Origin of the sequence: Mesoflavibacter profundi (genome assembly GCF_014764305.1) — a bacterium.
Classification (GTDB): Bacteria; Bacteroidota; Bacteroidia; order Flavobacteriales; family Flavobacteriaceae; genus Mesoflavibacter; species Mesoflavibacter profundi.
This window is the reverse complement of sequence record NZ_CP061703.1, coordinates 2,971,885-3,029,555: the sequence shown is the minus strand read 5'-3', so window position 1 is coordinate 3,029,555 and position 57,671 is coordinate 2,971,885. Positions and strand designations below refer to the sequence as shown.

Sequence of the window (57,671 nt, the reverse complement as noted above, 5' to 3'; positions counted from 1 at the left end):
CGATTATTTCTTGCGGAATTCTGTTTGGTTTTAAAGTGTCACTATTCATAAAACACCATTTAGTTTTAGAATAGGCGCAAAGTTTATCGTCAACTAAAATTTCTACGATTCTTACAGAAAATAAGCCTTCACAAGATTGAACATACGTTTTTAGTGTAACGGTTTCACCTAAAAGAATTTGGTGTTTATACTCGATATTATGAGATAACATCACCCAAAAATGTTGATTTTTTATGGGTTTTGGAGCTTCTTTTTCCCAGTGAGAAAGCGCAATATCATTAACCCATTTAACATATCTTACGTTATTTACATGGTTATTTTGATCTAAATCGTCTGTACTAACCACTATTTGTTTTTGATGAATTTTCATCTTAATTATCTACTTAACAATCTTTACCTCAAATAACTTGTCCCAACGCTTTCCTGTTAAAAAGAAGGTTTCAGTATCTGGATTGTAAGCAATACCGTTAAGTGTGTTTTCGTCTAAAGAAAAATTAGCGATTTGGTCTGTTAATAATTTACAGTCTATAACAGCATCTACAGCGCCATTTTTAGGATTAATCACAGCAATACCTTTACGTTGCCATATATTTGCGTAAATTTTGTCGTTAACCCATTCAATTTCGTTAAGACGACCAATTTTTCCTTTAGATGTACAAACTTGAATTTTATTTTCTTCCACCAAAGTTTCAGGGTTAATTAGCCATATTATACTAGTTCCGTCGCTTTTGTAAAGTTGTTTACCATCATTACAAAATCCCCAACCTTCTTTACTTTCTCCATAATTAAAACTTCCTGTTTTTTCTAAAGTATCTGCATTGTAAGTAAATCCTTTTTTTGCCATCCAAGTTAATTGGTAAACTGTATTATCTAGTATAGTAATACCTTCGCCAAAAAACGCATCAGGAATACTTATGTCTTGCAATACGTCTCCTGTTTTATAATCTATTTTTTTAATTTTAGATTCTCCGCGTTGTCCAGTACTTTCGTATAATACACCATTATAAAATTCTAATCCTTGGGTAAAAGCAGTCTTATCATGAGGATACGTATTTATAATTTCTACTTTTAAGAATTCAGGATTTTTATCGTTTAAAATCGAAATGGTTTCTTCTATATTTACCGTATTACCATCTATTGTAACTTTTGCAATAATTTGATGTTCGCCTAATTTAAAGTCCTTTAGTGGTTGTTTTTCTGAAATTGTTTTACCATCTAAAGAAAATTCTACTGAAGAAATTTCGAAATTTTTTGGATTAATTACAGCAACTTCTAGCGTTTTATCTAAGCCAATTGTTCCGTTTTCTGTGTTAGTTTTAATAGATAAACTGTTTTTTATAGTTTCTATGTTATCACCACAAGAAAAAGTGACAATTGCTAAAAGTATGATAGTAAGATGTTTAAGTGTTTTCATTGTAAAACTAAATTTGATAGCAAGGTATTTATTAAAATTCATTATAAAAAATCATTGTGAAAAATTTAAAAGTGTGTATCTTTGCAGCCGGCAAGTCCTACACAACCAGCTCCTGCTTAATCCTCCAGGTCGGGAACGAAGCAAAGGTACGCGGTCGTAGCGGTGTGATGTAGGTAGCTTGCCTTTTTTTGTACTCTTTATTCAAATCTTTTCTCGTAATTATAGTTTCAAACTTTTCAAACTTCTTTACTTTTAACTTTTAAACTAAAACTATGTCTAAAGTTATATTAATTACTGGCGGATCTTCTGGAATAGGAAAATCTATTGGAGAATTTTTAACGCAAAAAGGATATACGGTTTACGGGACAAGTCGTAATCCAAACCGTTACACAGATAGCACATTTAATCTCGTAGCATTAGATGTAAACAATGTACAAAGTATACAAGATGCAGTAAGTACAGTGATATCTAAAGAAGGACAACTTGATGTATTAATTAATAATGCTGGAGTAGGTATAACTGGTGCTGTAGAAGAAATTCCTCAAGAACAAATACAGCATAATTTTAATACCAACTTTTTTGGACCTATTAACGTTATAAAAGCAGTTTTACCACAAATGCGTAAACAGCAATCTGGTTTAGTAATTAATATTACATCTATTGCTGGTTATATGGGATTACCATACAGAGGAATTTATAGCGCTAGCAAAGGTGCTTTAGAAATTTTAACAGAAGCACTTCGAATGGAAACCAAAGATTTTGGAGTTAAATTTACAAACCTTGCACCTGGTGATTTTGCGACAAATATTGCTGCAGGACGTTATCATGCACCAGTTTTAAAATCGTCTGCATACAAAAAATATCCAGACGTATTAAATAATATAGATGAAGAAGTTGACGAAAGCGGATCGCCAATAGCAGTTGCTAAAAAAGTTTATCAAATTATTAATACAAAACATCCTAAAATACATTATAAAGTAGGTGCATTTATGCAGAAATTTTCGATAGTATTAAAGTTTGTTTTACCCGATAAACTCTATGAAAAACTACTAATTAATCATTATAAATTATAATTTAACTTAATAAGTGTAAAAAATACACTTTTTAATTATTTATTTTTGTAATCGCTTATATAATTACTACTTTTACCAAGTAAAAACTAATTAATTAACACAACTAAATATATATAAAATGAAATTTTTTATTGATACTGCTAACTTAGATCAGATTAAAGAAGCCCAAGATATGGGAATTCTTGATGGAGTAACTACAAATCCATCTTTAATGGCTAAAGAAGGCATTACAGGACATGATAACATAATGAAGCATTACGTAGACATTTGCAATATTGTAGATGGAGATGTTAGTGCAGAAGTAATTGCAACAGATTTTGAAGGTATGGTTAAAGAAGGTGAAGCTTTAGCAGAATTACATGAACAAATTGTTGTTAAATTACCAATGATAAAAGATGGTGTAAAAGCTTGTAAATATTTTAGTGATAAAGGAATTAGAACTAATGTAACTTTAGTATTTTCTCCAGGTCAAGCCTTATTAGCTGCAAAAGCAGGAGCAACTTATGTGAGTCCGTTTATTGGTCGTTTAGATGATATTTCTACAGATGGATTAAACCTAATAGCAGAAATTAGACACATCTTTGATAACTATAATTTTGGAACAGAAATTTTAGCAGCATCTGTACGTCACACCATGCACGTTATTGATTGTGCTAAGATTGGTGCAGATGTAATGACAGGTCCATTAAGTTCTATTGAAGGTTTACTAAAACATCCATTAACAGATAGTGGTTTAGCTAAGTTTTTAGAAGATTATAAAAAAGGAAACTAGTTGTATTACTAGAATAGAATAAAAAAGTCCTAAGCGTTTTGCTTAGGACTTTTTTATTGATTATTTTCTACTTTTTTCCACATGTGTTCAGAATTAAGATAAAAACTACCTACAAAATCAAAATTACATTCCGAAGGAGCAATTATTGATAAAAACGGTAAGTTGTTTTTATCTCTGTACAAGTGATAAACTTCACCTAAAATAGGCTCGAAATTAAATTTAGCATTATACACAAGATTATTATATTCAAGCTCTTCCATCATTCTATCATATTCTGCTTTAAGCTCTAAATATTTTGCCTTAATTTGTTTGTTGGCTTTATGTATGTTTTTATTCTTCCAAGTAATATTTTCCTTTACAACAATTGCTGGCGCACCAACATTGGTTGCATAAGGTTTTAATGCAGCATCATAAGAATTTGTGTTAGTATTAAACACTACATTATCAGGTTTTTTCTCTGTAGACATTGCTAATTTCTTTTATGCAAAGATACTAATTTTAAGAGCTACAAGATAGCATAGAACAACCTACTTTGTGTCTTGCCCATTCTGGTCGTTTTGCAAACCATTTTTCGTGTTCTGGTTGCTCTGCATAAGGTTGTTTTAAAAGGTTAAATAACTCGTCGATTAAACCATAATCACCTTTATTGGCATCGTCTATTGCTAGTTGCGCCATGTAATTTCTTAAAACGTATTTAGGGTTAATGCTGTTCATTTGTTTTTTTCTCGCTTGCGCGGAAATTGTCTCACGCTTTAATCGTTCTGCATAAGATAAAAACCATAAATTCCATCGTGTTTTGATGGCTTCGGTTATTGTTTTTGGAGTATAAAATGCTTCAGAAATTAATTGAAATCCTTCCGAATGTTTTTCACTTTCAAAATCTGCTAATAACCTAAAAAATATAGTAAAATCGGTTTCAATATGCTGTAAACAATCTTCTAACTCTTGAATTAAAACAGCATCTTTTTCATCTTTCAATTGTAATCCTAATTTAGAACGCATCATAGCTTTGTAACGTTCTATTTTTTGTTCTCCGAAGTTGCCTAAAATAGCTTCAAAACCTTCAGCTTCATTAACTAGAGGATATAAAGCATTAGCGAGTTGAAATAAATTCCAATGCACAACATCTACTTGAGCGCCATAACGGTAACGTTTGTGTTGTGCATCTGTGGTATTTGGTGTCCAACCAGGCTCGTAACCTTCTAACCAACCATAAGGTCCGTAATCTATGGTTTGCCCTAAAATGGACATGTTATCTGTATTCATCACACCATGAACAAAGCCAACGCGTTGCCAATGCATGACCATATCAAGACTTCGGTTGGCTACCTCATTAAAAAACTTTAAATAAACGTCTTTACTCGGTTTTCCTAAGAAAGCATAATGTGTATTAATGGTATAATCTACAAGTGTTTTTAAGGTTTTAAAATCTTGTCTTGCTGAGAAAATTTCAAAATTTCCAAAGCGCAAAAAACTTTGCGACACACGACAAACAATTGCGCCTTTTTCATATTCTGGATTGCCGTCATATAATTTATCACGTAATACTTGGTCACCAGTAAGCGCTAAACTTAAAGCACGTGTTGTTGGTATGCCTAAATGATGTATTGCTTCGCTACATAAATACTCACGGATAGAGCTTCTTAAAACAGCCAATCCATCAGCACTTCTGGAGTAAGGCGTTTCTCCAGCACCTTTTAATTGTAATTTCCAGTTAGTGTTATTGTGTTTAACTTCAAATAAATTAATAGCTCTACCATCGCCTAATTGTCCTGCCCAATGTCCAAATTGGTGTCCGCCATAACACATGGCGTAAGGTTTAGTGTTTTCAAGAATTTTATTTCCAGTGAAAATGTTTAGAAACGCTTCAGTATTTGCGTCTTCGGTAGTTAAACCTAAGATATCTAATACTTCAGGAGATACATGAATTAGCTTTGGATGAGCTGTTTTTTTAGGTGAAACAAAGCTGTAACACGCTTCCTTCACTTGTCTACGACTATTTTCTGTTTTAGAATCTGCAGGAAGCTGATTAATAAAGCTATTTTTTATGTTGAATTTCATTAAATTTTTTCTTTCTCAACACAAAGATAAGGATTGTTTATTTGCTTCTTTCATTAACTAGCCACATTGGATTGTCTTGAAATTTTTCCCAATAATTCAATAACAAGTTGAAAATTTCGATTAAATAGTTGTCTTTCTCATTAATTTTGTCTTCGTGATATCTTACTAAATAAGCGATTAAGTTGTAACAAGTCGTAAACTCACCACAAGCAATTAACTGGTTTAAAGTATTGTTTGCTTTAGCTTCTTTGTCAAACCAAAGGTTAGTGCCAAAAGCGGTGCAATGAGCAGAAACTTTTTTTATTTTTTCTGAAATATCTTTAGTATAAGGTTTGATTTTATCCCATTCTAAAGCATTTTCTGGCTTATTTTGCTCTTTACATCTAAGTTCATAAATAGCTGAAGTTATAGCAATTTCATTATAAGATTTATAAAGTTTACTGGCGTTTTGACGTCTGTCGTTTTTTAGCATAACTACGCCAGACATTACCATTAAGCTTCTAAGTCGGTTTAAAATATATTTACCTAAGCGTTGTGGGTTAATTTTGAAGGTGTTACTTAAATTGGTCATTTTACTCACGCTAGCGCTTACGTAAAACAGCATGATATTGATTGCGACTTGTAAACTAAAAATGATAAGTGAAATAGAGTAGAGCCACCACCAATTTTTTAAGTTACTATAAATGACTAAGATCAACATTAGCACAAGCACAATTGGGCTAGCTAAAAATGATATTATTTTTGAGAATTTTGTGGTTTCTGCGAATTCAAAAGTCTCATTATCTTTTATATAAGGCGAAGAGACATCGTTAACTACGAACAAGCTATAAGGATTTGTGTCTTCTGAAGTGGTTAAAAATACCGAAGCACCTTGATTATCTACAATACCACCATCCATCAAACCAATATCTTTAAGGTTAGAATTAGGCATAAAATCTGAAGGAAAAGCAATAGGTTCAAATCCACCAGGAAACGCAGAAGACGCTGCAATAATATCTCCTAATTTTATGTTGTCTTTAAGGTTTCTGTAGTCTTCAGAAATTAATTTATTTCCAAATAAACGTTGCGGTTTATCCTTATTTTGAAACCTAAACTGAATAGCATTTGTAAAATCTGTAGCATTAAAACTAACACGATCTAAATGAGTTTTAGCATTTTCAAAATCGGCTAAGGTTTTATGGTTTGTTAGTTTATTATATTCAATAGCAAAAGCGTTGATAGGATTTTTGTGTTTGTGTTTATTTTCAGCTTGATTCCAAACACTGTAACCTTTAATATGGTTAATCGCATTATCAACTAATTGATCCTCATTTAACCATTGGTAATATTCTTCAAAAAACTTTGAAAAAGTTTGATTTTCAATTAAAGATTGCGTGTACTTTACGCCAGTAATTGTACCACCAGATACTGTAGAAATTGCTTTTATATTGTTTAATAATCCTATTTTTTCAAAAAAAGAAAGGCTTCCTAAAGCAAAGCCAGCAGCGCGGTAACCGCCACCAGAAAAACATAAAGCAATTGAAGAAAATGGAGTAGACATTTTACTATTTCTAAATTCAATTTAAAAATACTTAAAATAGGTATTAAAATAAAAAACCTGTAAACTTTTGTTTACAGGTTTAAGCGGAGAAAGAGGGATTCGAACCCCCGGAGGTGTGACCCTCAACAGTTTTCAAGACTGCCGCATTCGACCACTCTGCCATTTCTCCTTGAGTGTTTTGGGATTTCCCAAATGCGGTTGCAAATATAGATACCTTTTTGTTTCTTTTCAAATAAAAATAACACTTTTTTTTAATTTTTTTTCGATTAAAAGAATTTTCTAATCCTGTCATTAGATAAATTTATATTTAATAGTATTCAATATCAGCAAACTAAACTACCTTTGCCAAAATTTTTATAATGGATATTTTAAAACAATTAAACTGGAGATATGCTACTAAATCTTTTGATAGCGAAAAAATTATTCCAGAAAACGATATATCAACAATAGTTAATGCATTTAATTTAACTGCAACTTCCTATGGTTTGCAACCTATAAAATTAATGGTAATAAGTGATAAATTAGTACAGGAAGATTTGGTAGAGCATTCAATGTATCAAAAACAAATAGGACAAGCTTCACACGTATTAGTATTTTGTGTTGATACTAAAATTAATGATCAAACTATAATAGAGTATTTTGAATTAGTAAAAAAAGTTAGAGATACGCCAGATGATATCTTAAATCCTTTCAAAAAATTTTTGATAGAAGATTTTAAGGCAAAATCCGAAAAAGAAATTTTTGAATGGGCAAGTAAACAAGCATATCTAGCGATGGGTAACTTATTAACTGTTTGCGCTATGCTTAATATAGACGCTTGTCCTATGGAAGGCTTTGTACCAGAACAATATGACGAACTTTTAAATTTAAAAAAATTAAACTTAAAAAGTGTTTTAGTCATGCCAATAGGTTATAGAGCAAAAGATGATTTAATGTCTTCATTACAAAAAGTTAGAAAACCTTTAGAAGATGTCATCATTTATAAATAATACAATTTATTGGCAAGATTCTTGTTTATAGTATAAAAAGGATATTTTTGTAATAAATAATTTTATAATGAAAAAAGTATTAATACTATTTACATTTTTAATTACCTCGATTGGTATTTCTCAAGACGACGATTATACATCTGGTTTAAATTGGATTACAGATTTAGAAGAAGCTCAAGCTTCGTCTAAGGATTTAAAAAAACCAATTTTAGTCTTATTTACAGGAAGCGATTGGTGTGCACCATGTAAGATGTTAAAACAAGATTTTTTTGATAACGATAAGTTTAAAGAAAAAGCAAATCAATTTGTTTTGGTCATGATAGATATGCCAAGACGAACAGATATAATTACAGCAGAACAACGAAAAAAAAATATTGAAGTTGTTAGAAAATATAATAAATCTGGTGGTTACCCAAATCTTGTTGCTTTAAACGATAACTTAAAAGTTATTGGAGAATTATCAGGATATACTTTTTTAAGAGAAACTGATAGACATTTTGCTTTTATAGACGCTATCATAGAAAACTACTAATACGACTAACAACTATTTATATTTATGCCTGGATTTGAATTTTTTGGCGATGCGGAACGAAACGAACTAAAAGATGTACTTGATAACGGAATTTTAATGCGTTACGGTTTTGATGCTTTAAGAAAAGGACATTACAAAGCAAAATCTTTAGAAGAAGAATTACAAAATACGCTTAAAGTTAATCATGTTCAGTTAGTAAGTAGTGGTACAGCAGCAGTTTCTGTAGCACTTGCGATTGCAGGAGTTGGAGCAGGAGATGAAGTAATCGTGCCAACTTTTACTTTTGTAGCTACTTTTGAAGCAGTGATGATGTTAGGAGCAATACCTGTACTTGTAGATATAGATGAAACTCTTACACTAGATCCTGTTAAAGTAGAACAAGCCATAACAAGTAAGACCAAAGCTATTATGCCTGTTCACATGTGTGGAAGTATGGCAAATTTAGATGCATTACAAGCTTTATGTGATGCTCATAATCTAAAATTAATCGAAGACGCTTGTCAAGCTGTTGGAGGAACTTACAAAAACAAATATCTAGGAACTTATGGCAATGTAGGTTGTTTGTCTTTTGATTTTGTAAAAACAATCACTTGTGGTGAAGGCGGAGCAATTCTAACAAATAACAAAGAATATGCTGTAAATGCCGACCAATTTAGTGATCATGGTCACGACCATATTGGTACAGATAGAGGCGCGGAATCTCATCCTGTTTTAGGTTACAATTTCAGGATTTCAGAATTACACGCTGCTGTAGGATTAGCACAAGTGCGACGATTAAAAGAATTTATTGCTATTCAAAAACAGCATTATTCGATATTAAGAGAAGAATTATCTAAAATTTCTGAAATTACATTTAGAAAAGTTCCTGATGGCGGAGAAGAAAGTTATGCTTTTTTAAATTTTTATTTACCAAATTTAGATATAGCTAGAAAGGTTTCAAAGAAGTTTAAGGACCAAGGTATAGATGCTTGTTTTCATTATTATGATAACAATTGGCATTATGTAAGAAAATGGGATCATTTAAAAGAAATTAAATCGTTATATCCAATTTCAGCAGAAGTAAAAGAAGGTCTAAAGTATTTAAAAGATAAAACCTTTGATCAATCTGATCATTTTATTGGACGAAATATTTCTTGTTTAATAAAGCTTTCTTGGTCTAAAGACGAAGTAAAAAAGCGTGCTGAAAAAATGGTAGAAATTATTAAAGATTCACTTTAATAATTAACATAATCTACAATTTCTAATCCATATCCAATCATACCAACTCTTTTGGTTTGTTGCGAGTTTGATATCAATTTTATTTTATGAATGTTTAAATCATGAAGTATTTGCGCACCAATACCAAAATCTTTGCTATCCATTGCTATAGCTGGCGCTTTTGCAATAGTGTTTGGCTCTTGCATTAGTTTAAGTGAAGAAAGTCTTTGAAGTAAATTCATGCTTTCTGACTGCTGATTGATAAATAATATAGCGCCACGACCTTCATTATTAATAACACTAAACATATTGTCTAGTTTTTGATCTGCATTATTAGTCAATGTACCTAAAATATCGTTATTAACTAAAGTAGAATTTACTCTTGTTAAAACTTCGTCGTTACTAGTCCAATCGCCTTTAGTAAGTGCTATATGTATTTGGTTATTAGTTGTTTGTTGGTAAGCTCTTAATCTAAAACTTCCAAATCTTGTTTCTATATTAAAATCTTCTTTTTTAAGAATTAATGAATCATGATCCATTCTATAGGCAACTAGATCTTCAATAGAAACTATTTTTAAATCAAACTTTTTAGCAACTTCCATTAACTGTGGTAACCTAGCCATAGTACCATCTTCATTCATAATTTCTACTATAACTCCAGCAGGTTGTAATCCTGCAAGTCTAGCAAAATCTATTGCAGCTTCTGTATGTCCAGTACGTCTTAAAACGCCACCTTCTTTTGCTACTAAAGGAAAAATATGACCTGGTCTAGCTAAATCAAAAGGTCTTGTTTCTGGATTGATTAATGCTTGTATAGTTTTTGATCTATCGGATGCAGAAATTCCTGTAGTTACTCCATTTCCTCTTAAATCTACTGAAACTGTAAATGCAGTCTCCATATGGTCTGTGTTATTAGAAACCATCATTTGTAAATCCAATTCTTCACATCTATGTTCAGTTAATGGCGCACAAATTAAACCTCTTCCATGCGTTGCCATAAAATTGATCATTTCAGGCGTAACTAGCTCTGCAGCAGCAAGAAAATCACCTTCATTTTCTCTATCTTCATCATCTACAACAATTATCACTTTTCCAGCTTTTATATCCTGGATAGCTTCTTCTATTGTATTTAATTGTAATTCTTTTTGGATAGATGTATTTGTTGTCATTGCTGCCTAAAATTTTTGCAAAGATAAGGTATTTTTAAGGTTTACCTGTATGTTTTAACTTTTAGATTTCTGCTTATGTGAGTGATAGGATAAATAATAAATCCTATAAATTTTGATAGTAAACTATCTTTAATATTTAGTTGATTAAATATGTTTTTAACCGGTGAAAATAATTTAATGTAATTAAATAAAAATACTAAATAGCTTATTGCACTTAGCTGTATACCTGCGTTAGCAAGTTGTGGTAACTTATTATTTTTAAATACGAAGTATAGAATAAATAATATTAAAGCTAACATATAAGTAATAATACTTATTGTAGAAAGTGTTTTGTAATTATTTAGAGAAGATGAATCGATTTCTATTTTTGAAATACTTTCTTGTTCAACGGTATCGATTTGTGAGTTCTTTTCTTCAGAAGCTGTACCTACTAAGTTTTTATTTCCAAATTTATTATTGTACCAATTTTTAATTGGCACAGTAATATGATCAAATTCAAATAAGCCTCTATCTTCTGTAGCTCTTTTGGTTAAAAATATACTAAGCGGTAACATAATTAATGTCGAAAACCAAGCCGAAAGCGCAGGATTTAATTTACCGTTTTTCGCACTATTTTCAGCAAACAAGCCAATAAAATGATAGGTTAAAAATAAAATTATTGCAATTACCATTGGTAATCCTAATCCTCCTTTACGTATTAATGCTCCTAATGGTGCACCAACAAAAAATAAAATGATACATGCTACAGCTAAAGCAAATTTTTTGTGAAGTTCTATACCATGTTTATTTATCCAAGAACTAGAATTTTTTAAAGTTTTTTGTTTAGACTTTAAGATTTGCATTGTACTTGATACGTTATTAACAGCGTAATCTAGTAGTTGTACTTTAAATCTAGTGTCGAATAAATCTAAAATTTTTCCATCGTAAATAGAGTCTTTTTTAGGCGAAATGGAAATATCTAAAGTTGCTAGGTTGGTACGATTATAAATGGATTGAGAAAACAACTCTACATCTTCTTGTCGTCCTTGTTTTAATGAGTCTAATGTTTGATTAAGCTCAGAAATATTAAGCATTGTATATTTATTATCGACATTTTTTTCTTCTAAATCTACATTATTTAGCTCTGTCAAGTCTATATTCATTATATGCTTTTTAAACTCACTTTTTACAAAAGGTTTTTTTTGACGTTCTTTTAATTCTCTTGGTGGCGTATCATCATAATAATATCCATCAAATAGAATTAATTTTAAAATATTAGAGTCTTCTGCACTAGCTAATTCACCTGTTTTTGCAACAATTACTGTATGATTTCCGGATAGTCTTTTAGCACTTTTTTTATGTATAGTTACACCTTTTAAAAACTTACCGTTTTCGCCGCTTTTTTCTTCAACCTTAATATTAAAATTCTCTCCAATATCATTAAATTGTCCTTCTGCAATTGCCATAGCCGGTTTTAATTTTGCTATGTTTTTTCTTAAGTTGTGACTCTCGTAATGTGCCCAAGGAATAACATTATTACTAAAGAAAAAAGTTGTGATAGATAGAATTACAATAAAAACACCTAAACCAGACATTGCTCTTTGTAAGGAGATTCCTGTACTTTTCATTGCAGCAAACTCGTAGTTTTCGGCAAAATTACCAAATACCATTATAGAAGATAACAATATGGTTAATGGTAGTATTAAAGGAATTAATGTAGGTGTTATGTACATTAAAAATTTTAATATGGTAACTAAGTCTAAATCTTTACCTGCTAACTCTTTAATGTACAGCCATATGGCTTGTAAAACAAAAATCAGCATGAGTATAACAAACACGCTGATAAAGGTTTTAAGATAAGATGTTAATATGTATCTATCTAAAATTTTCACTTAGGTCTAATCCAATTTATTAATGTAGTAATCTTTGTATTTAGCTTGATCAAAAGTAAATAAGGTTTTTGACAAAGTTTCGTTTGTTTTAAAAGAATTAACAGTTAAGGTAGTTTTTGTACTGTTTTTACCAATTTCTATTAATCTATAAATGTGCTTTGTTTTCACGTCTATACCTAATAATACATATTTAATTTCGGAATTTGAATCTATAGGTGTAAGTTTTACAAACTGAATTTTTCTACCTTGAACATTCTGTTCGATATCCATTTGATAAGTAAATCCATCTTTATAAAAACTAAGCATTTTACTTGGTGTTATAGTACTTTCGTCTTCATTAGAGCCTTTAGAAATTGTAACTTCTTCGTCTTCTGGGCTAATGCTATAAATGTTTTTACCGTCGTAAATTCTAGTAATACCTAAAATATTTAATTTGTATTTATCACCTTGCATGATAACATCACCTCTTGTTTCTTGTTTAATATTTTCTTCGGTATTTTCTAAAACATATTTAAAATCTATACTAATATTATCGTAGTTTTTTGCTTTAGCAGATACTTCGTCAAGCAATGCTTTTGCTTTTGTATCGTTTTGCGCAATTGCAGTAAATCCTGTTGTAATACTTAGTAAAAGGATAATTAATTTTTTCATTTTTTTATTTAGTTTCGTTTTCTAATAATTGTTCTAAAGCTAGTAAATCCGGTACAAGCACTTGTCTTGCTTTACTACCTTCAAAACCACCAACTATACCTGCAGCTTCTAATTGATCTATAATACGACCTGCACGGTTGTAACCAAGTTTAAGTTTACGTTGTAGTAAAGACGCAGATCCTTGTTGTGCTGTAACAATAATTTCTGCAGCTTCACGGAAGAGTTTATCTCTATCCGAAATATCTATATCAAGACTTGTGCCACTTTCTTCACCAACATATTCTGGTAAAAGATAAGCATCTGGATATGCTTTTTGAGAACCAATAAAATCTACAATTTTTTCTACTTCTGGAGTATCTACAAAAGCACATTGTATACGAATCATATCGTTACCTTGTGTATAAAGCATATCTCCACGACCAATTAATTGGTCTGCTCCAGCACCATCCAAAATGGTACGAGAATCTATTTTGGAAGTTACTCTAAAGGCAATTCTTGCTGGGAAATTGGCTTTAATTATACCTGTAATTACATTAACAGATGGACGTTGTGTTGCAATAATTAAGTGTATACCAATTGCACGAGCAAGTTGCGCTAAACGTGCAATAGGTGTTTCTACTTCTTTACCAGCTGTCATTATTAAATCTGCAAACTCATCAACTACTAAAACAATGTATGGTAAAAATTGATGTCCGTCGTTAGGATTTAATTTTCTGGCTTTAAACTTGGCATTGTATTCAGAAATGTTTCTACAAAGTGCATTTTTAAGCAATTCGTAACGATTATCCATTTCGATACAAAGTGAATTTAAGGTGTTTATAACCTTAGTGTTATCTGTTATAATGGCATCTTCACTATCTGGTAATTTTGCTAGATAGTGTCTTTCAATTTTATTAAAAAGTGTAAGTTCAACTTTTTTAGGATCGACTAAAACAAACTTAACTTCAGCTGGATGTTTTTTATATAAAAGGGAAGTTAGTACCGCATTTAATCCAACCGATTTACCTTGTCCTGTTGCACCAGCCATAAGTAAGTGAGGCATTTTTGCTAGATCAACCACAAGTGTTTCGTTACTAATGGTTTTACCGATTGCAATTGGTAATTGCATTTCAGATTTTTGAAATTTTTGAGACGCAATTACAGATCGCATAGATACGATTGTAGAATTTTTATTTGGTACTTCTATACCAATGGTTCCTTTACCAGGAATTGGTGCAATTATACGTATACCAAGCGCTGCCAAAGATAAAGCAATATCATCTTCTAAGTTTTTAATTTTTGAAATACGTACACCAGCTTCTGGTACAATTTCATATAAAGTTACCGTTGGTCCAATAGTAGCCTTTATGCTATCTATACCAATTTTGTAGTTGTTTAAAGTTTCTACAATTCGGTTTTTGTTTTCTTCTAATTCTTCTTGGTTTATGGTAACACCTTCGTTATCATATTTTTTTAATAGGTCTAAAGGCGGAAATTGGTATTTACCTAACTCTAAGGTTGGATCAAATTGCCCAAAATCTTCAACTAATTTATTTGCAAGATTATCGGTTTCAGATTCTTCTTCTTTTACCGTTTCTACTTCAATTTTAACGTCTTCGTCATCGTCTTCTTTAGATGAAGTTTTTAAAGTAGGTTCTATAGTTTCTTCTTCTAGTTTTGGTGTAGATACTTCGAAAGAAGTAGTTTTTTCTGTAGAAATAGTTGTGGAAGTTTCAGCCTCAACTTTACTTGCTTCATTAGTTTCATTTACATTAAATGCAGTTTTAATTTGTTCTGCTTCTTCAGAATGCGAATTGTCTACAGGCGTAAAATCTTCGTTAAAATCGTCTTTAATATTGTTTTTTGCTTTGTTAAATAAAGCAGCTATACGTTGTGGTGTAAATTTAAATCTGATTGCTAAATAGGTGATAAAACAAAATATTAATAATAGTATAGTTCCTAATTTACCAATGTAATCTTGAAAAAATGTATTAATCTCAAAACCAATTGTACCACTTAAAATGTCATTTTTTGAAGTGAAAAATCCAAAAAATATAGAAATCCAGATCACAATTAATGTGCCCCAAAACCAATGTCTTCTTAACTTACTTTTGTTAAGATCCATAAGTACAAATATGCCTGATAAAAACGATAAACCAGAAAACATAAAAGCAGCAATACCAAAACCACGTTGAATAAAAACATCACTTAACCAAGCACCAACTTTGCTTAGCCAGTTTTTGGTTTCTACTTGTCTAGAAGTAAATTCGGTTAAAGTACTTTGATCTGCTTTACCTGTGAAAATAAAGGATAAAAATGCTGTAAATAGTAGTATCCCTAAAATTATAAGAAAGCTTCCAAATACTAATTTTTGCTGATTATTAAGAGTAAAATCAGGTGTTTTAAAACGCAGTTTAGTTTTGGATTTTGATGTTTTCTTTGCTTTCGCCATTAATAGGTATTTAATTTGGGTAAAAATACAAATTGTTAACGTTTATCCTAATGGATAATTGTTTAAAAAATCTTAGGAATGTAAATTATTAAACCTATAATACTTGCAGAAATTGAAGCAATAAAAACAGCTCCAGCTGCAACATCTTTAATAATTCCAATTTTTGGATGATGGTTTGGATGAATAAAATTTGCAATTTCTTCTATAGCAGTATTAACACCTTCTATACTCATAACAAGTCCTATAGCAAAGCATTGCATAATCCACTCTGTAGTAGATATAGAAAAATAGAAGCCAGCAATAGTCATTAGAATAGCAATAACAAATTGAATTTTAATGCTGGCTTCTGTTTGTATTAAGCGCAACATACCCAAAAAGGCATATTTTACACTTTTAATACGATTTATTAAAAAAGGTTCTTTTTTTTGATGCATTTATTTCTTTAAAGCATTTAATGCAGCTTCATAGTTAGGTTCGTCTGCAACTTCTTGCACTTGTTCGGTATGTAAGACATTACCTTGTTCATCAAGAACAACGATACATCTAGAATGTAAAGTTTCAAAAGGTCCGTTTTTAAAATTTAACCCATAAGATTTACCAAAATCACCAGATTTAAAATCCGATAACATTTCTACGTTTTCTATGCCTTCTGCACCACAAAAACGCGCTTGAGCAAATGGTAAGTCTCTTGATATACAAAGTATTTTAGTGTTTTCAACTTCAGATGCTTTTTTATTAAAAGTCCTTACAGAAGTAGCACAAGTACCAGTATCTACACTTGGAAAAATATTAAGAACAACTTTATTGCCAGTGTAGTCTTCTAATTTTTTTTCAGATAAATCTTTAGTAATAAGTGTAAAGTTTGGTGCTTTTATCCCAACGTTAGGTAAATCACCAATAGTTTCAACAGGATTGCCTCCTAAAGTTATTTTAGCCATTTAAGTATAATTTAATTTTAGACTAAAATACTACAATATTGACTACTAAAAATTTTAATGAAGAATTTTTTAACAGAATAATTACAAAAAATTATAATAATTGTTAAAGCTATAGTTTAAAACTATTTTAAAATAATAACAATCAATTTTAATGTAATATTTTTTGTAAATTATATCTCTAATTTTAATCCAGACAAATAATACTAAAAACTAAAATAATTATGCAACCTAATCCTCATTCAGACAAAAATCCAAATGGTGAAAATTTTGAAATTAATGAAAGTTCTGCAAAATGCCCTTTTTTAAGCGGAACTGTTAAAAAAACAGCTGGTGGCGGAGTAAAAAACTGCGATTGGTGGCCAAACGAGCTTAAATTAAATATACTTCGTCAACATGCACCAAATTCTAATCCTTTAGATGATGATTTTGATTATGCTAAAGAGTTTAATAGTCTTGATTATAATCAACTTAAGCAAGAAGTCATAGATTTAATGACAGATTCTCAAGATTGGTGGCCTGCAGATTATGGTCATTATGGCGGATTTATGATTAGAATGGCTTGGCACAGTGCAGGAACATATAGAGTAGGAGATGGACGTGGTGGCGCTGGTGGCGGTAATCAAAGATTCGCACCAATTAATAGTTGGCCAGATAATGGTAACCTTGACAAAGCAAGACTTTTACTTTGGCCTATAAAGAAAAAATACGGTCGTAAAATATCCTGGGCAGATTTAATGATACTTGCAGGTAATTGTGCTTTAGAGTCAATGGGCTTTAAAACCTTTGGATTTGCAGGAGGAAGAGAAGATATATGGGAACCAGAACAAGATGTATATTGGGGAAGTGAAACAGAATGGGGCGCAAATGAAGCGCGTTATGGCGACAGTAAAGATGTAGAAGAAAGAGATCTTGAAGATCCTTTAGCAGCAGTAATGATGGGTTGGATTTATGTAAATCCAGAAGGACCAGACGGTAATCCAGATCCAATGGGGTCTGCTAAAGATGTTAGAGAAACTTTTGGTCGTATGGCGATGGATGATGAAGAAACTGTAGCATTAGTCGCTGGTGGACATACATTTGGTAAAGCGCATGGAGCTGCAGATCCTAGTAAATATGTTGGTGTTGAGCCACATGGAGCTTCCATTGAAGAAATGAGTACGGGTTGGAAAAATACATTTGGTACTGGAGTTTTAGATGATACAATTACTAGTGGAATAGAAGGTGCTTGGACACCAAACCCAACACAATGGGATCACGATTATTTTGATGTATTATTAAATTATGATTGGGAATTAACCAAAAGTCCTGCTGGAGCACATCAATGGAAACCAACTGAAGCTTCAAAAGCTAGAAAAGCACCAAAAGCTGGAGATCCAAATGGGACTCAAGATTTAATGATGACTACTGCAGATATTGCTTTAAAAACAGATCCTGAGTATTTAAAAATTTCTCAGAAATTCCATAAAGATCATAAAGCTTTTGAAGATGCTTTTGCTCGTGCTTGGTACAAATTAACACATAGAGATATGGGACCAATAGATCGTTATTTAGGTCCTGAAGTACCAAAAGAACAATTGTTATGGCAAGATCCAATTCCTAAAGTAAATTATAAACTTTCTGAAGTCGATATTTCTAAATTGAAAGAAATGATTTTAGATTCAGGATTATCGATATCACAAATGGTAACTACTGCTTGGGCATCTGCTTCAACTTTTAGAGGGTCAGATAAACGTGGTGGCGCTAATGGCGGAAGACTTCGTTTAGAACCACAAAGAAGTTGGGAAGTTAACAATCCAAAAGAATTAGATAAAGTCTTATCAAAATTAGAAGGTATTAAAACCGATTTTGAAGGAGAAGTTTCAATAGCAGACTTAATTGTACTTGCGGGAAATGTTGGTGTTGAACAAGCTGCAAAAAAAGCAGGTCAGAATATTGATGTGCCATTTACGCAAGGTAGAGGCGATGCTTCACAAGAACAAACAGATATAGAAGGATTTAATTACTTGCGACCAATTGCAGATGGATTTAGAAATTATATCAAATCTGATTTAGAAATTGCAGCAGAAGATTTATTAGTAGATAAAGCTAATCTTTTAACGCTTACTGTTCCAGAAATGACTGTTTTAGTTGGAGGATTAAGAGTTTTAGGTGCAAATTATGATGGTTCTGATTACGGTGTATTTACCGATAAAAAAGAAACGTTAACTAACGATTTCTTTACTAATATTTTAGATTTTACGTACACATGGAGTGCTACAAGTGAAGACGATAGATATTTTGAAGGTAGAGACAGACGTACTGGAGAAGTAAAATTTAAAGGAACTCGTGCCGATTTAATTTTTGGTTCTAACACCGAATTAAGAGCTGTAGCAGAATTTTATGGTGCAAATGATGCACAAGAAAAATTTGTAAAAGATTTTGTAAAAGCTTGGACTAAAGTGATGAATTTAGATCGTTACGATTTAAAAAAATAATTAAAGACAATTAATTTAAGAGTGCTTGCGTGTCAAGCACTCTTTTTATTTTATATAGCTATGACAGAAAACGAATTATTTTTTGCCACAATACAATCTGGCAATGAAGACAATATAAAAGCACAATTAACCAGAAATCCAGACTTGGTTAATATTAAAGATCAAAGAGGTTTTACACCGTTAATTTTTGCAACTTATTTTAATAAAGAAAATATTGCCGAAATATTGTTAGAGCACTACGTAGATGTTAATGGTAAAGATGCATCGGGTAATACAGCTTTGATTGGTGTTTCATTTAAAGGAAATACAGCTATTGCTGAAAAACTATTACAACATAACGCAAATATAAATGCTAAAAACAATGCTGGTATTACTGCATTAATTTATGCAGCAATGTACAATCAAGAAGATATGGTAAAACTATTGCTTAAACATAAAGCAGATAAAACCATTGTTGATAATGAAGGAAAAAAAGCAATAGATTACGCAAAAGAAAAAGGCTTCAACAGTATTGCTGAAACCTTAGAATAAAAAAAAAACACTTCAATTGAAGTGTTTTTTTTATTTATCAATCGATCCTAAAACGCGTTGCATAAAATTATTTACTGCTTCTTTTTTAGGTGTACCATCTTTGATCATTTTATTAACTTCAATAGCACCATACATATTAGAAATTAATTCGCCTATAACATCTAATTCTTCATCTTTTAATGAAGGAACTTCAGTTAGGTTTTCTAAAGTTTCAATAGTTTCTATGATGTAATCTTCATCATTGTCTTCTATAAATTGGGTAAGGTGTTTTATAACTGGTAATTTCATAATCTAAGCTACTTCGTTAACTAATTCTTTTAAAACATCAAATTTATTAGTCTGTACTTGATTTACATACTCACCATTTTTAAAGGTCGCAAATGTTGGTAGATTATCTACTGTAGCAAGTTTTCTTGACTCAGGAAATTTTTCGGCATCTGCTATTACAAACGTAATGTTTTCTAATTCGCTAGCTAATTTTTTTACTTTAGGTTTCATTATTCTACAATTTCCGCACCAAGTTGCAGAGTATTGTACAACAACTGTATCATTAGATTTTATAATTTCTTGTAAGTTATCTTGACTTAATTCTTGTAGCATATTTTTATTTTAAATAATTAACACCAAATCCGTCATTGTTTTAGGATTTGGTGTTATTTATGTTTTTGAAATTAGTTTACGTGTGCAGCTAAATAATCTGCAACTCCAGTTCTGTTAGCATTCATTGCTTCTTTTCCTTCTTCCCAGTTTGCTGGACAAACTTCTCCTTTTTCTTGAACGTGAGTTAACGCATCGATTAATCTTAAGTATTCACCAACGTTTCTACCTAATGGCATGTTGTTAATACTTTCGTGTTGTACGTTACCTTCTTCGTCAATGATGTATGTAGCTCTGTAAGTTACGTTATCACCTTCTACAGTTACAACACCAGTTTCTTCGTTGTAAGTTTCATTAGTAATATCTAAAATACCTAAAGTAGAAGCTAAGTTACGGTTAGAATCTGCTAAGATTGGGTAAGTTACACCTTCGATACCACCATTGTCTTTTGCTGTGTTTAACCAAGCAAAGTGTACCTCTGGAGTATCACAAGAAGCACCAATTACGATAGTGTTTCTTTTTTCAAACTCAGCTAAAGCAGCTTGAAACGCGTGTAATTCTGTTGGGCATACAAAAGTAAAGTCTTTTGGGTACCAAAATAATAATACTTTTTTGTTGTTATTTTTTGCTTCTTCAAGAACGTTAATTTTGAATGTATCACCCATTTCGTTCATTGCGTCTACATTTAAATCTGGAAATTGTTTTCCTACTAATGCCATGTTTTATTTGTTTTGATTATTAATTTTAAAGCCGCAAATATAAACATGTTATTACTATTAAAATATTAATGAAATTTTAAATATTTATTAAGTAATAAGTTTTATTTATTGTAATAATTTTAGACTATAATTATTATAAATTATTTATGGGTCAGTTGTCTAATTTTAATAGAAAATGCAGCAAATATTAATGTTGTAATTGGGCTTAACCAATTAAAAATAGCAAACCAAAAATACTCTGCAACACCAACACCAAGTACGCCACTTTGATAAGCGCCACAAGTGTTCCAAGGAATTAAAACAGAAGTTACTGTACCAGAATCTTCTAAAGTACGACTTAAGTTTTCTGGTGCTAGATTTTTATCGTTAAATGCTTTTTTAAACATTTTTCCAGGAATAACAATTGCTAAATATTGGTCTGATGCAATTGCATTTAATCCTAAACAACTTAAAACTGTACTTGCAAATAGACCAAATACGGTAGTTGCAATTTTAAGAAGTTCGTTAGTGATTCTTGCTAAAGCACCAATTGCATCCATGATACCACCAAATACCATTGCACAACAAATTAGAAGAATGGTCCAAATCATTCCGTTCATTCCACCAGAAGAGAATAATTCGTTTAACTTTTCGTTGTCTGTAGCTATGTTAGTATCTGTCAAAATTGCATTAATGATAGCGCTTAATTTTGAATCTGATAATCCATTTAATATGTCTGGTTGAAATATAAATGAAAAAACAGCTGCTAGAATAACTCCAGAAAGTAAAGCTATTAAAGGTTTTGTTTTAAGTAAAATCAAAGCTATTACAACTGCTGGAACAATAAATAGTAAAGGTGTAATATTAAAAGTGTTATCTATGCTAGTTAAAAGCGCACTTAAATCTGCATTACCGGTTGTATCTATTGTACTGCTTAGTACTGTAAAAACTATTAATGTAACAATTATAGTTGGTACAGTAGTAAAAGCCATATATCTAATATGTGTAAATAAGTCTGTTCCAGCCATAGCAGGAGCAAGGTTGGTAGTATCGCTTAGTGGAGACATTTTATCACCAAAATACGCACCAGATATTACAGCACCAGCAATCATTCCAGTAGGAATACCTAACGCGCTACCAATTCCAATAAGTGCAATACCTACAGTAGCAGATGTTGTCCAAGAACTTCCTGTAGCAATAGAAATAATTGCAGCTATAACTACAGAAGCTGGCAAGAAAATTTCTGGGCTTAACACTTGTAAACCATAATAAACCATTGCAGGAATGATACCGCTTACAAGCCATGTACCAGCTAAAGCACCAACTAAAAATAAAATAAGTATTGGAACAAATACACTTTTTAGGTTTTCCCAAATTTCTTTAAGCATAATGTTAAAAGAAACTTTGTTAAAAAAACCAACAGCAGCAGCAATACAACCACCAATTAATAAGATAATTTGATTAGTATAACCTCCAAACCATTCTTGATCTTCAACAAAAAATATATTATAAGCTAATAAAGCCATTAGACAAACTACTGGAATTAAAGCTTCTAAAAGGTTTAACTCTTTGTTTTCTACAATTCTTTGCTCGTTAATTTCGATATCAGAAAGGTTTTTATCTTTCATATTAGTTAGTTTTTTAGAGATGTAATGTTACGATTTTAGACAGAGCTATGCAAATTCAATTCTATGTTCTATTTTAGCATTTTATATGGATTCTTTAACTCAAATCGTACTTGGCGCTGCTTGTGGCGAGTTAACTTTAGGCAGAAAAATAGGAAATAAAGCCATGCTTTTTGGAGCTATTGGTGGCACAATTCCAGATTTAGATGTGTTTATTGGTAAATTATTATTTAATAATGAAATTGATATTACAGCATTTCATCGTGGATTTATGCATTCGTTTTTATTTGCATTTTTATTTACACCAATTATAGCTTTAGTTGTTTACAAGTTTTATAATACCTATAAACGTAAACATCAAACAAACTATAAAGATTGGCTGCTATTGTTTTTTTTCTCAATATTAACGCATCCTATTTTAGATAGTTTTACACCTTATGGCACACAATTATTTACGCCAATTAGCAATTATAGAGTTGCTTTTAATACCATTGCTGTAGTCGATCCAATTTATACAATTCCATTTTTAATCTGTTTAATTATTGTGATGTTTTATAAGCGAAATCATCCTAAACGAGTTAAGTTTACTAAGATTGGACTATTTTTAAGCAGCGCCTATTTAATAATTACTTGTGTGAATAAACTTTATGTAAATTCTGTATTTACATCTACATTAGAGCAAAAACAAATTAACGTCCTACGTTATCAATCACAACCAACATTATTTAATAATTTACTTTGGTACGCTGTAGCAGAAACTAACACTGATTATTATGCAGGTTATTATTCTATTTTAGATTCAAAAACAACATTTTCTAATTGGCATAAAATTGAAAAATCCACAGCAGGAATTAATCTGTTAAATAGAGATATTACTACATTAAAATGGTTTAGTAATAACTATTTTAAGATAGAAAAATCTAAAAAAGATAATAGTTATATCTATACCGATTTAAGATATCCGTTTATTGATCCTGAAAATAAAAATTCGGCACTTTTCAAATTTAAATTATACAAAGATGGAGCAAGATGGAATATCAAACAGGATTTTGATAGGTTGCCAAATCAAGATCAAACCAATGCTTTTTTTGAAAGAATAAAGGGAAACTAAAACTTAAGTGTTAAAATTACACTAAAGCAATGTTTTTGGTCGGAAAATTATACAGTTTTATCGAAAAATTGAGTTTTTACACAAAGTTATTTAGTAGTTAAATTCTTACTAAAAGTATATTTGTAATGTGTAAATAACCCAAATTTTTTTAAGATGAAAAAATGCTACTTTTTCATTCTACTTACCTTTTCTTTAATTAATGTAAAAGCACAAGTTGGAATAGGAACAACAAATCCTACACCGTCTTCAATTTTAGATATTTCAAGCTCTAATAAAGGTGTATTATTACCAAGAATTTCATTAAGTTCGACAACAGATGCAACAACCATTTCTTCGCCTGCAACTGGATTATTAATTTATAATACTGCAACAGTCTTAGATGTTTTACCTGGATTTTATTATTGGGATGGAAGTAAATGGGTAGCAATCACAGCGACACCAACAAATACAGATTGGAGTTTAAACGGAAATGATCTTAATTCTGGATCTGGAACCGAGTTTATAGGAACAACTTCTAATCATTCATTTGTTCAAAAAGTTAATAATCAGCAAATCGGACGATTAGACGCTAACGGAAGTGCAATATTTGGTTTTGGAGCAACATCTACAGTAAATGATGCTGTAGTTATGGGAAGAAATGCAACTGCAAACGCACAAAGTTCTGTTACTTTAGGATATAATGCAGTAACCAATAGTAACGATGCTGTTTCTATAGGTTATCAAACAGATGCTTCTGGATATCAATCTTTGGCTTTAGGCTATCAAGCTAACACAACACAAAATTTTAATAATGCAATAGGTTACAATACCGAAGCTTCAGGATATAACTCTACAAGTATTGGTATCGCAACCGAAGCAACAGCGCAAGAAGCTTTAGCAATAGGTTACTCTAGTAATCCTGGCGGAAATGTAAAAACAATCGCATCTGGATATCAATCTTTAGCTATAGGAAGAGACGTAAAATCAACTGGAGCAAGCGCTTTAGCAATAGGAAATACTGCTTTTGCAAATAACACAAACTCTTTAGCATTAGGCTATAATGCAAGTGCAAAAGACTATGCAAATACTATTGCGATAGGAGCAGATGCAGTCGCAGCTGGTGGACAAGGATCTATAGCTATAGGTAATACAGCAAAAGGTAATAATGCTTATGGAATTTCTTTAGGTTTTGATGCCGAAACAAGAAACGCACAAAGAAATATTGCAATTGGTTATAATTCAACCTCAAGAGCAACAGACAATATTGTAATAGGTACAGATGCTATATCAAATTCTAATTATGGTGTTGCAATTGGTTACAGTTCTTATGCTAAAGATTACGATAATACTATTGCAATTGGTTACGATGCTTTAGCAGATAATTTAAATGCGACAGCTATTGGTAACTTAGCTCAAGCAACAAATAGCAATTCAATAGCAATAGGATCTAATGCTATTGCAGATGGTTTAAATAGTGTAGCTATTGGACAAAATACAAATGTGACTAACGCTAATACTATTGCTTTAGGTGATGATACAGGAAATGTTAGAGTAGGTATTGGCACAAATTCTCCTACAACCAATCTTCATTTAAACGGAACATTAAGAATTGTAAATGGAGATGAAGGTGTAGATAAGGTGTTAGAATCTGATGCAAATGGTAATGCAACTTGGGTTTTACCTGATTATATTAAATATTTTTCAGATACAAGCATTAATGGAACTATTGTTAATGCTTCTGGTACAACAGTAACAGGAAATGGTATAATAAGATTAAACACAGGAACTTTTGTAGGTTATGGTACAACAATAGCTACAAATGGTATGTATGTAACCATATCTAAAAGTGGTTATTATAGATTAAGTTACACTTTAATTATGAATATAGTTGATGATAATGATGCTGAGGATGAAACAGTTGAGTTGTTTTTCTCTAAATCATCAACAGGAACTGCTATTAATAGAACAATAACTAAAATGACTTTTGATAGCGCGTTAGATGTTGGAGAAAAATATACATTATCTACATCTGCTATAGTGCATTTAGATGCTGGCGATAATATTTATTTTAGAATTGTAAATCCAGCTGGAGGAGACATTAGTTTAGTAACTGATGGATCTGGAGCTACTATAGAATCAGTCAAATATGATTAATCTTATTTAATAATGAAAATAAAAAAGCGTATTGAATTTCAATACGCTTTTTTTAAACTTAAAACTAAAAAAATTATAGTACGCCTACATCTTTCATACAATTAACCATCATGTTAAATGTACGATCTATGTCTGCGTCTAAGCCTATAGAAAATCTAATTAATCCATCGCTTAATCCCATTTCTGCTTGTTCTTCTTCAGGAATTTCTGAAGATGTAGAACTTCCTGGTGCAGAAAATAATGTTTTATAAAAGCCTAAACTTACTGCTAAGTAACCTAGGTTTTTTTCTTGCATTAGCTCCATTAAACTATTTGCTTTATCTAAGCTTCCAACATCAATGGTAAGCATTCCGCCAAACCCATATTGCGGATTCATCATAGATTTAAATAACTGATGTGAAGGATGCGATTGTAATCCAGGATAAACGGTTTTCAATCCTAATTTTTCAAATTGCTCAGCTAAATAACTAGCATTTTTACTATGTTGTTGCATACGTATATGTAACGTACGTAAGTTTTTTAATATAGATGCAGCTCTAAGACTATCCATTGTAGATCCTAATAACATGCAAGCTCCATCGTTTACATTTCTTAAATCGTTGATAAATTCTTGTGTACCACAAACAACACCACCAACGGTATCACTAGAACCGTTAATAAATTTGGTTAAACTATGGATAACAACATCTGCACCTAATTTTGCAGGAGAAATTGATAAAGGCGAAAACGTATTATCTACCACTAATTTTAAATTATGCTTTTTAGCAAGTTTAGCTAAGCCTTCAATGTCTGCAACTTCTAATAAAGGATTACTTACACTTTCACAGTATAAAATTTTAGTGTTTTTGGTAATTGCAGCTTCTACAACATCTAATTTAGTAATGTCAACAAAGGTTGTAGAGATGTTTAATCTTGGTGTAAAATTTTTCAAAAACGCATAAGTCCCGCCATAAATAGTTCGGCTTGAAACCACATGATCGCCTGCTCCGCAAAGCTGCATAATTACAGGTGTAATTGCACCCATTCCTGAAGCTGTAACGTTAGCAGTTTCTGTACCTTCCATTGCGGCTAGAGCTTCACCTAAATATAAATTTGAAGGTGAAGAGTGACGTGAATATAAATAACAACCATCTGCATTACCTTCAAAAGTATCAAACATGGTTTTTGCAGATAAAAAAGTATAGGTTGACGAGTCTGAAATTGATGGATTTACGCCACCAAATTCACCAAAATATTGTAAATCTTGTATGTTGTTAGCTGGTTTAAATTTCATAAGTAATAGTTTTTAATACATCAAATATTTAAAATTTATGTAAAATAATCAATCACTTTGGTTTTATTTAAATTATTATTCGGTTTTTATACTTTTTAATAGTATATAATTTTATTTTTGTTTGAAGTCTTTATAATTTTCAGAAAATTTTTCAAAAATGAAATTAGATCAAATCGACAGAAAACTTTTAAAACTCTTACAATCAGACAGTAAGCAAACTAATAAAGCAATAGCATTACAATTAGATTTATCTGTAACTGCTGTTTTTGAGCGTATTAAAAAATTAGAAAACAATGGTGTAATAAATAAATATGTTGCTCTTGTAAAAAAAGATAAAGTTGATAAAACTTTTGTTGCCTTTTGCCACATTAAACTATCGCAGCATTTACAAGACTATGTTATACAATTTGAAAAAGAAGTTAATAAACTAACAGAAGTTATAGAATGTCATCATATAAGTGGCGAATACGATTATTTATTAAAAGTTGTGGTTAAGGATATGGAAGATTTTAGAGAATTTATGGTAGAAAAACTAACTAAAATCAAACATATTGGTAGTACACATAGTATGTTTGTAATTAGCGAGGTAAAGCATACAACAGCAATCTCAATATAAATTTTTATATTGTAGATGTGTAAATGTTAATCTTTATTTTTTATGAAGTATTCTGCTATTAAAGAATTGTATCATTCAATTTTCAACTCTTATTCAAAACCGTCTTTAGAGACTCACATAAAAAAAATTATAGAATTGGATACGTTTTTACCGTACAGTTCTACTTTTTTTTGCGTCACAAATACGCAAGACTTGACTTTTGAATATGTTAGCAAAAATTTTAAATCGTGTTTAGGATTAGACGCTAAAGATCTATCAGCAAAAGGTATGCGGTATTTTTGGAGTAGAATGCATCCTGAAGACATTGAAGTCTGGTTAACTGCTATGACAAATCTTATGGAATTTACAATGAATGAAATCCCGGAAGACGATAGACCTAAAGCAAATTACACATGGAATTATCGAATAAAAAATGCAAAAGACAACTATGTAAATATCATTCAAAACACGACACCATTAGCGTTTGATTCAGATATGAAGCCTATTATAGGATTAGCACATTACACCGTTTTAGATCCAAAAATAAAAATGCAAATTACTGCTACAGCAAAGCTTTTAAATAAGAATAACGAGTATGAAACCATTTATTATAATAACTTTTCTACTAAGCTATTAAAAGATGGCATTTCAAATAGAGAAAGAGATGTAATTAGGTTGTTATTATTGGATCATTCTAGCAAAGAGATTTCAGAAAAATTAAATATAAGTTCGCATACTGTTGATACACACAGACGAAACATTTTAAAAAAATTAAAAATTACATCTACTGGCGAATTAAAAGGTTTATTAAAAGCAAATAATTTATTTATTTAAAAAATACTCAAATTGAGTATTGTAAACCAGTAAACAATACAGCATCTTTACAGTGCTATTAATCTTTTTAGGGAAAAAAAGTCTATTTTAGATCTATGCATATGGTAGATTTATTTATAGGCTTTTTTTATTTATTTCAATTCAAGTCATTGCCACAAATAAAAATCAAATCCGTTGGCTAATAATCATTCAAAATTGTACTTTTGTAGTAGAAATCAATAAATTTTAATTTCCGCGAAAGCGAAAAAAACAATACATATGAGTCAATACGATGTAGCAATAATAGGTTCTGGACCTGGTGGATATGTAGCTGCAATTAGATGTGCGCAATTAGGCATGAAAACTGCTTTAATAGAAAAATACTCAACTTTAGGTGGTACATGTTTAAATGTTGGATGTATTCCTAGTAAGGCATTATTAAGTTCTTCTCACCATTACGAAGAAGCTACAAAACATTTTGAAGAACACGGAATCGAGATTCCTGGAGAAATCAAAGTTAACCTAGAAAAAATGATTGCGCGTAAGCAATCTGTAGTAGACCAAACTACAGGCGGTATTGATTTTTTAATGAAAAAAAATAACATTGATGTTTACCATGGTGTAGGAAGTTTTAAAGACGCAACTCACATCACTATTAAAGGTGAAAAAGAAGAAGAAATTGAAGCTAAACACAGTATTATAGCAACAGGATCTAAACCTTCTAACTTACCATTTATTAACATTGATAAAGAGAGAATAATTACGTCTACTGAAGCTTTAAAACTTAAAGAAGTGCCTAAACACCTTATCATTATTGGTGGTGGCGTTATAGGTTTAGAGCTTGGACAGGTATACAAACGTCTTGGTGCAGAAGTAACAGTTGTAGAGTATATGGATCGTATCCTTCCAACAATGGATGCAGGATTATCTAAAGAGCTTAATAAAGTCTTTAAGAAAGCAAAATGCAACATGATGGTGTCTCACAAAGTACAATCTGTAGAGCGTAACGGTGATGAAGTTGTTGTAAAAGCTGAAAACAAAAAAGGCGAAGTTGTTGAGTTTAAAGGTGATTACTGTTTAGTATCAGTTGGTCGTCGTCCTTACACAGACGGACTTAATGCCGAAGCTGCAGGAGTAAAACTTAATGATAGAGGACAAGTAGAAGTAAACGATCACTTACAAACATCTGCAAGTAACATTTACGCAATTGGAGACGTAATAAAAGGAGCAATGTTAGCACATAAAGCAGAAGAAGAAGGTGTTTTTGTTGCCGAAACTTTAGCTGGACAAAAACCACATATTGACTATAACTTAATACCTGGTGTAGTTTACACTTGGCCTGAAGTTGCAGCAGTAGGAAAAACAGAAGAAGAACTTAAAGAAGCAGGAACCAAATACAAAGTTGGACAATTCCCGTTTAGAGCTTTAGGTCGTGCAAGAGCAAGTGGTGATATAGATGGATTTGTAAAAATCTTAGCAGACGAAACTACAGACGAAGTATTAGGTGTACACATGATTGGTGCACGTTGTGCAGACTTAATTGCAGAAGCAGTAACTGCTATGGAATTTAGAGCATCTGCCGAAGATATTTCGCGTATGTCTCATGCACATCCAACATTTGCAGAAGCTATCAAAGAAGCTGCTTTAGCAGCAACTGAAGATAGAGCTTTACATGTATAGTAAAATGCTAAAAAGATTATTTATATATAATGAAAGCGGGCTTTTTAGCTCGCTTTTTTTAATTTAAAACTTATGAACCATCTTACTTTAACAACACCAGCTTTATTATTCTCTGCAATATCATTAATCATGTTGGCGTATACTAATAGATTTTTAGCTTATGCATCTGTGGTTAGAAACCTAAAAGAAAAGTTTTTACAGCAAAAAGACGATGCGCTTTTACTTCAAATTAATAATTTAAGAAAACGACTTTATCTAACACGATCAATGCAAATATTTGGTATTTCTAGTTTGTTACTTTGTGTGCTAACTATGTTTTTGGTATATATAAACTTGCAAACAATTGCAGTGTGGATTTTTGGCGTTGCGTTAGTATTGTTAATAGTTTCTTTAGGATATTTAATTAAAGAAATTCAAATTTCTGTAGATGCCTTAAATCATCATTTAGATGATATTGAAAGTCACTTATCAGATAAAACAAAGAATTAAAAACGTTCTAGTCGGTTTAAAACCTCTTTTTTATAACTTCTACTTATGGTTAAAGAGGTGTTTTTAAGCGTAATTTCTTCGTTTGTAAAAGATTCAATTTTAGATAAGTTAACTATATAAGACCGATGAATTCTTAAAAAATCTTGCTGAGGTAATTTAGCATCTATCGCACTTATCGTTTCTCTTGTAACTATAATTTTATTTTGAAGATGAATTTTTATGTAATCGCTTAAACTTTCGATGTAGATAATTTCATCAAAATTAATTTTTTGCATTCGCCTTTCAGCTCTAACAAAAATAAAATCGTTAGCTGTAGATTTTAAGGATTTTACTTCTGTTTGTTGCGTATGGACTTCAAAATATCTATTAACTGCTTGCAATAATCTTTCAAAAGAAATAGGTTTTAATAAATAATCTACAGCTTGAAGATTAAATCCTTCTACAGCATAATCACGATAGGCAGTAGTAAATATTATTTTAATGTTTTTATTAATAGATTTTGCAAAAGCAATACCTGAAATTTCGGGCATATTAATATCTAAAAAAATTAAATCTACAGCTTGGTTATTTATATAATTAAATGCTTGGATTGCATTTTTACATTGTGCAACAACGTTTATATTATCAATTTTAGATAAATGAGATGCTATAACGTCTCTAGCTATATTTTCATCGTCTACTATGATACAGGTTATAGGCTTACTCATCTTTTAATGTTGAATTTAAATTAATTTTTAAGCTAACCGTAAATTTTGATTTTAAGTTAGCAATTTGAAGCGTATGCCTGTTAGGATAAAGTAAATTAAGTCGTTTTTTTATGTTTTCTAATCCTATACCAAAGGTTTTATTGTCATGATTTAAACTACTATTACTCAATTTAAAATCTATTAAATTATTAGTCGCAATTATGGATAAATTTATATCTAAAACGCCATTTTGTAGAGTTCCATGTTTAAAACTATTTTCTACAAAAGGAATAAAAAGCATTGGTGCGACAGTTATAGATTTAGATTCAATTTTTTTTGTGAAATCAATGCGTAAAGTATCATTAAATCGCATTTTTTCAAGTGAAATATAATCTTCAATATGATTAATTTCGTCTTCTAAACTTACAGATGGTTTATCGACTTGGTATAGTAAATAATCAAGAAGATTAGACAGTTTTAGTATCATTTCCGGCGTTTCGTCTGCCTTTTTTAAAGCAGAGCCATACATAGTATTTAATGTGTTAAACAAAAAATGTGGATGAATTTGCATTTTTAGATAATTAAGTTCTTGTTCTTTTAGCTTTAACTGTGTTTCTAAAATTTTAGACTCTAAAACTGCTGTTTTTTTATTCGATTTTAGGTTAAGCTGTAATAGTTTAAATGCACTTACCAAGATAACGACTAGATAGACGCTAGAAGTGACTAAAATAATATTTCTAGTAATTGGATTCATTTGATTAAATTCAAAATTTGATAAATAAATCAAACTAAAAAAAATAGAAACCATAATTAAATACAACGAAATAATTAGAGTGTAAACACTATATAATGTAAATAAGACATACCGTTTTGTGATTAAATAATCAGGAATTAATTTATAAATAGATACATAAGTTGTTGCAATTGTTGTTGGCATTAAAAAGACACTAAACATTAAAGTATCTTTAAAATTAGAACTTCCAGCACTAAAAAAATAGGTAAAAAACAGAAGTACAACAGACCAAAATAATAGGTGTTTAAAGGTTTTTAAAATTAATATTTTAGTAATTGTACGTAACTTCAAAGTCTAAATAATATATTTACAATATTACGATTTTAAATGGTCTAGAAATTTTTTTGTAGACCAATAACCAATTTAATAAGGGTTTTAACAATAAGTTAAATCAATATCTAATTTGGTTGTTAGTCGCATTTTATTAAAACTAAACGTATTAAAAAATAAGTTTGTATCACGTTTAATCAAAACATTTACATTATGACTTTACTAACTATTTTTAATCATCATTTTTTAGTTGCTAATCTTTTTCAAGAAGGCGGACCGTTATTCATGTCTTTAATTCTAATTGCCTTTTTAACGTCTTTATTTTTTATTATTAAAGGATTTATAAAATTAAAATCAAATGCAACATCTACTAAAGAAATTAAATTAGCAATAGATTGTAGTTTGCTAGCTTTGGTTTTAGGTTTTCTGGGTTCGGTTTTAGGGCTTATTCAAGCGTTTGATAGTGTAGAGGCAATGGGTAATCCAGATCCATCTATATTTGCAGGCGGATTAAAAATATCTTTGTTAACTGCAACATTTGGATTGTTTTCTTTTGTTGTGACTAGAATAGGAATATTTATTTTAAGACTTGCTAATAAATAAAACAAAAAAGCCAATCTTTACGATTGGCTTTTTTTATTTACGTTTTTTATTACGTTTATTATAGTTTTTATCACCTCGTGTTTTAGGTTTTTTATATTTTTTAGCGATTTCGCGTTTGTAACTTCCACCAAGATTAACCTTTTTATTTTTTTCTTTTTTCTCATGAAAAGCTGGTCCTGGTGCATCTTCGTCACGTCTGCGTTTTGTTGGATTGTAACGCTCTTTTATTACTTCGCGTTCTTCAGGAATTAATTCTTCAGAAATGGAAACAGTTTCTGGTATTTCAACTAAATTAATTTCCATTTGCATTAATTTCTCAATGCGTTCTAATGCGTCTTGTTCTTTTTCTGTAGAAAATACTAAAGCATGACCTTCGCGTTCTGCACGACCAGTTCTACCAATACGATGCATGTAATTTTCTGGATATTCAGGCGTGTCAAAGTTTACAACATGACTAATATTATCAATATCTAAACCACGTGCCATAACATCTGTTGCAACTAAAATTCGGTTAACACCTTCTCTAAATTGCTCAATACTACGTAACCTGTAATTTTGCGTTTTGTTAGAGTGAATGACACATAATTCTTCTTTAAAAAATTCATCTAAATCTTCAAAAAGCCGATCTGCCATACGTTTATTAGATACAAACACTAAGACTTTATTGTACTGTTCTTCGTCTTTTAAAAGTTCGATTAAAAGATTCTTTTTTGTATGATAATTTGGGACGCTGTATTTGGTTTGTTCAATATTTTCTAAAGGCGTACCAGAAACTGCAATCGAAACACGTTCTGGAGCTATAAAAAAGTCGGTAATTAAGTCGTCTACATCTTCCGTCATTGTTGCAGAAAACATGATGTTTTGTCTACGTTCTGGAAGTATATCAAAAATATTGATTAATTGATGTCTAAATCCTAAATCTAGCATCACATCAACTTCATCTATCACTAATTTTTGGATAGATTTAAGCTGTAACGCTCTACTAACCGCTAAATCGTATAATCTTCCAGGTGTTGCAACAATAATATCTAAACCTTGTGCTACAGCTTGTTTTTGGGTATTTATGTTTGTACCACCATAAACACCAAGCACGCGTACATTGATGTATTTGGCTAGTTTTTCTATATCATCAACCACTTGTACTACAAGTTCTCTTGTTGGAACTAAAATTAAAACACGCGGATTATCTTGTTTTGAAAATTTTAAATTTCTTAAGATAGGCAACATGTAAGCATAGGTTTTACCAGTTCCTGTTTGGGCAATTCCTACCACATCTTTACCACTTGCAACAATACTAAAAGCTTCTGCTTGTATTGGCGTAGGCGATGTAAAGCCTAAATCGTCAATTGCATTGTATAATGGAGTGTTTAATTTTAAATCTTGAAAAGTCACAGCTATAATTTAGGCTACAAAACTACTACTTATATTTTGTTTATTCCAAATGCTGGTTATGTATTTGTATGCTGTAGCTTGCTGTAAATGTTTTATTTGCTGCTAATTTTATAATACCTTCTTTTTTAGTAATGTCTTGGTTGGTGTTTTCGTGATCTGCAATGCCTAACCAAGGTTCTATACATACGTAAGGCGCGTTTGGTTTTGCCCAAATCCCTAAATATTTAAAATCAGGAAAGCTAACATTTAAAATTTCTCCGTATTTTTTACTTACTAAAGCTGCTTTTCTAGAGCTTAAATCTTTAAAAATTAAAGCATCTTCATTAAATAAATCTGGTTTTAAATTAATGGTGTTTTTAATATCAAAAACTGGTTTTGTTTGGTCTGTAACAAGACCGTTATCCATATTTAGTAAGTAACTTTTTGCAGTTTCAGGATTTTCAAATTCTAAATGATAATCAGTGTAACTTTCTTCATCATACAAAGGACATTTAAACGCAGGATGACCACCAATTGAAAAATACATATCAGAATCGCCCAGATTTCTAACGGTATGCGTTAAGGTTAATGTGTTTTCTATAAGTGTGTATTTCAACAAAAATTCAAAATCAAACGGAAACCATTCGCTTATCTGTTTGTTTTGTTTCAAGCTAAACGTTAAGCTGTTTTTGGTTTGTTCTATTAGTTTAATCTCATCACTATGTCTAACAAAACCATGCTTTGGCATATGATAGGTTTTTCCGTTAAACACATAACTATCATCTTTCATAGATCCAATAATTGGAAATAAATTTGGTGCGAAACTAGCCCAAACTTTTGGATCTGCATTCCACATGAATTGTCGGTTATTTTTAACTGAAGAAATCTCACAAAGCTCAGCACCTTCAGCTTTCACTTTAATGTTTAATAAGTCGTTTGATAATTGAAACATAATATTGGTTTTAAACTACTGTCAAATTAATCGTTTTTTTCTTAAATCTGCTTAACTTTACACTTCAATTTTTTTATTTGAGAACACATAAAACATATAAAGTTGCTAATGTCCAACAGTTTAAACAACATTTGTTAAACTGGAGCAACCAATTTGAAGATATTATTTGGCTGGACAGTAATAATTATAAACAGCAGTATTCTAATTACGATGCGGTTTTGGCGGTAGATACATTTACTAGTTTACAAACCGATTTTCATCAAGCTTTTGATAAACTAAAAGATTACCAAACCACGACTAACGATTGGATTTTTGGTTATTTATCTTACGATTTAAAAAATGATGTTGAGCCATTAAAATCAGAAAATTTTGACGGATTACGTTTTCCAGATTTATATTTTTTTCAACCTAAAAAACTATTCTTTTTAAAAAGAAATTCGGTTGAATTACACTACTTAAAAATGGTTGATGATGAAATGGATGCTGATTTTGAAACTATTTCAAATTTTGAAATTCTAAAAAACCCTTCATCTAAATCACCAATTAAAATTCATCTACGTATTCATAAAGATGAATATTTTGAAAAGCTAGAAAAAATGCTAGCTCACATACATCGTGGTGATATTTATGAAGCTAATTTTTGTCAAGAATTTTATGCCGAAAATACAACGATAAATCCGTTAGAGATTTATAATAAGTTAAACACTATTTCTACGCCACCATTTGCCACCTTTTTAAAGCAAAATGACAAGTATTTATTAAGTGCTTCACCAGAACGTTACTTAAAAAAAGAAGGAGCAACTATAATTTCTCAACCCATAAAAGGAACCGCAAAACGTGACGAAGATTTTATGATCGATAGTTTGCTTAAACACGATTTGGTTGCCAATCCAAAAGAGCGTAGTGAGAATATTATGATTGTAGATTTGGTGCGTAACGATCTGTCTTTAACTGCTAAAAAAGGAAGCGTAAAAGTAGAAGAATTGTGTAAAGTGTATACGTTTGAGCAAGTCCATCAAATGATATCTACAGTAACATCTCAGGTTAGGGAAGAGGTACATCCTGTAGATGTGATTAAAACCACTTTCCCGATGGGAAGTATGACTGGCGCTCCAAAAATTTCGGCAATGAAAATTATCGAAGATTTAGAAGCTACTAAACGCGGATTATATTCTGGTGCTGTTGGTTATTTTTCGCCAGAAGGTGATTTCGATTTTAATGTAGTGATTAGGAGCATTTTATATAATCAATCTAAAAAGTACGTAAGCTACTCAGTTGGTGGCGCAATAACAGCAAAAAGTGACCCAACACAAGAGTATGAAGAATGCTTGATTAAAGCCAAAGCTATGCGAACGGTTTTGGAGGATCAATAATATTTTAATATTACTTTTACAGTATGCAGAAAGCGTTTATAAATCACATTATCCAAAACCTTCCTTTTTTAAAAGAAAGTAAGCTGCTAATTGCTATTTCTGGCGGCGTAGATTCGGTGGTTTTAGCGCATTTGTGTAAAGAGGCAAAGCTGGATTTTACTTTGGCGCATTGTAATTTCAATTTAAGAGGAAATGAAAGTGACGCTGACGAGAGTTTTGTTTTAGAGCTTGCAGAAGACTTAGATGTTGAAGTATTTATCCAAAATTTTGACACCGAAAGTTTTGCAAAAAACGAAAAACTATCCATACAATTAGCTGCAAGACAACTCCGTTACGATTGGTTTTTTGAACTATCAGAACAATTAGAATTCGATTACATTTTAACAGCGCATCACGCAGATGATAATTTAGAAACGTTTTTAATCAACTTATCACGTGGTACAGGTTTAGAAGGCTTAAAAGGCATACCTGAAGTTAATGAAACTATCGTTAGACCGTTGTTATCATTTTCAAGAGAAGACATTGAAGATTATGCAAAAACAAACCATTTAAAATGGAGAGAAGATAGCAGTAATGCCTCTACAAAATACTTACGCAATAAGTTGCGTCATGATGTGATCCCTGTTTTAAAAGACATAAATCCAGATGTTTTAGCAAACTTTCAAAATACATTGGCGCATTTAAATGATAGTTCAGCTATCGTTGAAGATGCTGTAGATTCCTTTTTAAATAAAGCGATTGTAACTATTGATGACAGCCAAATTTCATATAAAATTTCAGAATTTGAAGCATTAAATAATCCAAAAGCTTATCTATTTGAAATCTTTAAAGATTACGGTTTCTCACAATGGAAAGACATCGAAAATTTACTAACAGCGCAAAGCGGAAAGTTGGTGTTTTCTAAAACGCATCAGCTATTAAAAGATAGAGATTGTTTGATTTTAAGTGAAATTTCTTCAGAAGAAAACAATGAAACAGTTACCATTCTTGAAGATCAAAACGAAATAAAATTACCAAACGGAATTTTATGTATAGAGTCTGTAGAAGAAATAGGCAAAACAGATAAATCCACCATTTATATTGATAAAAAAACGTTAAAGTATCCTTTAACTGTAAGACATTGGGAAAAAGGCGACTATTTTTACCCATTAGGAATGCAAGGAAAAAAGAAACTTAGCAAGTTTTTTAAAGACGAAAAATTATCTTTGCTAGACAAACAAAAAACCTTGCTATTGTGTAGTGATCACCAAGTGGTTTGGGTGATAAATCACAGAGCAGATAATAGGTTTAAACTAACTAAACAAACCCAAGACATTTTAAAAATTAAATATCAAAAATGAAGCATTTATTAGCTTTTTTAATTGTACTGTTTTCAATTCAAACTGTTTTTTCTCAAATAGAACCTGTAAAATGGTCTGCAGAAGTCGAAAAAATTAGTGATACAGAATATAATCTGATTTACAAAGCAGATATAGAAGATCATTGGCATTTATATTCTCAAACTTTACCAGAAGGCGGCGCAATTCCTACAGAGTTTATCTATAACGAAGATGCTTTAAAAAAAGACTTTAAATTAGTTGGTAAAGCTACAGAAAGCGAGAGTATTACTAAGTTTGATAAAGTATTTCAAATGGATTTGACTTATTTTGATAACGCAGCAACATTTACTCAAAAGATAGAATTAAAAGATTCAAATATATCACAAATTGAAGCCGAAATTAGCTTTCAAGCATGTGATGATGCCAGATGTATTTTTGAAAGTGAAATCGTTACATTTAACTTACAAGAAGGAAAAGTAAGTCAAGAGACTTTTGACACACCAAATCTAGATGCTGAAAATTTAGATAAATCAAGACAATTAGATTTAAATATTACAGGTTGGAACAATTACAAACAAGAAGAAGTTAAAGAAAAAACCAACTTTGGTATTTTCATTCTTGGTTTTATTGGTGGTTTAATAGCATTATTAACACCTTGTGTGTTTCCGATGATTCCCTTAACGGTTTCATTCTTCACAAAAAGTGCAGAAAACAGTCAAAAAGGTATTGCAAATGCAATATTATACGGGTTTTTCATCCTTTTAATTTATGTGCTTTTAAGTTTACCATTTCACTTTTTAGACTCCTTAGATCCAGAAATTTTAAATACTATTTCAACCAATGTATGGCTTAATATTATCTTCTTTTTAATCTTAGGCTTTTTTGCGTTTTCATTTTTTGGTTTTTACGAAATCACATTACCAGCGTCTTGGGGAAATAAAATGGACGAAAAATCATCAAGCATAGGTGGTTTTATTGGTATATTTTTTATGGCGTTAACCTTAGCAATTGTTTCGTTTTCTTGTACGGGACCAATTTTAGGTTCATTATTAGCAGGATCATTAACAAGTGATGGTGGCGCAATGCAATTAACAGCTGGTATGTCTGGTTTTGGTTTAGCATTAGCATTACCGTTTACCTTGTTTGCAATGTTCCCAAAATGGTTAAACGCTTTACCAAAATCTGGTGGTTGGCTAAATAGCGTTAAAGTAGTTTTAGGATTTTTAGAACTAGCTATGGCGTTTAAATTTTTATCAAATGCAGATTTAGTATCGCATTGGGGACTTTTAAAACGTGAAATTTTCTTAGCAATATGGGTAATTTTAGGTATTGGGTTGTTCCTTTATTTAATAGGAAAAATCAAATTTCCGCATGATAGTCCATTAAAAAAACTAAGTTTTTTAAGAATTAGTACAGCTGTTTTAGTAATCTCTTTTGTTATTTATATAGCACCAGGAATACTAAAAAATCCAACATGGGACTTAACAGCGTTAAGTGGTTTTCCGCCACCAATGTCTTATAGTATTTATGAGCGCGAATCTGAATGTCCTTTAGGTTTAGATTGTTATAAAGATTTAGACGAGGGTATTGCTGCAGCCAAAGAAGCTAACAAACCAATTATGTTAGACTTTACAGGTTGGGCTTGTGTAAATTGTCGTAAAATGGAAGAACAAGTATGGAGTCAGAGTAAAATCTATAAAATACTTAAAGAAGAGTATATCATTATTTCATTATACGTAGATGATCGTAAAGAACTGCCAAAAGAAGAGCAATTTAAATACGTAAAACCTAACGGAAATTTAAAAAATATTAGAACAATAGGCGATAAATGGGCGACCTTACAAACGCTAAACTTTCAAAATAACTCACAACCATTTTATGTGTTGTTAAATCATAATATGGAATTGTTAAATCACACAACTGCCTACACACCAAACGCAGACGAGTATTTTGAATGGCTCCAAAAAGGCGTTGAAAACTTCAAGAAATAAAAAACTAATCCTGCAAATGCAGGATTTTTTTTAGTTTAATTTTGTGACATAAATAAATAAGAATGAAAACAATCCAAGGTCAAATAGTAGACATACAAAATAGAACAATTTTTAGCGGAAGTATTTTAGTAGAAAACGGTAAGATTAAAGCTGTTAAAAAAGAAGAACATGATGTAAAACACTACATTTTACCTGGTTTTGTAGATGCACATATTCATATAGAAAGCTCCATGTTAGTACCAAGCGAGTTTGCCAAAATAGCCGTAAAACACGGTACGGTTGCAACTGTTAGTGATCCGCATGAAATCGCCAATGTATTAGGCGTAAAAGGTGTCGAGTTTATGATTGAAAATGGTAAGCAAACACCATTTAAATTCAATTTTGGAGCACCAAGTTGTGTACCTGCAACCACTTTTGAATCGGCTGGAGCTGTTATAAATTCTGATGATATAAAAAACTTAATGGCAAATCCAGACATTAAATATTTAGCCGAAATGATGAATTATCCTGGCGTTTTATTTGATGATTCTGAAGTTTTAAAAAAGATAGAATGGGCAAAACATTATAACAAACCTATTGATGGTCATGCACCAGGTTTACGTGGTGACGATTTAACCAAATATATTAGCGCAGGAATAACAACCGATCACGAGTGTTTTACCTACGAAGAAGGCTTAGAAAAATTGCAAAAAGGAATGAAAGTCCTTATTCGTGAAGGTAGCGCCGCGAAAAACTTCGAAGCGCTTATAGATTTACTTCCTGAGTATTATCAAAACATCATGTTTTGTAGTGACGATAAACATCCAGATGATTTATTGTTGCATCATATAAATAAATTATGTGACAGAGCAGTCGCAAAAGGTAACGATGTCTTTAACGTCTTACAAGCAGCATGCATAAATCCTGTAAAGCATTATAATTTAGACGTTGGATTATTAAATGAAGGTGACGCTGCAGATTTTATTATAGTTGAAGATTTAAAATCATTTAAAACATTACAAACCTATATTAATGGCGAATTAGTTTTTGATAACGGTACATCTTTAATGCCTCATATTAGTTTTGAAAATCTTAATAATTTCAACACTGAAAAAAAAGAAACATCCGATTTTCAAGTTGAAAGTCAAGCAAAAAATATAAGAGTAATTGAAGCTTTAGATGGCGAGTTAGTGACTAACCAAATCTTAGCAGAAGCTACAATAGAAAACGGAAATTTAGTTTCTAATACCAAAACAGATATTTTAAAAATGACGGTTGTTAATCGTTATAAAAATGATAAACCTGCAATAGCATTTATTAAAAATTTTGGATTAAAAGAAGGCGCAATCGCAAGTTCTGTTGGTCACGATTCTCACAATATTATTGCTGTTGGCGTAGATGATGAAGCGATTTGTAAAGCAGTAAACTTAATCATTGAAAATAAAGGTGGAATTTGTGCAGTCTCTAAGACAAAACAAGATGTTGTACCATTACCAGTTGCAGGAATTATGAGTGATCAAAATGCCGAAACTATTGGTAAAGCTTATGCCAAATTAGACCAAATGGCAAAAGATTTAGGCGCCACTTTACACGCGCCTTATATGACGTTGTCGTTTATGGCATTGTTAGTTATACCAGCTTTAAAATTAAGTGATAAAGGCTTGTTTGATGGTGGTAAGTTTGAGTTTACAAGTTTAGAAGCCTAATGCCAATCCTAAACACAACATACAAACCCAATCTATTATTCCGTAATGGTCATATTGCTACGATTTATTCTGGATTATGGCGTAGGGTAAAAGGTGTAAACCAAAAACGCGAACGTATTGTTTTACCAGATCAAGATTTTTTAGATTTAGATTGGAGTTTTTCAACTAAAAAAACGAATCAGTTACTAATCGTTTTACACGGTTTAGAAGGTAACGGTAATAGACATTATGTACTTGGATCGGCTAAAATAGCTAACCAAAATAATATGGATGCAGTTTGTGTAAATTTTAGAGGTTGTAGTGGCGAAGTCAACAATAGTTTTCAGTCGTATCACTCTGGTAAAACAGACGATTTAGCTGAAGTTATTAATCACATTACAGCGCATTATCACTACGATACGATCTATTTAAACGGATTTAGTTTAGGCGGAAATGTGATTTTAAAATATTTAGGTGAAACCGAAGATGTGCCAAAACAAATTAAGGCAGCAGTTGCTGTTTCGGTACCAGTGTATTTAAAAGGCTCTTTGCAACGATTGATGGCTTTAGATAATAGATTGTATTCCATTAAATTTTTAAGAGACTTAAAACGAAAACTAAAAGAAAAACAAGTTTTATATCCAGAAAAAATTTCAAATTCCATAATAAAGTCGGTAAAGACATTACAAGATTTTGACAATGCTTATACCTCAAAAGCCCACGGTTTTAAAGATGCTTTAGATTATTATGAGCAATCCAGTAGTCTTCAGTTTTTAAACCAAATTTCAGTACCAACGTTATTGATTAATGCGTTAAACGATTCGTTCTTATCTAAAGAATGTTATCCAATAGAAGAAGCCAAAAACAATCCAAATCTATTTTTAGAACTACCAAAATATGGCGGTCATGTTGGATTTCATCATAAAAACAATATTTATTATAACGAAAAACGAATGATTGAATTTTTATTCGAAAAAAAACTTTCTAGTTAAATAATATTATCTAACTTTAGGCTTTAATTTATTGGTTGTTATGAAGTTAAAGTTGTTTTTTTATATATGTTTTTTATCGATAATCGTATCTTGTAATAGCTTAAAAACAGCGGTTTACGACCAATATTCTTATCAACAAACCATTTCTGTTAAAGTAGAAAGTGAAGCTTTAATAGAAAAAGCAATAGACAGTTTTTCCCATCATGAAGCTGAAGTTAACGACTTAATTTTAGATCTTAAAAAGTTAGTCGAATACGAAAAAAACAAACCTAATAACGAGATTACTTACGCGATGCTAAAATTAATGGCAGATCAAGATAAAAGCTTATTAGCAGGTTTTTTAAAACGTTGGGAAGACGAGCAGCAATTAAGTCAAGTATTTACCAACGAAGCCAAAGCACAAATTATGGAAGCTTTTGATTTAATTATTAAATACGAAGCCAATAAAAACAAAGAAAACAAAACCAATTTGCTTAGTTTTTTAGGTAATTAATATGCATAACCGATGGATTTTGAAGAACTATTAAAACAAATTAAAGACGAACTTTTAAAAGTATTAGGTGAAAGTTACGCAGACTATAAAACCGAATCTAAAAAAGATGTCGAAGCATTTTTAGAAGCTTCTAAAGAAAAACTAGAACGTTGGACCAAGCTTTTAGCCAACACAGAACTAACTGTAAAGGATTATGAATGGTTATTAAAAAGCCAAAAAGATATTTTAGTGCTTAAAGCGTTATATCAAGCAGGTATTACAAAACAACGTTTAGGACACCTAAAAAACAAAATTATAGACACTATTGTTAATGTAGTAGTTGGTGCTATTTTTTAATGTTTAAATGCGTCCGGAAATCCTTCGATAGTAATATTCCAAAGTAACGGAAGGACAAAGTACACAAACAGCGTTAGTAAAATAATAGATACTAAATTCATCACAAATCCTTTTTTTACCATATCTGGAATGCGTAAATAACCAGAACCAAAAACTACTGCATTTGGTGGCGTAGCTACTGGTAACATAAAAGCACAAGATGCCGCAACAGCAGCGCCAACCATTAAAATAAACGGATGAATATCTACTGAAATTGCCATAGGCGCTAACACCGGTAACAGCATAGCTGTAGTTGCTAAATTGGAGGTAATTTCGGTTAAAAAATTAACCGCAGCAATTAGTAATAATAGTAAAATGATAGTGGTCACGCCAGCAAAAGTGGTCATTTGTTCGCCAATCCATTTGGCTAAGCCTGTAGTTTCAAACCCTTTTGATAAAGCCATTCCGCCACCAAACAATAAAATAATTCCCCAAGGAATTTTCACCGCATCATCCCAATTCATTAATTTTGTTCCTTGTTTTTTAGACGGTAACAAAAACAACACGATAGCAAAAGAAATAGCGATAATTGTATCATCTAACGCAGGTAAAATGTTTTTAAATAAAAACGAACGCGTAATCCAGAAAAATGCGGTTAAACCAAAAATAAAAGCGACCAATTTTTCTTCATAACTAATGCTGCCTAAAGCTTTTAATTGAAGGTTAACTTCGGCTTTTCCGTCTGTAAATTCTCGTTTTTCAAATGTAAAAGCGACTTCAGTAAGGTATTTCCAACAGATAAATAATAATATAATTGAAATAGGAAACCCAAACATAAACCATTGTAAAAAGGTGATTTCATAATTATAAATATCTGAAACGACTCCAGCCAACACTAAATTTGGCGGCGTACCAATTAATGTAGCAATACCACCAATTGAAGCACTGTAAGCAATCGCTAACATTAAGGCTTTCCCAAAGGTTAAGTTTTCGTCTTCTGGCGTATTTGGATTATCTTTTAGTTGTAAAATAATAGCTACACCAATTGGAAGCATCATCACAGATGTTGCAGTATTACTAATCCACATAGATAAAAACGCGGTAGCTAGCATAAACCCAAGGATAATTCGTTTTAAATTAAACCCAATTATTTTAATAATATTTAAAGCAATGCGTTTGTGAAGATTCCATTTTTCAATAGCAATCGCAATAATAAATCCACCTAAATATAAAAACACAAATTTATGCCCAAAAGCACTAGTGGTATCACTTAAATTAAGTCCGCCAGACAATGGGAAAAGCGCAATTGGCAATAAGGCAGTTACCGCAATAGGTATCGCTTCTGTAATCCACCAAATAGCAATCCAAACGGTAGATGCAAGTACTGCGCGACCTTCTGTAGATAAACCTTCTGGTTTAAAAAATAATAGTAAGATAAAAAAAACGATAGGTCCTAAAACCAATCCAATTTTTTGAGTGTTTTTCATTTATATCGGATTCAATAAAACGAAAGTACAGATTTTATTATTTATTAATAACCTTAATTTAAAACTATATTTAAAAATGACAATTCATTCAAAATTTATATATTAACACTCTAAACCAACCATTTATGCTCAAAAAAGTTTTTGGAAGTGCTGTTTTTGGTGTTGAAGCAACAACAGTTACAGTAGAAGTTAATGTAGATACAGGAATAGGTTATCATCTTGTTGGATTACCCGACAATGCTATAAAAGAAAGCAATTATCGTATCGCAGCAGCACTTCAAAATAACGGTTATAAAATTCCAGGAAAAAAAATTATAATCAACATGTCGCCAGCAGATTTGCGTAAAGAAGGCTCTGCTTATGATTTAACGTTAGCAATCGGGATTTTAGCAGCATCTAAACAGATTAAAGCCGAAGATTTAGATCGTTATTTAATTATGGGCGAATTATCTTTAGACGGAAATTTACAACCTATAAAAGGTGCGTTGCCTATTGCAATTAAGGCTAGGGAAGAAGGTTACAAAGGATTTATTTTACCTATACAAAATGCAAAAGAAGCAGCAATAGTCAATGATTTAGAGGTTTATGGTGTAGAAAATATTAAAGAAGTAATTAACTTTTTTGATAAAGGTGAAGCATTGCAACAAATTAAAATTGATACCAGAAAAGAATTTGAAAAAAATCTAAATTTTCCAGAGTTTGATTTTGCAGACGTTAAAGGACAAGAAAGTATAAAACGCTGCATGGAAATTGCTGCAGCTGGCGGACATAACATTATTTTAATTGGTCCGCCAGGCGCAGGAAAAACTATGTTAGCCAAGCGTTTACCTAGTATTTTGCCACCAATGACCTTGCATGAAGCTTTAGAAACCACAAAAATACATAGCGTTGTTGGTCGTGTTAAAGACGCAGGATTAATGTCGCAAAGACCATTTAGAAGTCCGCATCACACGATTTCAAATGTCGCTTTAGTTGGTGGCGGAAGTTATCCGCAACCAGGAGAAATTTCGTTAAGTCATAACGGTGTGTTGTTTTTAGACGAGTTGCCAGAATTTAAAAGAGAAGTTTTAGAAGTGATGCGTCAACCTTTGGAGGATAGAGAAGTTACCATTTCGCGAGCAAAATTTACGGTGACTTATCCATCGTCGTTTATGTTGGTAGCAAGTATGAATCCAAGTCCTGGTGGATATTTTAACGATCCTGATGCGCCTGTTACTTCAAGTCCTGCCGAAATGCAACGGTATTTAAGTAAAATTTCTGGTCCGTTGTTGGATAGGATAGATATTCATATTGAAGTAACGCCAGTACCTTTTGAAAAATTATCGGATGATCAAATAGCAGAAAGTTCTGTAGACATTAGAAAGCGCGTGACTTGTGCAAGAGAAATTCAAACACAACGCTTCAAAGATTTTGATAATGTGCATTACAATGCGCAGATGTCTACCAAACAAATACGAAAATATTGTAAGTTGGATGATGCTTCACTTCAGCTTTTAAAAACAGCAATGGAGCGTTTAAATCTTTCGGCTAGAGCTTACGATAGAATTTTGAAAGTAGCTAGAACTATTGCCGATTTAGAGCAAAGCGAAACCGTTTTGGGTAATCATATAAGCGAAGCGATTCAATATAGAAGTTTAGATCGCGATGGTTGGTTAGGATAAAATTTAACATTTAGTTATTTTTTTTATTTTTGATCCAATTATTAATCAATCTAAATATTTTATGGCAACACCAAAGGGAATTATTACTGCTCAACAGGCACAAACTTTAAACGACAACTGGACAACTTTAAGAGCAAAAGCTAACGAAGCTGCTGCAGGACAACCGGATAACAGATCTTCGTGGTATTCTTTACAGGATATGAAAGATTTTTTAGATTATATTCAAGAAAATAATCCTAAAGTTAACGGTGTACGTTTTTACTTAGGCGTAGAAACATCTAAAGAAAATCCTAAGGGAATGACTACTATCTTTATGGTTCCAACACAAGATGATAATGGATCTAATAAAGATATTACCGGAGCAGATGGAATGGATAGAGGTGATCTAGGTGATCCACCACAAGCAAATTATCCACAATAATCAATGGAGTTTTTAGCATATTTCATTAAATCAAATTATGCTATACTTTATAAAAGTGTAGAAATTTTAGCAGCTTTAACTGGAATATTTTTATTAAGAAAATATAAACAGGATCTAGCTGCTAAGCTTTTTATATTTTTTTTAATTTATGTTAATCTTATTGAAACGATTGGTTCTTATCCAAGATTAATTAAAAAAAATGAAGATTTATTTTGGATTAAAGATTTATTAAATAATACAGTTTTTTATAATAATTTTTGGTGGTACTCCTTGACATGGACTATTGGTTCTTCCTTGTTTTATTCGATATACTTTTCTAAAGTGCTTAAATCTAAACGTTTAAAACTAATAGTTAAACGTGTTACAAGTGTGTTGATTTTAATACAGATAGTATTATACATTTTTAAGTTTAATACTTTTATGAGTGATAGTATTACAGAAATTAACTTAATACAGCTTACTCTTATCATGTTTGTAACATCTGTCTATTTTATAGAATTAATAAATAGTGATGCTATTACTACGTTTTACAGATCATTATCTTTTTATATTGCAACTGCAGCATTTGTCTTTATAATAATACAAACGCCACTTGATTTTTATCAAAACTATTATAATTCAAAAGATGACAATTTTGTTATTTTAAATAGAATTGTACGATTATTTTCAATTATGTTTATGTATTTAATGTATACAATTGGTTTAATTGTTTCTAAACCAGAAATTGAAAAGTAAATGTGATTTCATTAATTGAAGAATATTATTTTTTATGCTTTAGATCTGCTGAAGTTTTTGCAGCTCTAGCAGGAATTTTATGTTTTAAGAAATTTAAAAATGATAAAGCTTCTAAATATCTTATTTACTTTTTAATCTACATTAATTGTATTGAAATATTAGCCTCTTACACTGTAATAATAGATGCAAATCCATCATTTTCATCTTTAAAAGAAACTTTAAAAAATACGGTTTTCGAAAAAAATTATTGGTGGTATTTTTTAACGTGGTTTATAGGAGCAAATGTATTCTTTAGTTGTTATTATTATTTAATCGCAGAGAATACAAGTATTAAAAAAGCTATTAAATTGATTTTGTTTTTAACACTAATTTTTCAGTTTATATTTTTCGTTTTATTTATGTCGTCTTCTAATTATGACTACATGATTTATGCAGAAGTTATTGACTTATTTGTTATTGTTTTTCTAATCTCTAGTTATTTTATTCAGTTGTTAAATTTAGAAAATATAATAAGCTTTTATAAGTTATTACCTTTTTATGTTAGTATTGGGACATTAGTCTTTTTTATAGTTACAACTCCATTAACTTTTTTTGAACGTTATTTTACGCTTTCAGATCCAGAATACATAAGCCTTAAGTATTCCATCAAATTTTTTGCAATTATATTTATGTATGTTTTTATAGGTATAGGATTTATAGTCTCTAAACCTAAATTGAGAAATTAAAAGATTTTTTCTTACATTTATCTTCAAGAATAAGCTATTAATCTTTAAATACTTAACCAACATGAAAAACTTATTTAGCCTTATTGTAGGCTTACTTATTGGTGCTTTTATTACCTATTATTTTTTTAGTCCAACAGGTATGACAACGCCGCCACCATTAACAATGCCTTCTGGTATTATTACTCCAACCGAAGCAAAAAAACTAAGCGATAACTGGACAAATCTTCGTCAGCAGTATGTAGATTCGGTTGCTTATGAAGCTGAGGATAATAGATCTTCTTGGTATTCTATAAAAGATATGGAATACTATGTAAATTATGCAAAAGACTCTTTAAATGCTAGCGGTATACGTTTATATTTAGGTGTAGATACATCTGTAGGACCAAAAGGATTGACCACGATTTTTTTAGTACCTACCGAAAATGATAAACGATCTGGTACCCAAAAAGATATCTCTACAGCAAATGGTTTAGATAAAGGTACTAATGGTATTCCACCAGGACAACCTTATCCTAATTAAAAGCTTTGAAGGATTTTATTATAAATAACAATGTTTTAATAACATATGTTATAGAGTTTATAGCTGTTTTAGTTGGTATAATTTTATATAAAAAATATCAACCTACTACAGCTATAGCTTTTATTCATATTTTATTTTTTATTTTTTTTGTAGAGCTTATAGGAAGTTATCCTAATTACTATAGTAAATTAGAGTTTTTAAATCCTTTGTATAACTCTGTATTTAGACAAAATTATTGGTGGTTTACCATTTTTTTTGATGTAATAATTGTTTTTCTATTCTCTAGATTATTTTTAAAAGTATTAAAAATTAGATTCCTTAATAGGATAGTAAATATTTCTTCTGTTATATTTATAGTGTTCTCAACTATATTTTTGTTTATTAATTATGAAAAAATTTTTTTTCAAGTCTTTCCATTCATTCAAATAGTGGGAAGTCTATTAATCATTGTAAGCACAATTAGTTATTTTATTGAATTGATTTTAAGTGATAAAATCCTCACCTTTTATAAAGATTTATATTTTTACGTAGCTGTTGCTTTATTTATGTGGTTGATAATTGTAACTCCTGTTTCATTTTATGATATTTATTCTAAAAATGGAGATTGGAATTTTATTTTACTTAAATGGCAAATTTATTTAATAGCCAATTTTTTAATGTATTCTACATTTGCAATTGGTCTAATAATAGCTAGACCAAAAACTTAATAAGTAATTTAATACTATGCTAAAGTATTTAACTACTCATTTTAATTTTGTTGTTTATTTTTTTGAAGTTTTAGCCATACTAACGGCTATATTTACCTTTAAAAAATTTAAAAACACAAAAACAAAGTTATTTATATATTACTTGTTTTATGTAGGCTTTGTAGAGCTTGGTGCAGCAGCAATTACTTATTTTAAATCAAATATTTTAATAGAATTTTTATTAAAAACAGGTATTAAAGTCATAGGATGGTTTAATATTTTTTGGTTGATTGGAAGTGTTATTTTTATAAGTATTTATTATTTAAACATCCTACAAGTAAGACTGTTTAAATTAATTTTAACTTGGTTAAGTATTAGTTTTACTATAACCTCAATAAGTTATTTACTTTTTAATTTATCAGATTTAAATACAGCACATCCTTATTTATATATATTTTTTGGAGCTGTAGTTATTTTTACATCATGCGTATTGTACTTTTTAGAATTATTGCAATTAGATAATTTAATAAAACTTACAGATCATTTTCCTTTTTATGCTTCTATAGCCTTATTTTTATGGTGGTTAGTAACATCTCCTTTATTTTTTTATGAAATATATAATAACGAATCTGATTGGGATTTTGTTAATTTAAAACGACGTGTATTTTTATTCGCTAATATTTTTATGTATACTTGCTTTGCTATTGGTCTAATTTTATCTAAACCACAACCAAAAAATGGATAATATTTTTCTTCTTTTAACTCAACAACCAGTTACTTCTACAGCTTCAGAGCGTTATTTGCTAATCTATATGATAGGTGTATTAATAGTAATTACCTCTTTAGTAATTTTATTTTTTATTGTTTTTCAAAAACGAAAAAACAAACTATTAATAGATAAGATAAAGCAACAACAAGCTTTTGAAAAAGAATTATCTAATGCTCAAACCGAAATCCAAGAACAAACCTTAAAAAATATTGGTTGGGAATTACACGATAACGTTGGGCAATTGCTAGCAGCAGCAAGCATGCAATTAAATATATTAAAAACTAAATTAGATGGAGAAGCTTTAGATAGTTTTAAAGACGCGTCTAATACAGTAAAAGAAAGTCTTAAAGAAGTAAGAATGCTTTCTAGATCGTTAAATAACGAGGTAGTTTTAAATATTGGTTTTGAACAATCTATCACAAACGAATTGAATAGATTGAAAAAAATGAAATTTGCTTCAGCTGAATTAAACGTAAAAGGTGAAGTTAAGCCTTTTAAAAACAAAAAACACGAGATTATAATTTTTAGAATTCTTCAAGAGTTTTTTTCCAATACAGTTAAATATTCTGAAGCTAAAAATCTAAGCGTTATTTTAGATTATCAAAACGATCAACTGCTAATCACAGCTAAAGATGACGGTAAAGGATTTGATATGTCTACCATAAATAAAGGTGCAGGATTATTAAATATGCAAAGTAGAGCCGAATTAATTAAAATGGATTACGAGCTTTTATCTCAACCAGGTAATGGTGTAACTTTAAAAATGATTTATTACTTCAACGATTAGTTTACAACCAATTCAATAATTGTTTTAAAGATTTTAATTTTCCTTTATAAGGCGCATAACGTAAGGTAATATCTAACCAATTTCCTTTTTTTACTACAGGTTTAATGTGACTAAATGTATTAAAAGTGTGTTTACCATGGTAGGCTCCAATACCACTATTGCCAACACCACCAAAAGGTAATCTGTGATTTGCAAAATGTATAATTGTATCATTAATACATCCGCCACCAAAAGAATATTGTTTGATTAATTGTTTTGCTTGCGCGGAATTTGTACTAAACACATACAAACTTAATGGCTTAGGATATGTGTTAATTATTGTATCTATCGTGTTAATGTTGTCATAAGCCAATACAGGTAAAATAGGACCAAAAATTTCATCTTCCATCACTTTGCTATCTAAACTTGGTTGATCAATAACCGTTGGAGAAATATAATAGTCCGTTAGGTCATGATTTCCACCAATTATGCAATTTTGGTCTACTAACATTTCGGTTAAACGATTAAAGTTTTTTTCGTTTATTATTCTAGCAAAATCTTTTGATGTTTTAGGTTTATTAGTAAATGCATTAGTAATTTCTTCTTTTAAAAAATTATAAAAATCATTTTTAATGCTTTGGTCTATTAAAATGTAATCTGGAGCAATACACGTCTGTCCTGCATTAACAAATTTTCCCCAAACTATTCGTTTTGCAGCTAATTTTAAATTAGCACTTTTATCGATAATACAAGGATTTTTACCTCCTAATTCTAATGTAATAGGCGTTAAATTAGGTGCAGCAGCTTTGGCAACAATTTTACCAACACCAACGCTGCCTGTAAAGAAAATATAATCCCAAACTTGATTTAAAAGTTGTGTTGAAGTGTCTACGCCACCTTCAATTACCGTTACAAATTCTGGAGGAAAAACATGTTTTATAATTTTTGAAAGTAGAGTAGACGTATTTGGTGTAAGTTCACTCGGTTTTAGTACAACGGTGTTTCCTGCTGCTACAGCTCCAATTAGCGGAGCTAATGCAAGTTGATACGGATAATTCCAAGGAGCGATAATTAACACCGTTCCGTAAGGTTCTTTATAAATAAAATCTGATGAAGGAAAATTTAATAAACTAGGAAAAACACGTTTTGGTTTTGCCCATTTATCAATGTGTTTTAAGGTGCGTTTTAAATCTTGTAAGACTATAGCAGTTTCTGTTATAATAGATTCAAATTCTGGTTTTTTAAAATCGTCATAAAGCGCTTTAACAATATGATCTTCTTGTTTAATTAATTCTGATTGAAGTTGTTTTAGCAATTGCTTTCTGTAGGCAATAGTTTTAGTTTTTCCGGTTTTAAAAAATTCTTTTTGAGAGTTTACAATAGCTTCAATCATGCCTTATTTCTTTTTAATAAAAATAAGAATTATTAAACTAAATACAGGCGTCCCAAACAGGATCTTTTGGTAATGGCGCTGTAATATCTAATTCTTCTTTAGAAACAGGATGAATAAATTTAATATTTCTGGCATGCAGACTTATACTAGCGTCTTTGTTACTTCTATCAAAACCATATTTTAAATCGCCTTTTATTGGGCAACCAATAGTAGATAATTGGGTACGTATTTGATGATGTCTACCAGTTTCTAAAGTGATTTCTAGCAAATAGAAATTATCTAGTTTTTTGATAATTTGATAGCTTAAAACAGCTTTTTTACTGTCTTTAACTTCAGTTGGATGTGCGTAAGATTTATTGTTTTTAGAATTCTTTTTTAACCAATGTACAAGTCTATCTGAATCTTTTTTAGGTTTATTTTTAACTAAAGCCCAATATGTTTTTGTAATATCTTTAGTCGCAAACATCTTGTTTAGTCTTGGTAATGCTTTGCTAGTTTTAGAAAAAATTACCAAACCAGAAGTAGGTCTGTCTAATCGATGAACTGTTCCTAAATAAACATTTCCTGGTTTGTTATATTTATCTTTTAAATACGACTTGACTACATCGCTTAATGGTTTATCACCAGTTTTATCTCCTTGTACAATATCTCCAGCACGTTTATTAACGACAATAATGTGATTGTCTTCGTGTAAGACTTGTAGGTTGTTTTTATTGGATAGATGTTTCGAATTTTGGATCACTAGATGGTTAGATTAATATTGCTCTTTATCACTAGGAAAGTCGACTGTTTTTACATCTTCAACATACTGCGATATAGCATTAGTCATATCATCAAAAAGATTCATGTAGCGACGTAAAAATCTTGGGTTAAACTCATGCGTCATACCAACCATATCGTGTAATACTAATACCTGACCATCAACGCCATTTCCAGCACCAATACCAATAACAGGAATAGAAACACTTTCTGCAACTTCTTTAGCTAATTTTGCAGGAATTTTTTCTAAAACAATAGCAAAACAACCAGCTTTTTCTAACATTAAAGCATCTTCTTTTAGTTTTTCGGCTTCAACTTCTTCTTTTGCTCTAACAGTATACGTCCCAAATTTATATATAGATTGAGGTATTAAACCTAAATGTCCCATTACAGGTATACCTGCATTTATAATACGTTTGATAGATTCCTTAACCTCTTTTCCTCCTTCTAGTTTAACAGCATGTCCGCCAGATTCTTTCATGATTCTAATAGCAGATCTTAAGGCTTCTTTCGGGTCACTTTGGTAAGTTCCGAAGGGTAAATCTACAACGACTAAAGCACGTTTTACAGCACGAATTACTGAAGATGCATGATAAATCATTTGGTCAAGTGTAATTGGTAACGTGGTTTCGTGACCAGCCATTACATTACTTGCCGAATCACCAACTAAAATAACGTCTACACCAGCACCATCTACGATAGTAGCCATAGTATAATCGTAAGCGGTAAGCATAGAAATTTTTTCGTTATTAGCCTTCATATCGACTAATGTTTTTACTGTAATTCTTTTATATTCTTTTTTTGCTGTAGACATAATCTTTTTTTTGATAGACTGTAAAAATACTAAAATAAAGGCGTTTTGCTAAATTTTTCTTTTCACTGAAAATCTTATATTTACGATAAATAGTTTTTAAGATGAAATCAATTATTTACGTTATTCTGCTATTAATTTCTGTTGAAACTTTTTCGCAAAGTGAAGCTGAAGTACAAAAAACTATTGAAACGTTTTTTGAAGGTTTTCATAAACAAGATTCTACACTATTAAATCAAGTGGTTTATAAAGATGTGACGTTACAAACAATTGCGACAAATAGAGAAGGAAAAACCATTTTACATACCGAAGATTATTCGAAATTTATAACTTCAATTTTATCAATTCCTAAAAATCAAAAATTTGAAGAAAAGTTATTAGGTTTTGATATTAAAATTGACGGAAATATGGCAAATGCTTGGACACCTTATCAGTTTTGGTTTAACGACCAGTTTAGTCATTGTGGCGTTAATTCATTTCAATTAATTAAAGTTGATAATGCTTGGAAAATCTTCTTTTTAGTTGATACGAGACGAAAAGATTGTACTATGGACTAGCATATTGAAAACACAGTTATAGAATAGGCATAACCATTTTTAAATTCTATGTAATATCCGCCATCATCATTTTGCCAAAAATATCGATTTGGATAATTGATATTTGTTCTAATATAGCTTGCGTATTTTTTTATAAAATTTAATTCTGAAATAGTGTGATCTATAATATTATTTTGGTTGATTTTAAATTTAAAGTTTTTAGATAATTGGATGTAATCTATATTGGCTAGGTTTTCTTCTTTGTTAACCGATAAGTTTATGTTATCATAAAAATAAAATAAGTTACTGTAATAAATACCGCACTCATCTTGCATATTTTTAACATCTTTAGGTTCTCCAAAAGTTTTAATAGCCTCACTTAATTTTACAAATTGATTTTTTACGCTTATTCCTTTAATAATAAAGTCTGCGTTTTTAATAAAATCTTCTATTTCTGAATCATTTTTTTTATTCAATTGACCCAAAGCATATTCTATAAAAAATTGACTGTTTTTAATTAGCTTTTCGTCTTTTATTTCTACAGCTAAATTATTTAGAATCTGATAAGCTTCTTTAAGGTGTGTTTGATTACTGTTCCATGATAGTTCTACAATTCGTTCAGCAATTTTAAGTCTATTTTTAAAATCTTGTTCTTGGATGTTGTTATACTTCTCTACTAAATTGTTATGTGTAGGTTTTTCTCCTAAAAATTGTCTTTGAACAAATCTACTATTCGTGATATTAACCCAACTTTTTGGATCTACAGGAAGATATTTTACTGGAACTGCTTGTCCGCAAGAAAGTTTTCCAACAATTTCTGAATCTAAACTAGGTTTATTTCTAATTCTTAAAGACGCAACAGTAATATAACTATGATAGTTACCAAAATTACTGTTTGCATTACTTATAGGATTATCTTTTAAGATATTAGATCTCTTGGAGCTAGTATATTTATCAGAAAGATTTTTAGTTAAAATGTAGCCTGTGTCTAAATTATCGGTTTTAATATTTGACCAACCATTGCCTAAAGATTCAATCAATACTACCGAAGCATTAGGTTTAAAATAACCTAATTTTTTTGAACTAGAATCGGCAGTTTTAAATAAGTAAGACTCGGTATTTAAATACTTGTTATTTTGTGCATTTACTTGAAAAAAAGCAATAACAACTGTAAAGATGATTAATTTAAATTTCATAATTTTAACAATCAGATAAACTTACTCTAACTGCTAATCCACCTTCGCTGGTTTCTTTATATTTAGTATGCATATCCTTAGCGGTTTCCCACATAGTATCTACTACTTTGTCTAGTGGTACTTTTACATTTTTAGGATCTGTATCTAAAGCTAATTCGGCAGCATTAATGGCTTTAATTGCGCCCATACTATTACGTTCTATACAAGGAATTTGTACTAATCCACCAATTGGATCACAGGTTAGACCTAAATGATGCTCCATTGCAATTTCTGCAGCAATCATCACTTGTTCTGGCGTACCACCAAGTAACTCGGTTAAAGCACCAGCAGCCATAGCAGAAGATACGCCAATTTCAGCTTGACATCCGCCCATTGCAGCACTAATAGTTGCACCTTTTTTAAAGATGCTACCAATTTCACTAGCTACTAAAAGAAAACGCTTAATGTCGCTAAAATCGCCATCATGATTTTCAATAACCATATAATACATTAGCACTGCAGGAATTACACCAGCACTTCCGTTAGTTGGTGCTGTTACTACACGACCTAAAGATGCATTAACTTCATTTACTGCTAAAGCAAAACAGCTAACCCATTTAAGGATTTGTCTAAATTTTACTTCACTTTCTCTTATACTTTCTAACCATTCTTGCGGTGTTGTGTAAGGCACTTCGATATTTAATCGTTTATGTGTATCGTAGGCACGTCTTCTTACATTTAATCCACCAGGAAGATTGCCTTCGGTATGACAACCAATAAACATGCATTCTAGCATGGTTTGCCAAATGCGATTTAATTCAAAATCAATTTCTTCGTCCGTACGAAGTGATTTTTCGTTTTCAAGAACAATTTCTGAGATACTAAGATTTTCTTTATGACAAAATTCAAGTAACTCGGTTGCTTTGTGAACAGGATAAGGAAATTCTTTTAGCAGTTCTACATTTTCTTCATGTACGGTTCGTTCTTCCTTTACTACAAATCCGCCACCAATAGAGTAGAAGGTAGACTCATGCGTTTCATTTTCCGCGAAAGCGGTAAACTTTATTCCATTAGCATGAAAAGGTAAAAACTCTCTATTAAAAATAATGTCTTTTTCTGGATTAAAAACTAAAACCTTTTCATTGTTTAAAACTATTTTATGTGTGTTAGAAATAGACGCAATCACTATATCTATGGTATCTGTAGGAATACGTTCTGGATCTGCACCACTTAAACCAAGCATGACTGCTAAGTCTGTAGCATGACCTTTACCTGTTAAAGATAAAGAACCATAAAGATCTACTTTTACTGAATTTATTTTATCAAAAAAATTATCGGCTTTAAGTTCATAAATCCAGCGTTCGGCAGCTCGCCAAGGACCTAAAGTATGAGAGCTTGAAGGACCTACGCCAATTTTAAGCATGTCAAAAACAGAAATACATTCCATAGTCTTACGAAAACGTTTTAGAGCAGCAAATATAGAATTTTTATGTCTCCTTCAATTGTTAAAACTTATAATATTTAAAACATGAAATATGACATCGTGTCAGTAAAAATGTCTTGGCATATTAATTGACTTAATGAGACCGAATTAAGTTTTTAAAACACAACAAAAAAAAATAAATTATATAAAATTATGAGTAAGATTATTGGAATCGATTTAGGAACAACTAACTCTTGCGTTTCTGTAATGGAAGGTAACGAACCAGTAGTTATCCCTAACGCAGAAGGTAAGCGTACTACACCTT

The 57,671-nt window shown here is 30.8% G+C and carries 57 protein-coding genes, 1 tRNA gene and 1 other RNA gene (2 of these 59 only partly in view); 32 read left to right on the top strand and 27 right to left on the bottom strand.

Features of this window, described 5'->3' with window-relative positions:
• A protein-coding gene (locus IFB02_RS13635) for an acyl-CoA thioesterase (protein ID WP_106688919.1) crosses the window boundary here: on the bottom strand, positions 1-370 show its 5' portion. The gene continues 11 nt to the left of window position 1, outside the view; the window shows 370 of its 381 coding nt (coding positions 1-370); the start codon lies at positions 368-370; its stop codon lies off the left edge, out of view.
• Positions 371-379: 9 nt separating this feature from the next.
• A complete protein-coding gene (locus tag IFB02_RS13630; RefSeq protein ID WP_106689219.1) occupies positions 380-1,414 on the bottom strand; it encodes a glutaminyl-peptide cyclotransferase in 1,035 nt (344 codons plus the stop codon).
• Positions 1,415-1,502: 88 nt separating this feature from the next.
• On the opposite strand from IFB02_RS13630, the gene ffs reads away from it, so the two are divergent.
• The 3 genes from ffs (at position 1,503) to fsa (ending at position 3,259) form a co-directional block, all read left to right on the top strand.
• Positions 1,503-1,601: signal recognition particle sRNA small type (gene ffs, locus IFB02_RS13625), an RNA gene on the top strand.
• An 85-nt stretch (positions 1,602-1,686) separates the two neighbouring features.
• Positions 1,687-2,487 carry an SDR family oxidoreductase gene (locus tag IFB02_RS13620; protein WP_106688918.1) on the top strand — a complete coding sequence of 267 codons (801 nt, stop codon included), beginning with the start codon at positions 1,687-1,689 and terminating at the stop codon, positions 2,485-2,487.
• A 118-nt stretch (positions 2,488-2,605) separates the two neighbouring features.
• Positions 2,606-3,259: a fructose-6-phosphate aldolase gene (gene fsa, locus IFB02_RS13615; RefSeq protein WP_106688917.1), complete on the top strand. Its 654-nt coding sequence runs from the start codon at positions 2,606-2,608 to the stop codon at positions 3,257-3,259.
• Positions 3,260-3,312: 53 nt separating this feature from the next.
• Here the strand turns inward: fsa and IFB02_RS13610 are convergent, their stop codons facing one another.
• From IFB02_RS13610 to IFB02_RS13595, 4 genes are all read right to left on the bottom strand, one after another.
• Entirely contained in the window at positions 3,313-3,726 is a 414-nt protein-coding gene (locus tag IFB02_RS13610; RefSeq protein WP_106688916.1) for a DUF2452 domain-containing protein, read from the bottom strand.
• A gap of 31 nt (positions 3,727-3,757) precedes the next feature.
• Positions 3,758-5,320: a protein adenylyltransferase SelO gene (locus IFB02_RS13605; RefSeq protein WP_106688915.1), complete on the bottom strand. Its 1,563-nt coding sequence runs from the start codon at positions 5,318-5,320 to the stop codon at positions 3,758-3,760.
• Between the two features lie 37 nt (positions 5,321-5,357).
• On the bottom strand, positions 5,358-6,860 hold the full coding sequence (locus tag IFB02_RS13600; protein WP_106688914.1) for a patatin-like phospholipase family protein: 1,503 nt from the start codon (positions 6,858-6,860) through the stop codon (positions 5,358-5,360).
• Between the two features lie 84 nt (positions 6,861-6,944).
• Positions 6,945-7,029: transfer RNA gene (locus tag IFB02_RS13595), tRNA-Ser, on the bottom strand.
• Between the two features lie 190 nt (positions 7,030-7,219).
• Between IFB02_RS13595 and IFB02_RS13590 the strand changes: the two genes are divergently transcribed.
• From IFB02_RS13590 to IFB02_RS13580, 3 genes are all read left to right on the top strand, one after another.
• Entirely contained in the window at positions 7,220-7,849 is a 630-nt protein-coding gene (locus IFB02_RS13590; RefSeq protein WP_106688913.1) for an NAD(P)H-dependent oxidoreductase, read from the top strand.
• A 67-nt stretch (positions 7,850-7,916) separates the two neighbouring features.
• Positions 7,917-8,381 (top strand): thioredoxin family protein, encoded by a 465-nt coding sequence (locus IFB02_RS13585; RefSeq protein ID WP_106688912.1) that lies wholly within the window; start codon positions 7,917-7,919, stop codon positions 8,379-8,381.
• Between the two features lie 24 nt (positions 8,382-8,405).
• Complete coding sequence (locus tag IFB02_RS13580; RefSeq protein WP_106688911.1) at positions 8,406-9,599, top strand: DegT/DnrJ/EryC1/StrS family aminotransferase; 1,194 nt, start codon at positions 8,406-8,408, stop codon at positions 9,597-9,599.
• On the opposite strand, the gene ribB is transcribed toward IFB02_RS13580, so the two are convergent.
• The 6 genes from ribB to tpx all read right to left on the bottom strand — a co-directional run bounded on the left by ribB (position 9,596) and on the right by tpx (position 16,638).
• Positions 9,596-10,747: a 3,4-dihydroxy-2-butanone-4-phosphate synthase gene (ribB, locus tag IFB02_RS13575; protein ID WP_106688910.1), complete on the bottom strand. Its 1,152-nt coding sequence runs from the start codon at positions 10,745-10,747 to the stop codon at positions 9,596-9,598. The genes IFB02_RS13580 and ribB overlap by 4 nt on opposite strands.
• A 41-nt stretch (positions 10,748-10,788) precedes the next feature.
• A complete protein-coding gene (locus IFB02_RS13570; RefSeq protein ID WP_106688909.1) occupies positions 10,789-12,618 on the bottom strand; it encodes an LptF/LptG family permease in 1,830 nt (609 codons plus the stop codon).
• A 6-nt stretch (positions 12,619-12,624) separates the two neighbouring features.
• Positions 12,625-13,269 (bottom strand): LolA family protein, encoded by a 645-nt coding sequence (locus IFB02_RS13565; RefSeq protein ID WP_106688908.1) that lies wholly within the window; start codon positions 13,267-13,269, stop codon positions 12,625-12,627.
• Between the two features lie 4 nt (positions 13,270-13,273).
• On the bottom strand, positions 13,274-15,700 hold the full coding sequence (locus tag IFB02_RS13560; protein WP_106688907.1) for a DNA translocase FtsK: 2,427 nt from the start codon (positions 15,698-15,700) through the stop codon (positions 13,274-13,276).
• A 62-nt stretch (positions 15,701-15,762) separates the two neighbouring features.
• Positions 15,763-16,134, bottom strand: coding sequence for a diacylglycerol kinase (locus tag IFB02_RS13555; protein WP_106688906.1), 372 nt, complete (start codon positions 16,132-16,134; stop codon positions 15,763-15,765).
• Complete coding sequence (gene tpx, locus IFB02_RS13550) at positions 16,135-16,638, bottom strand: thiol peroxidase (RefSeq protein ID WP_106688905.1); 504 nt, start codon at positions 16,636-16,638, stop codon at positions 16,135-16,137.
• A 221-nt stretch (positions 16,639-16,859) separates the two neighbouring features.
• On the opposite strand from tpx, the gene katG reads away from it, so the two are divergent.
• Positions 16,860-19,112, top strand: a complete 2,253-nt coding sequence (gene katG / locus IFB02_RS13545) for a catalase/peroxidase HPI (RefSeq protein ID WP_191072866.1) — start codon at positions 16,860-16,862, stop codon at positions 19,110-19,112.
• Positions 19,113-19,172: 60 nt separating this feature from the next.
• Positions 19,173-19,643, top strand: coding sequence for an ankyrin repeat domain-containing protein (locus tag IFB02_RS13540; RefSeq protein WP_106688903.1), 471 nt, complete (start codon positions 19,173-19,175; stop codon positions 19,641-19,643).
• 30 nt (positions 19,644-19,673) lie between these two features.
• On the opposite strand, the gene IFB02_RS13535 is transcribed toward IFB02_RS13540, so the two are convergent.
• The 4 genes from IFB02_RS13535 to nhaC form a co-directional block, all read right to left on the bottom strand.
• Positions 19,674-19,931, bottom strand: coding sequence for a DUF6952 family protein (locus IFB02_RS13535; protein WP_106688902.1), 258 nt, complete (start codon positions 19,929-19,931; stop codon positions 19,674-19,676).
• Positions 19,932-19,934: 3 nt separating this feature from the next.
• A complete protein-coding gene (locus IFB02_RS13530) occupies positions 19,935-20,243 on the bottom strand; it encodes a thioredoxin family protein (RefSeq protein ID WP_106688901.1) in 309 nt (102 codons plus the stop codon).
• Between the two features lie 71 nt (positions 20,244-20,314).
• On the bottom strand, positions 20,315-20,959 hold the full coding sequence (locus tag IFB02_RS13525; RefSeq protein ID WP_106688900.1) for a peroxiredoxin: 645 nt from the start codon (positions 20,957-20,959) through the stop codon (positions 20,315-20,317).
• Between the two features lie 140 nt (positions 20,960-21,099).
• Positions 21,100-22,566, bottom strand: a complete 1,467-nt coding sequence (gene nhaC / locus IFB02_RS13520; RefSeq protein WP_106688899.1) for a Na+/H+ antiporter NhaC — start codon at positions 22,564-22,566, stop codon at positions 21,100-21,102.
• 85 nt (positions 22,567-22,651) lie between these two features.
• Between nhaC and IFB02_RS13515 the strand changes: the two genes are divergently transcribed.
• Together IFB02_RS13515 and IFB02_RS13510 are read left to right on the top strand one after the other, a co-directional pair.
• Entirely contained in the window at positions 22,652-23,674 is a 1,023-nt protein-coding gene (locus IFB02_RS13515) for a metal-dependent hydrolase (protein WP_106688898.1), read from the top strand.
• Between the two features lie 153 nt (positions 23,675-23,827).
• Entirely contained in the window at positions 23,828-25,807 is a 1,980-nt protein-coding gene (locus tag IFB02_RS13510; protein WP_106688897.1) for a hypothetical protein, read from the top strand.
• Between the two features lie 73 nt (positions 25,808-25,880).
• On the opposite strand, the gene IFB02_RS13505 is transcribed toward IFB02_RS13510, so the two are convergent.
• Positions 25,881-27,080 (bottom strand): aminotransferase class I/II-fold pyridoxal phosphate-dependent enzyme, encoded by a 1,200-nt coding sequence (locus tag IFB02_RS13505; RefSeq protein WP_106688896.1) that lies wholly within the window; start codon positions 27,078-27,080, stop codon positions 25,881-25,883.
• Between the two features lie 157 nt (positions 27,081-27,237).
• On the opposite strand from IFB02_RS13505, the gene IFB02_RS13500 reads away from it, so the two are divergent.
• The 4 genes from IFB02_RS13500 (at position 27,238) to IFB02_RS13485 (ending at position 30,657) form a co-directional block, all read left to right on the top strand.
• Positions 27,238-27,696 carry an Lrp/AsnC family transcriptional regulator gene (locus IFB02_RS13500; RefSeq protein WP_106688895.1) on the top strand — a complete coding sequence of 153 codons (459 nt, stop codon included), beginning with the start codon at positions 27,238-27,240 and terminating at the stop codon, positions 27,694-27,696.
• Between the two features lie 42 nt (positions 27,697-27,738).
• A complete protein-coding gene (locus IFB02_RS13495) occupies positions 27,739-28,509 on the top strand; it encodes a response regulator transcription factor (protein WP_106688894.1) in 771 nt (256 codons plus the stop codon).
• Positions 28,510-28,767: 258 nt separating this feature from the next.
• Complete coding sequence (gene lpdA, locus IFB02_RS13490; RefSeq protein WP_106688893.1) at positions 28,768-30,168, top strand: dihydrolipoyl dehydrogenase; 1,401 nt, start codon at positions 28,768-28,770, stop codon at positions 30,166-30,168.
• A 72-nt stretch (positions 30,169-30,240) separates the two neighbouring features.
• Positions 30,241-30,657: a DUF2721 domain-containing protein gene (locus tag IFB02_RS13485; RefSeq protein ID WP_106688892.1), complete on the top strand. Its 417-nt coding sequence runs from the start codon at positions 30,241-30,243 to the stop codon at positions 30,655-30,657.
• Here IFB02_RS13485 and IFB02_RS13480 read toward each other — a convergent pair.
• Together IFB02_RS13480 and IFB02_RS13475 are read right to left on the bottom strand one after the other, a co-directional pair.
• Entirely contained in the window at positions 30,654-31,364 is a 711-nt protein-coding gene (locus tag IFB02_RS13480; RefSeq protein WP_106688891.1) for a LytR/AlgR family response regulator transcription factor, read from the bottom strand. The genes IFB02_RS13485 and IFB02_RS13480 overlap by 4 nt on opposite strands.
• Positions 31,357-32,427 carry a sensor histidine kinase gene (locus tag IFB02_RS13475; protein ID WP_223878849.1) on the bottom strand — a complete coding sequence of 357 codons (1,071 nt, stop codon included), beginning with the start codon at positions 32,425-32,427 and terminating at the stop codon, positions 31,357-31,359. Before IFB02_RS13475 ends, IFB02_RS13480 begins: the two co-directional genes overlap by 8 nt.
• A 192-nt stretch (positions 32,428-32,619) precedes the next feature.
• Here IFB02_RS13475 and IFB02_RS13470 point away from each other — a divergent pair, with 192 nt between their 5' ends.
• Complete coding sequence (locus tag IFB02_RS13470) at positions 32,620-33,009, top strand: MotA/TolQ/ExbB proton channel family protein (RefSeq protein ID WP_106688890.1); 390 nt, start codon at positions 32,620-32,622, stop codon at positions 33,007-33,009.
• Positions 33,010-33,042: 33 nt separating this feature from the next.
• Here IFB02_RS13470 and IFB02_RS13465 read toward each other — a convergent pair whose 3' ends face one another.
• On the bottom strand, positions 33,043-34,401 hold the full coding sequence (locus tag IFB02_RS13465; RefSeq protein WP_106688889.1) for a DEAD/DEAH box helicase: 1,359 nt from the start codon (positions 34,399-34,401) through the stop codon (positions 33,043-33,045).
• 40 nt (positions 34,402-34,441) lie between these two features.
• Positions 34,442-35,332, bottom strand: coding sequence for an aldose 1-epimerase family protein (locus IFB02_RS13460; RefSeq protein WP_106688888.1), 891 nt, complete (start codon positions 35,330-35,332; stop codon positions 34,442-34,444).
• 77 nt (positions 35,333-35,409) lie between these two features.
• Here IFB02_RS13460 and pabB point away from each other — a divergent pair, with 77 nt between their 5' ends.
• The 7 genes from pabB to IFB02_RS13425 all read left to right on the top strand — a co-directional run bounded on the left by pabB (position 35,410) and on the right by IFB02_RS13425 (position 43,500).
• Positions 35,410-36,705: an aminodeoxychorismate synthase component I gene (pabB, locus tag IFB02_RS13455; RefSeq protein WP_106688887.1), complete on the top strand. Its 1,296-nt coding sequence runs from the start codon at positions 35,410-35,412 to the stop codon at positions 36,703-36,705.
• A gap of 23 nt (positions 36,706-36,728) precedes the next feature.
• Complete coding sequence (gene tilS, locus IFB02_RS13450; protein WP_106688886.1) at positions 36,729-38,045, top strand: tRNA lysidine(34) synthetase TilS; 1,317 nt, start codon at positions 36,729-36,731, stop codon at positions 38,043-38,045.
• On the top strand, positions 38,042-40,015 hold the full coding sequence (locus IFB02_RS13445; RefSeq protein WP_106688885.1) for a protein-disulfide reductase DsbD family protein: 1,974 nt from the start codon (positions 38,042-38,044) through the stop codon (positions 40,013-40,015). The genes tilS and IFB02_RS13445 overlap by 4 nt, the downstream gene beginning before the upstream one ends.
• A gap of 62 nt (positions 40,016-40,077) precedes the next feature.
• The gene (ade, locus tag IFB02_RS13440; protein WP_106688884.1) at positions 40,078-41,700 is read left to right on the top strand and encodes an adenine deaminase; all 1,623 of its coding nucleotides are present in this window, start codon (positions 40,078-40,080) and stop codon (positions 41,698-41,700) included.
• Positions 41,700-42,671 (top strand): YheT family hydrolase, encoded by a 972-nt coding sequence (locus IFB02_RS13435; RefSeq protein WP_106688883.1) that lies wholly within the window; start codon positions 41,700-41,702, stop codon positions 42,669-42,671. The genes ade and IFB02_RS13435 overlap by 1 nt, the downstream gene beginning before the upstream one ends.
• 40 nt (positions 42,672-42,711) lie before the next feature.
• Entirely contained in the window at positions 42,712-43,164 is a 453-nt protein-coding gene (locus tag IFB02_RS13430) for a hypothetical protein (RefSeq protein WP_191072865.1), read from the top strand.
• Positions 43,165-43,176: 12 nt separating this feature from the next.
• Positions 43,177-43,500 (top strand): hypothetical protein, encoded by a 324-nt coding sequence (locus IFB02_RS13425; protein WP_106688881.1) that lies wholly within the window; start codon positions 43,177-43,179, stop codon positions 43,498-43,500.
• On the opposite strand, the gene IFB02_RS13420 is transcribed toward IFB02_RS13425, so the two are convergent.
• Positions 43,497-44,966 (bottom strand): SLC13 family permease, encoded by a 1,470-nt coding sequence (locus IFB02_RS13420; RefSeq protein ID WP_106688880.1) that lies wholly within the window; start codon positions 44,964-44,966, stop codon positions 43,497-43,499. The genes IFB02_RS13425 and IFB02_RS13420 overlap by 4 nt on opposite strands.
• A gap of 125 nt (positions 44,967-45,091) precedes the next feature.
• Between IFB02_RS13420 and IFB02_RS13415 the strand changes: the two genes are divergently transcribed.
• The 8 genes from IFB02_RS13415 (at position 45,092) to IFB02_RS13380 (ending at position 51,270) form a co-directional block, all read left to right on the top strand.
• On the top strand, positions 45,092-46,627 hold the full coding sequence (locus IFB02_RS13415) for a YifB family Mg chelatase-like AAA ATPase (protein ID WP_106688879.1): 1,536 nt from the start codon (positions 45,092-45,094) through the stop codon (positions 46,625-46,627).
• A gap of 61 nt (positions 46,628-46,688) precedes the next feature.
• Entirely contained in the window at positions 46,689-47,048 is a 360-nt protein-coding gene (locus tag IFB02_RS13410) for a hypothetical protein (RefSeq protein WP_106688878.1), read from the top strand.
• 3 nt (positions 47,049-47,051) lie between these two features.
• The gene (locus IFB02_RS13405) at positions 47,052-47,783 is read left to right on the top strand and encodes a hypothetical protein (protein WP_106688877.1); all 732 of its coding nucleotides are present in this window, start codon (positions 47,052-47,054) and stop codon (positions 47,781-47,783) included.
• A 2-nt stretch (positions 47,784-47,785) separates the two neighbouring features.
• On the top strand, positions 47,786-48,508 hold the full coding sequence (locus IFB02_RS13400) for a hypothetical protein (protein ID WP_106688876.1): 723 nt from the start codon (positions 47,786-47,788) through the stop codon (positions 48,506-48,508).
• Between the two features lie 61 nt (positions 48,509-48,569).
• Positions 48,570-49,028: a hypothetical protein gene (locus IFB02_RS13395; protein ID WP_106688875.1), complete on the top strand. Its 459-nt coding sequence runs from the start codon at positions 48,570-48,572 to the stop codon at positions 49,026-49,028.
• Positions 49,029-49,456: 428 nt separating this feature from the next.
• Positions 49,457-49,735 carry a hypothetical protein gene (locus IFB02_RS13390; protein WP_165569202.1) on the top strand — a complete coding sequence of 93 codons (279 nt, stop codon included), beginning with the start codon at positions 49,457-49,459 and terminating at the stop codon, positions 49,733-49,735.
• A gap of 16 nt (positions 49,736-49,751) precedes the next feature.
• Positions 49,752-50,459 carry a hypothetical protein gene (locus IFB02_RS13385; RefSeq protein ID WP_106688873.1) on the top strand — a complete coding sequence of 236 codons (708 nt, stop codon included), beginning with the start codon at positions 49,752-49,754 and terminating at the stop codon, positions 50,457-50,459.
• The gene (locus IFB02_RS13380) at positions 50,452-51,270 is read left to right on the top strand and encodes a sensor histidine kinase (protein ID WP_106688872.1); all 819 of its coding nucleotides are present in this window, start codon (positions 50,452-50,454) and stop codon (positions 51,268-51,270) included. Before IFB02_RS13385 ends, IFB02_RS13380 begins: the two co-directional genes overlap by 8 nt.
• 1 nt (position 51,271) lies before the next feature.
• On the opposite strand, the gene IFB02_RS13375 is transcribed toward IFB02_RS13380, so the two are convergent.
• From IFB02_RS13375 to panB, 3 genes are read right to left on the bottom strand one after another with little or no spacing between them, the layout of a single operon-like run.
• Positions 51,272-52,642, bottom strand: a complete 1,371-nt coding sequence (locus IFB02_RS13375; protein WP_106688871.1) for an aldehyde dehydrogenase — start codon at positions 52,640-52,642, stop codon at positions 51,272-51,274.
• 37 nt (positions 52,643-52,679) lie between these two features.
• Positions 52,680-53,384: an RluA family pseudouridine synthase gene (locus IFB02_RS13370; protein ID WP_370520690.1), complete on the bottom strand. Its 705-nt coding sequence runs from the start codon at positions 53,382-53,384 to the stop codon at positions 52,680-52,682.
• Between the two features lie 12 nt (positions 53,385-53,396).
• Positions 53,397-54,215 carry a 3-methyl-2-oxobutanoate hydroxymethyltransferase gene (gene panB, locus IFB02_RS13365; RefSeq protein WP_106688870.1) on the bottom strand — a complete coding sequence of 273 codons (819 nt, stop codon included), beginning with the start codon at positions 54,213-54,215 and terminating at the stop codon, positions 53,397-53,399.
• Positions 54,216-54,316: 101 nt separating this feature from the next.
• Here panB and IFB02_RS13360 point away from each other — a divergent pair, with 101 nt between their 5' ends.
• On the top strand, positions 54,317-54,769 hold the full coding sequence (locus IFB02_RS13360) for a nuclear transport factor 2 family protein (protein WP_106688869.1): 453 nt from the start codon (positions 54,317-54,319) through the stop codon (positions 54,767-54,769).
• On the opposite strand, the gene IFB02_RS13355 is transcribed toward IFB02_RS13360, so the two are convergent.
• Both IFB02_RS13355 and IFB02_RS13350 read right to left on the bottom strand, forming a co-directional pair.
• The gene (locus tag IFB02_RS13355; RefSeq protein WP_106688868.1) at positions 54,766-55,944 is read right to left on the bottom strand and encodes an SH3 domain-containing protein; all 1,179 of its coding nucleotides are present in this window, start codon (positions 55,942-55,944) and stop codon (positions 54,766-54,768) included. The two genes, IFB02_RS13360 and IFB02_RS13355, sit on opposite strands and share 4 nt — an antisense overlap.
• A 4-nt stretch (positions 55,945-55,948) precedes the next feature.
• Positions 55,949-57,370 (bottom strand): L-serine ammonia-lyase, encoded by a 1,422-nt coding sequence (locus IFB02_RS13350; RefSeq protein ID WP_106688867.1) that lies wholly within the window; start codon positions 57,368-57,370, stop codon positions 55,949-55,951.
• Between the two features lie 189 nt (positions 57,371-57,559).
• Between IFB02_RS13350 and dnaK the strand changes: the two genes are divergently transcribed.
• A protein-coding gene (gene dnaK / locus IFB02_RS13345; protein ID WP_106688866.1) for a molecular chaperone DnaK crosses the window boundary here: on the top strand, positions 57,560-57,671 show its beginning. It continues 1,799 nt past the right edge of the window; the window shows 112 of its 1,911 coding nt (coding positions 1-112); it begins with the start codon at positions 57,560-57,562; the stop codon falls past the right edge of the window.

Bases quoted from the DNA above. Each gene is read 5' to 3' on its own strand.
- IFB02_RS13585 (WP_106688912.1), top strand. From the start codon at position 7,917: ATGAAAAAAGTATTAATACTATTTACATTTTTAATTACCTCGATTGGT.
- IFB02_RS13515 (WP_106688898.1), top strand. From the start codon at position 22,652: ATGGATTCTTTAACTCAAATCGTACTTGGCGCTGCTTGTGGCGAGTTA.
- IFB02_RS13620 (WP_106688918.1), top strand. From the start codon at position 1,687: ATGTCTAAAGTTATATTAATTACTGGCGGATCTTCTGGAATAGGAAAA.
- IFB02_RS13600 (WP_106688914.1), bottom strand. From the start codon at position 6,860: ATGTCTACTCCATTTTCTTCAATTGCTTTATGTTTTTCTGGTGGCGGT.
- IFB02_RS13610 (WP_106688916.1), bottom strand. From the start codon at position 3,726: ATGTCTACAGAGAAAAAACCTGATAATGTAGTGTTTAATACTAACACA.
- IFB02_RS13590 (WP_106688913.1), top strand. From the start codon at position 7,220: ATGGATATTTTAAAACAATTAAACTGGAGATATGCTACTAAATCTTTT.
- IFB02_RS13380 (WP_106688872.1), top strand. From the start codon at position 50,452: ATGGATAATATTTTTCTTCTTTTAACTCAACAACCAGTTACTTCTACA.
- panB (WP_106688870.1), bottom strand. From the start codon at position 54,215: ATGTCTACAGCAAAAAAAGAATATAAAAGAATTACAGTAAAAACATTA.
- IFB02_RS13530 (WP_106688901.1), bottom strand. From the start codon at position 20,243: ATGCTACAAGAATTAAGTCAAGATAACTTACAAGAAATTATAAAATCT.
- lpdA (WP_106688893.1), top strand. From the start codon at position 28,768: ATGAGTCAATACGATGTAGCAATAATAGGTTCTGGACCTGGTGGATAT.
- IFB02_RS13565 (WP_106688908.1), bottom strand. From the start codon at position 13,269: ATGAAAAAATTAATTATCCTTTTACTAAGTATTACAACAGGATTTACT.
- IFB02_RS13500 (WP_106688895.1), top strand. From the start codon at position 27,238: ATGAAATTAGATCAAATCGACAGAAAACTTTTAAAACTCTTACAATCA.
- IFB02_RS13535 (WP_106688902.1), bottom strand. From the start codon at position 19,931: ATGAAATTACCAGTTATAAAACACCTTACCCAATTTATAGAAGACAAT.
- katG (WP_191072866.1), top strand. From the start codon at position 16,860: ATGCAACCTAATCCTCATTCAGACAAAAATCCAAATGGTGAAAATTTT.
- IFB02_RS13495 (WP_106688894.1), top strand. From the start codon at position 27,739: ATGAAGTATTCTGCTATTAAAGAATTGTATCATTCAATTTTCAACTCT.
- IFB02_RS13395 (WP_106688875.1), top strand. From the start codon at position 48,570: ATGAAAAACTTATTTAGCCTTATTGTAGGCTTACTTATTGGTGCTTTT.
- IFB02_RS13580 (WP_106688911.1), top strand. From the start codon at position 8,406: ATGCCTGGATTTGAATTTTTTGGCGATGCGGAACGAAACGAACTAAAA.
- IFB02_RS13360 (WP_106688869.1), top strand. From the start codon at position 54,317: ATGAAATCAATTATTTACGTTATTCTGCTATTAATTTCTGTTGAAACT.
- IFB02_RS13425 (WP_106688881.1), top strand. From the start codon at position 43,177: ATGGATTTTGAAGAACTATTAAAACAAATTAAAGACGAACTTTTAAAA.
- IFB02_RS13505 (WP_106688896.1), bottom strand. From the start codon at position 27,080: ATGAAATTTAAACCAGCTAACAACATACAAGATTTACAATATTTTGGT.
- IFB02_RS13430 (WP_191072865.1), top strand. From the start codon at position 42,712: ATGAAGTTAAAGTTGTTTTTTTATATATGTTTTTTATCGATAATCGTA.
- nhaC (WP_106688899.1), bottom strand. From the start codon at position 22,566: ATGAAAGATAAAAACCTTTCTGATATCGAAATTAACGAGCAAAGAATT.
- IFB02_RS13485 (WP_106688892.1), top strand. From the start codon at position 30,241: ATGAACCATCTTACTTTAACAACACCAGCTTTATTATTCTCTGCAATA.
- IFB02_RS13555 (WP_106688906.1), bottom strand. From the start codon at position 16,134: ATGCATCAAAAAAAAGAACCTTTTTTAATAAATCGTATTAAAAGTGTA.
- IFB02_RS13445 (WP_106688885.1), top strand. From the start codon at position 38,042: ATGAAGCATTTATTAGCTTTTTTAATTGTACTGTTTTCAATTCAAACT.
- IFB02_RS13405 (WP_106688877.1), top strand. From the start codon at position 47,052: ATGGAGTTTTTAGCATATTTCATTAAATCAAATTATGCTATACTTTAT.
- IFB02_RS13560 (WP_106688907.1), bottom strand. From the start codon at position 15,700: ATGGCGAAAGCAAAGAAAACATCAAAATCCAAAACTAAACTGCGTTTT.
- IFB02_RS13480 (WP_106688891.1), bottom strand. From the start codon at position 31,364: ATGAGTAAGCCTATAACCTGTATCATAGTAGACGATGAAAATATAGCT.
- IFB02_RS13540 (WP_106688903.1), top strand. From the start codon at position 19,173: ATGACAGAAAACGAATTATTTTTTGCCACAATACAATCTGGCAATGAA.
- ade (WP_106688884.1), top strand. From the start codon at position 40,078: ATGAAAACAATCCAAGGTCAAATAGTAGACATACAAAATAGAACAATT.
- tpx (WP_106688905.1), bottom strand. From the start codon at position 16,638: ATGGCTAAAATAACTTTAGGAGGCAATCCTGTTGAAACTATTGGTGAT.
- IFB02_RS13470 (WP_106688890.1), top strand. From the start codon at position 32,620: ATGACTTTACTAACTATTTTTAATCATCATTTTTTAGTTGCTAATCTT.
- fsa (WP_106688917.1), top strand. From the start codon at position 2,606: ATGAAATTTTTTATTGATACTGCTAACTTAGATCAGATTAAAGAAGCC.
- IFB02_RS13375 (WP_106688871.1), bottom strand. From the start codon at position 52,642: ATGATTGAAGCTATTGTAAACTCTCAAAAAGAATTTTTTAAAACCGGA.
- IFB02_RS13510 (WP_106688897.1), top strand. From the start codon at position 23,828: ATGAAAAAATGCTACTTTTTCATTCTACTTACCTTTTCTTTAATTAAT.
- IFB02_RS13435 (WP_106688883.1), top strand. From the start codon at position 41,700: ATGCCAATCCTAAACACAACATACAAACCCAATCTATTATTCCGTAAT.
- IFB02_RS13630 (WP_106689219.1), bottom strand. From the start codon at position 1,414: ATGAAAACACTTAAACATCTTACTATCATACTTTTAGCAATTGTCACT.
- IFB02_RS13410 (WP_106688878.1), top strand. From the start codon at position 46,689: ATGGCAACACCAAAGGGAATTATTACTGCTCAACAGGCACAAACTTTA.
- tilS (WP_106688886.1), top strand. From the start codon at position 36,729: ATGCAGAAAGCGTTTATAAATCACATTATCCAAAACCTTCCTTTTTTA.
- ribB (WP_106688910.1), bottom strand. From the start codon at position 10,747: ATGACAACAAATACATCTATCCAAAAAGAATTACAATTAAATACAATA.
- IFB02_RS13420 (WP_106688880.1), bottom strand. From the start codon at position 44,966: ATGAAAAACACTCAAAAAATTGGATTGGTTTTAGGACCTATCGTTTTT.
- IFB02_RS13525 (WP_106688900.1), bottom strand. From the start codon at position 20,959: ATGGCATTAGTAGGAAAACAATTTCCAGATTTAAATGTAGACGCAATG.
- IFB02_RS13355 (WP_106688868.1), bottom strand. From the start codon at position 55,944: ATGAAATTTAAATTAATCATCTTTACAGTTGTTATTGCTTTTTTTCAA.
- IFB02_RS13605 (WP_106688915.1), bottom strand. From the start codon at position 5,320: ATGAAATTCAACATAAAAAATAGCTTTATTAATCAGCTTCCTGCAGAT.
- IFB02_RS13415 (WP_106688879.1), top strand. From the start codon at position 45,092: ATGCTCAAAAAAGTTTTTGGAAGTGCTGTTTTTGGTGTTGAAGCAACA.
- IFB02_RS13460 (WP_106688888.1), bottom strand. From the start codon at position 35,332: ATGTTTCAATTATCAAACGACTTATTAAACATTAAAGTGAAAGCTGAA.
- IFB02_RS13385 (WP_106688873.1), top strand. From the start codon at position 49,752: ATGCTAAAGTATTTAACTACTCATTTTAATTTTGTTGTTTATTTTTTT.
- IFB02_RS13350 (WP_106688867.1), bottom strand. From the start codon at position 57,370: ATGGAATGTATTTCTGTTTTTGACATGCTTAAAATTGGCGTAGGTCCT.